The sequence below is a fragment of the Sinomicrobium endophyticum genome, from assembly GCF_052983315.1.
In genome coordinates, this window is record NZ_JBRKIS010000057.1 from 1 (window position 1) to 48,219 (window position 48,219).

Consider the following 48,219-nt stretch of genomic DNA (forward strand, 5'->3'; position numbering starts at 1 on the left):
TGAACTACCGTGTGTACACATCTCCATTTAGCAATGACCATCCTTTAAAAATGGAGTTAAATTCGTCTAATCCATTTTTTAGGGTTATTGGACCAGGTGGTCTTTCGGATTTATAACCATTCCATCCTCCTAACCGAGCAATAATCCATGTGGCCCAACTTAATTGATCCCTGGGGTATGGATTTTTTGTTTTAAGGGTATTTCCCTGTAATTTTTCATTGAGTTTTCCCAAACACTTTACTTCTGTATCCTCGAATACTTCAGCTATAGCTTGACTCTCTTCTTTTCCATAGGCGATCATCATTTGACACAATTTCAAAACCCCTTGTAATATCATTATGGCCAGTTTGCGTATGGCCCATCCGGTTTCCAATTCGCTATCCTCTAAAGCAAACCCTTTCTTTTTCATTAGCCTGAAGACCTGTTCTATGAACCAGCGACTGCTATACCATGCAACAATGATCTGTGCTTGTTCGGCGGTTTCTACAGTATGAGTAGTCCACAGTCTCCAACAAATGGGGTCTTCTCCTTTGGGTGTGGTATGTTGGGATTCTTTGGCTTCTACTATGTAGAGTTTTAGTGTTTTAGGAGCAGCTTTGTCTGCCCTTTTGGGACGTTGAATCTCGACCTGTTTATACTTGAGTTCCATTTTTGCTTCCCGCCCCTTTCTGTTTTTATGTAAATCTTCTTCTACGGTAACCGTGTAAACCGCCTGAACCTCTTGTTGCGCCAAATGGTCAAATACCTTTTCGGTGTCCGTTTTGATATTACGGTTATAACCTGCCCGAACCAACAGATGAGTTTTGGTATCCGGTATCCTGGCAAATTGCTCATAAATATCACCTTCCCTATCCTGGATGATCGTAATAGATCTTGCATAGGCCAGATTCTCTTTGGAAGCTTCACTGGATCGAATCCATTTAAAAGATTCTTTCTCTTCTATGGGAAGCTTGTGATATTGCCGGCTGTGGCGAGTTCCGTTGTCTTCTTCCCGGTGCCATATATCGATATGGGAAAAACCAATAGGAGTAAGCATAGTGGCATCCAGAACCAAACTAGGATGAAGAAAAAAACCAATACTCTTAGTATTCCTTATGGGGCCAAGGCCTGTACGGGGCTGTAATCGCCCGGAATGCTTGGACAAATTGAATTCCGTATCATCCTGGATCACCAAAAGATCACGGTCTCTACTTAACTCTTTTACGCGAGAGGTGCATTCCGATATAAGCGATTGTTCTTCCACTCTTGGGTTGTTTAAAAATCTATAGTTGGCACGTTGCTCTGCATAATCCCTGGAAATACGACGTATAGTGCTGCTTTTACTTATGAGTATGGAGCTTAATAAGGTAGCCCCCTTTTTACCAATCGTTTGTCTGGCAAATGATCGGTGAAATCTATGTGTTCCTTGATCCGTAATGTTTCCAATATCTTATTTTTTTAAATATAAAGATAACCCTTTAGTTGTGTACACACGGTAGTTCAGATGAAGGGAGGTACCCGAGCGCAGCTATGGGGGGAGGGTTTGAAATCCCGGGCCATAGGATCAGCGCAAATGTTTGGGTATATACGCCCAAGTTCGCGCTGGTCAAAACTCCGCGCCCAGCAAAGCTGTCCACCCCTGCTTCGACTTGGCTCAGCACGGCGTCTTCTCCCGATCATATCCGGATCGGTCAAACTGATTTCCGGTTTAATTTTGCGAAAAACGGTTTTTGTCAAGTACTAAAGAAAGAGGTATAGTTGTATCTCCGGTTTTGATAAAAGAAGAAGCCGTGAGGCCGAAGATCGTTATCTCTGTGCTATGGAATCTCCGGCAAGTAGTAGAGGCAGGCAGGCTCACGGCTTCTAACACGGGCAAGGGAGAGAAAAGTTTTTTGTGGTTGTTCGTTTCAGGATCCGAACTTTAACAGCCTGGTAATACCTGACGTAACGGGAACAAAATATTTTCTGTTATTGCTTCGCATTTGGGGTGTATTTTTATTTATAATGGTGCGGAAAAGAGTAACATTAACAATTTTCCATATGGAGCACAGCATAAATGTTTCATATGGTAAATATACATCTGCTCTTTCTGAAAAAGCTTATCTGAGAGGGATTATTACTTATCTGAGAGGGATTTTTACTCACTAAGTGAGATTTAAATGCTCCGACGCTTGCGTCGAAAAGTAATCTATAGTTTCCGCCTCATGCCTCGCGGGCTTGCCCCGAGGTAGTTGACTTTTTTGTATACGGATTTTTCTTTAAACAGTATAAGCGGACATATTTTCTTTCAGGTAGCAGGTTCCAAGTTGCAAGTTCCAGGTTGCAAGTTCAGTTTGGGCAAAAACCTCTACAGAGGTGACTGAGTGACAGCCGCAGGCTGTTGTATCGAAGTCACCGGGTGTCCAAGTTGCAAGTTCCAAGTTGTTGGGTTTTCAAAGCCTCTACAGAGGTGACTGAGTGTCCCGAACTCCGTTCGGGATGTACCGAAGCCACCGGGAACAGAGCGTAAATAAACACGGCCGCAGGCAAAAAATAGTAACATGCAAAAACGGATAGGATTGCCCGCGACCGGTAAATAAAGAGGTTCAGAGAAAAGGTTGGTAAGTGTTCGATCTTAAATTTATATGCGTTCTCCAGGTGATTTTGTAGCGAACGAATATAGCGTCTTTTCTTTTTTAGATACTTATCTGAGAAGGATTATTTCTTATCTGAAAAGGATTTTTTATCCGGAACGGTTTGAAAGGATGGTAAAGACAGCCTTCAGCTATTTTTTGAGTACCGGGTACAGTGCGGAGTTTCCGCATAAAACGGGAGCCCGTTTATCAAACTCCCGCCCATATACGGCATGCGGGTATATATTAATGGGAGAATATCACAGTTTTGGCATGGCGCCGATTTGTTGCAGAACCCCTAAACGATCCGGGTAGACCTGGTTTTCCATGATCTTGCCATCACGGAGTTTGTAAACCGTTACGGCCTTGTTAATCACTTTTTTTCCCGTAGCGGGGGTACCGAAAGCCGTATGCCGGTGTGTACCTTCGGATATCCACTGTATAACAACCATGTCTCCTTCTGCAATAAGAGCTTCTATGGTAAAATGTATATCCGGGAACCCCATGAGTATTTCTTTAACGGTCTCGGCATAGCCGGCAGGGCCATACACTTTTTTCCCTTTGTGTAGCCCGGTGTAATCCTCGGAAACAAATAGAGCGAGGATGTCCGTATTTCCGGTGTTCAGGCATTCTTTATAAAATCTTTCTATTACTTCTTTGTTCTTGTCAGGAGTTGGCATTACACGCATATTTCCGGGATTTTGTGGGTTATGTACTGAAAAAGAGTTTCCTTGCTGTGCTTTGAGGACAGTGGTTAGCAACAATAGCAGTAAACAGCAGCTGATGTTATTTGAAAATTTCATTTTGTTGATTTTTTTCAGACAAAAATAGCTTGTCCCACAAGGAGATAATTGTAAAAAATCATTGATTTACCAATAGGGGCCCGAACGGAAGAAGATTGTTGGAGTGGTGCCCGTGAAGCGGCGAAAGTCTTTTATAAAATGAGCCTGGTCAAAATAGCCGGAAGTGTATGCAACAGAAGTAAAATTGTCTTTTTGAGAGGAGGAAAGGATGTTTCGCATTCTGACAATGGAAGCAAACTGCTTGGGGGAGGTCCCGGTTACCCGGCGGAAACGTTTTTCAAAAGGATCGCGGCTTAAAGGCAGGCCTTCCAGTAAATCCCCTATAGGGAGTAATCCTTTGCTATATTCTATTTTTTCTATGGCTTTAGCGATGACAACATCGTTACCGGGCGGATGGAGCAGGGAAAGCAAAAAATGTTCTATTACTGCAATTTGCTGCGAATGGTTTTCAGTTTCTCCCAGTTGGTTTTCCACCCTGTCCGTTTCCTCCCGTGTTATAAAATTGTTCAGTGATACGGTCTGTCCGAACAGTTCGTGAACAGGTAAAGGCAGGAATGCAGATGCACCGGTTTCCCGGAATTTTACAATTATCGTTGCCGATCCGGGGGCATAACTTACCTGTCTCGGCGATTTTCGGAGCCCGGTGATCACGGAGAAGGGGAGAGGGGTGATTTCTCCTCCCGTTCCGTAGGCTATCTGCCCCCGGATGCGAAAAGCCATAATGATGGAAGTGTCTGGTAACAGGAGGTTTTCCATACCGTCTTCACTCTTAATAATGAGGTAAGATTTTACAAACTGGGACAGTTGTTTTCCGGGATGGCAGGTGTGGATTTTCATGGCTTTCTTTTCGGTTTAAGACAGTCCGAAATATAAAGATACGAATTATACCTTCTATCACGCCGTAATGATACGGGAACAAAAATTACCGGGTTAACTGCCCGGTAAGCCAGCGATGAAAGGAATAGAAATTCTGTGGGGCAACACCGTGCCCAATCGGAAATTCCTCAAAGGTATGTGTAATACCCAGTTCTTCCAGCAACAGCGGAGCTTTTCTGGCCCAGGCAACAGGGATTACCTGGTCTGCCGTGCCGTGGGAACAGTAAAAAGATAGATGAGAATGATCTTTTTCCTCATAATTTTCCACCAGTATCTTTTCGTTGATGTATCCGCTCAATGCTATGACGTTCTTTACTTTTTCGGGGTAAGAAAGAGCAAGGGCATAGCTCAGTATGGTCCCCTGGCTGAATCCGAGTAAGGTAATATTCTTGTCGTCGAGATCATATGCGGCGACAGCTTCATCCATAAACCCGGCCATTTTATCGCGGGATGTTACGGCTTGTTTGTCGTCTGACCATTTACCGTCTTCGGAATCGAAATGGATGGCATACCAGGCATAACCGTACGGAGGTAATGCATAAGGGGCCTGAACGGAAATGATACAAAGTTCGTCCGGAAGTTCCGAAGCAAAAGAAAAGAGGTCATTTTCATTGCTGCCGTAACCGTGAAACATAAAAAGCGCAGGTGCTTTTTCTCCGGTTGTTTTGGACGGGCGTATAATATGTTGTAACGAAAGTTCCTGTGTTTGCATATGTAGTTTTTTATCCGTTCGGAAGCGACTGATTTTACGCGCTAAGTGTCCCGATAATTATCGGGATCGGGATGCCCCCGGGGTAATTGACTTCAGGTCAGTCCTCCTGCCCCACATCTCACATCTAAAATCTAATCTCTCAAATCTAAAACCCACTATATAAACCCGAACCATTTCTGAAAGAGCTTTCCCAGCAGGGGGACCATTTGTTTCTTTCCGGAAAGAGCCCCGGTAAAACCGTAGAGCAACAATATAATAAAAAAGATATAAAGTCCCATAGTGGCATATAGACTATTGGCATAACCTATGAGAAATCCCAGGGCAAAAAAGGATATCCATAGCCCGAAAGCCTGGCGGATGTGAAAGGCGGCAAATTCGTTTTTGGCTTCCATATTCATGGAAAAGGCAACTAAAGTACCAATAATGGTAATGTAGCTTACGATGGCGGTGTTTTTTCCTTGTTTTACAGTATCGCTCATGGTTGTTCTTTTGTCTGTATGATTCCAGGCTTCATTGTATTTACTCCCCGGTTATTTCCGGCTTACCGTTAGCGATACTTCCGTATACCCTGCCTCTGAGTTTTTGGCCCGTAAAAGCACTGTTTTTAGACATGGAGAAAATGTCGGATTCGCTAAAGTCGTATCCGGTGTCCGGATCGAACAGGGTAAGATCTGCTTTTTGTCCCGGCCGGATGTCATTTTCTTCCAGTCCGAAGCGCGAACGGCCTTTTTGTAACAGGGTAATTACCGTGTCGGTATCGAGCAGGGTACGGAGTGCCCCGAAAGCACTTTCCAGGCCGATACTTCCGTACATGGCATGGTCGAACTCCACATTTTTATGTTCCACGTCAATAGGGTTGTGATCTGAAGTTACAAAATCGACTACCCCTTCCTGTAAGCCTTTCAGAAGGGCTTTAGTGTCTTTTTTGCCACGCAGCGGGGGCAGAAGTTTATAGTTCGTGTTGAATTCTTCCAGTATTTCGTCCGTGAAGAACAGGTTGTGTATAGCTACGCTACAGCTTACATCCAGGCCTTTTTCTTTGGCTTCGCGGATCAGCTGTACGGATTTTGCGGTGGATATGGTTGGTATATGCAGCCTTCCCCCGGTGTATTCCAGGATAAACAGGTCTCTTGCAACCTGTAGTTCTTCGGCCAGGGCAGGAGTACCTTTGAGGCCCAGCCTGGTGGATATTACTCCTTCGTTCATCACTCCTTTTCCGGCTATTTTATTTTCCTGGGGAAAAGAGAGGACCAGTCCCCCGAAATTACCGGCGTACTGCAGGGCGATCTTCAGCAGGTTCGGATTGCTCACGGGTTTTTGATAGTCCCCGAAAGCCACGGCCCCCGCATTTTTCATGTCAAACAGTTCCGCCAGGTCGACGCTTTCACTTTTTACGGTAAGGGCGCCTATAGGGTACAGGGAGGTAGTATGGTCCTGTGCTTTTGCTTTCAAAAATGCAATATCGGCATTGGTATCCGCTACCGGGTGGGTATTCGGGTTGACCAATACTGCTGTAAAACCACTCTTTGCAGCCGTTTTAAGGCCGTTGTATATGGTTTCCCTGTCTTCATATCCCGGTTCGCCGAAACTCACACTGGTGTCCAGCCAGCCCGGGGATACGTGCAGATTTTTCAGTTGAACAATTTTCGTGTCTTCCGGGGGAGAAACAGTATCTGCAATTTCGGAAATAATACCGTCTTTGATTAGGATATCGAGCGATTTGTTGTGGTATTCGCTCTGCGGGTGGATGATCCTGGCAGATTTTAAAAGAATGTTCATTTAAAAAATTTTAAAAGGAGTATTTCTGTCACGAGGAATACGATGGCAAAAATAACAAACCATTTCCAAAGCTCACGGATGCTTCCGGTATTTTTTATTTCTTCCATGGTGTTTCGGAACGAATGGTGAACGGAAACACCGGGGGAAGCGCGAAAGGAGGGATAACGCAGGTCGCTTTCCTTTCTGTTGTAATTGAAACTTATGTTTTGCAATACGCTGTCGGAACTCTTTACATGGTAGATGCCATCCCTGGCAGGAACTTCTCCCGTGGTGATCTGTATTTTTCCGGGAAATACCCGTTGCATGGGAATAAAACTTTCCCCGTCCTTTTCCAGGGATACAACCGCATCCCGGGAAAGCCCGGTTTGTTTACGGATGTCGATGGTGTGGCCTTCTCCGGTAAAGTAGTACAATTCGGGCGTTTGGAGGGATAGTCTGCCAATGTTGTAAAATACAGGGACTATGAGGGGTGAATTTTGGAAGTTGGAATGGGAGGTGTCCAGGGGAGCGGTGAAAAAATATACCCGGTCCTTTTCTGCCATAAACGGATTGCCGTCTTCAAAAGCCAGTATGGTATTCGCATCCGTCTGAAGGTCGAAGACCATCCTGGCTTCGGGGTATTGAAAATTGGTCAGCTGCTTTTTTCCCGGGTTAAAAACATTTTTAAACAAGGGATGAGAAATGCGGATATCCGTAATTTTTTTACGATCTTTGGCAGTGATATCTTCTTTACCCGTCGGGGTAGCCGACTTTCCCGTAGAAACATCGTTTTTGTAAGAAAAACCATCTGTATAGATTTTCTTTATACCGCCTGTGTTCAAGTTGTTAAATAATTGATTATGAGAGTTATTGTCTGGGATAATTGAAGGGATTATTAAAATGTGTTTTCCATTGCTGTGAAAAGCTTTCAAAGCGGTCAACAGAGGTGCGGGAATGGTGTTTAAGCCATTGAGTATAACCAGGTCCTGGCCGGAAATAAGGCTGTAATCCAGTTGGTGAATATCCGTGGAAAGAAAACGGAATTCGTCCCCGGTAAATATCCTTTCCAGGAAGCCGTCATCTGTTTGGTTAATGGCAAGTACCCCTGCTTTTTCCCCGGGATTGAGATTAAAGTACATGGTATTGTCGTATAACAATCCGCTATCTTCAATGACCACTTTTCCGTTCAGGGGTTCGTTCCCGGATATGCGGAATTCTGTTTTTGTTTTACCCTGGTTATCAAATCCGGCCGTCGTTTTGGCTATAAGAGTATTGCCGTTATAGAGGGAAACAGGAAGCATCAGGTCCGTACTGTCGTTTTTGGAAAGGTTCACGGAAAGAACGAGGTTCCCCGCGGTATTTCCGGAAATGTATACGCTGTCTATGGCGACATTCCGGGTGTTTTGCGGAGATAACCGTACCAGGTTGTAGCGTATAAGGGAATCGTTTTTTGGTATACTGCTTTCGGGCCAGCCCCGGAAATCGGAAATAAGGATAAAGTTTTTCAGGGTTGCACTGTCTTTGCCAAATAAGTTTTTACCGCGGAGTAAAACGGATTGCGGTGCCGGACTGCCGGGAGCGAAATCCAGTTGCAGTAATTCCTGTTTTATAGAAGGGATGTCTACATTAGCATAAGTGGCATCATTGGTAAAAAGGGAAACGGTGCTATTGTCGCTCTCTGCGGCAAGGATATCGCTTACTGCCTGCCCGAGTAATTCCCCCCGCTGGCCGCGGGCCTGCATGCTGAACGAATTGTCCAGGTAGATCACGGTTTCCGTTGGTTTCCCGGAATCTTCACTGTTTGGCAGGTAGGGTTGTGCAAAAGCTATAACAAGACAGGCGAGCAATAATACTCTGCTCATCAGCACTAGCCATTTTTTTAGCTGCGAACTTTTCCGTGTTTTTTGCTGTATTGCTTTCAGGAACCTGACGTTCGTAAACGGGGTCTTTTGAAACTTTCGGAGCTGGAACAGGTGTACTATTACAGGAATAAGCAGGAAGAATAACGCCCAAAGTATCTCAGGATGTTTAAAATGCATGGTCCGGGTTTTGTAGCCCAAACTTACGTAAAAAAAATTAACGATATACGACCGGGGACAAACGCATAGGGCAAACGCATTATATAAGGGAAGACAGGTGAGGGGGATGAAAGACCGGGAGACAAGGAGACAAGGAGACGAGGGGCGTTGGTGATTTATGGTGATTGGTTGTTATTGATGAAGATTGCCCTTCGGCTGCGCGCAGGAACCTGATAAAGATAGAAGATATCGGGTGCTAAGTTTGGGAGTCCCGATATATGTCGGGATGGAGTTCCGGAGTTCTGTAGGGAAGGTTTTCCCGTTTCAACTCCCTAACTAACCAACTCCGAACTCATCAACCACTGTGTTACAGTTCGGAGTTGATGGGTTCGGAGTTTTGGAGTTACAGACGAATCCCTGAGTCCTTCTGTAAACTCAGGACACCCACCTGCCGAAGGGTAGGTTCCAAGTCCCAGGTTTGGCACAAAACGAGGTGGCTGAGTGTCCCGGCTCCGCCGGGATGTATCGAAGCCACCGGGTTCAGTCCAGTTTTTTCGCCATCTGGAACCCGAGGAAGAGTCCCAGTCCCGCCATAATGAGGATACATGCGGGGTAAACGATTTTTTCCTGCATACCCATGTATTCCAGCAAATGCCCTGTGAAAAGGCCGAAACCTATACCGATGAGCAGGAGAGATAGGTTGAGGATCAGTATCTTCCAGACGGGGGCGGTCTTCTGCTTTTTGCTGAAAAAAATGTCGGCATCGGCGCCCTTTTCAATGAGAGCCATGCGTTCTTTGTTCCGTGTAGTGTAATACAGATAGGTTATTCCGAAGATCGTAGCAAAGATAATCAGGAAAATTAATACGGGTTGTAACTGATGCATAATGTTCGTTTTTTTGATATATTCAACAATCGGTTTTCCTGGTATGACGATAGCGGGAGGCTCCAGGTTACAAAAAGCGGTTTTTTTATCTAGTTAAAGTTCAAAAACCTGTTCCCGATAACATCGGGATTTATTGCGGTTACTTAAGTTTATGCATTTTGGCTGCTCATTTACAGAATGGTAATAGTAACTTACTTTACAATGATTTGGTGTATTGGTGGCAAAACAGGCTTTCCGTTTGTTATCGGGATCTATTAGGATAAACGCATTATGCGTAGCGCATTTGATAATGGGAGAATGGGAGAATGGGAGAATGGGAGAAAGGGAGAAAGGGAGAAAGGGAGAAAGGGAGAAAGGGAGAAAGTGGGAATGTGACCATGAGGTAAAGGGGTTTGGGAAATGAGAGGATAGGGGATGGAGTTAGATGGATGGAAATTGCAGGGATGGCCGGGACACTGCCTTTGTTTTGGCTGAAACATGTAACCCGGGGCTTCGATACACCCATCGCTGCGCTTGGGCACTCAGCCGCCTACGCTCTGCGCAAGACTCAAACTGCAACTTGCAACCTCAAACTTGGAACCTGGAACCTGGAACCTGGAACCTGCAACCTGTAATTTGAAACAGTTTCTTATTTTTTGTAACCGGACCGGGATTTTGTCGTCCTATGAAATGATATGGCCAACCATAAAGATGATTATTATATCCGGCAGGTTACCGGGGGAAATACAAACGCCTTTGCTTTCCTGGTGGAAAGACACAAGGACATGGTCTTTGGTCTGGCTGTTAAAATATTGAAAAACAGGGAAGAGGCGGAGGAAGTGGCACAGGATGTTTTTGTGACGTCCTACCGTTCCCTGTCCGGATTCCGGGGAAAATCGAAATTTTCTACCTGGTTGTACAAGATCACATACAACAAATGCCTTGATGTGTTAAAGGCTAAGGGGAGGGTGTGGGTTTGGAGTGATACCGAAAAGGTGAAAGAGCAGCAGGAAGAAACGCTTAATGCCTTGCAACAGATTGCGGAAAATGACCGTAATGAGGCCATAAGACAGGCCGTAAGGCTGCTTCCGGAAGAAGAACAGGCATTGGTCTGGATGTATTATTTTGATGAATTGACTGTGAAAGAAATTGCAAAAGTGGTAAATTTGAGCGAAGCTAATGTCAAAGTGAAGCTTTTCCGGAGCAGGAAGTTCCTGTACCGGTTACTCGAAAATAACAGCGTAATCCGTGAATAATGCTATATGATGATCCACATAAAGAAGACCGGATAAGGAAAGCGGTAAAAGAGAACAAGACGGAGACGCCGTCTCCTGATTTTGTAAGTCATGTGATGTGCCGGGTAGAGCGGGAAGGGGAGCGGGAAAATATATATAAACCCGTAATATCCCGTGCGGCATGGGGTGTTATTGCCACCATGGTGGCCGGTATTGTCTTCCTGTCGCTTTTTAAACAGGAAAAACCCTGGACAGTGGACTTTTCTGTTTTTTCTTTTCTCAAAACGTCGATCTCTCCGTTCCTTTGGTATAGCATCGGGGCCATAGCGCTCCTGGTACTTGTGCAGATACCATTACTGAAAATATATCACAGCAGAAGAATAGATCATATGTAGGCATTTGCCCTTCACTTGGTTCTGATGTAAAGTTTAAACGGTGTAATTGTAAAGTGCAAAACAGCCCGGTATGCAGATCATACCGGGCTGTTTCTTAAATGATTTTATATTGAGGGAATCTATTCCTCTTCGGCAATCACCCATTCTCCTTTTTTAAGGAGGGGCTCGGCCTGTTTGAATTTCATGGTCTGGCTTTCGCCGCTCATCACATTTTTGATGGTAACCTTGTCATTACGGCCAATTTTCGGCTTATCTCTCACTACGGTTTCGACAGTCTGCTGTTGACGTGGCCGGGCCTGTTGTCCTGCGCTGCGATGTCTTTCTGCTATTTCATCGCTATTCAGTACTTCTTCTTTGGAAGTCTGGTAATCGTCTTTTGTTTTTGTTTCCCGCGCTTCGTGGATCTTAGAACTGTCCTGTGTCGGGAGTTCTCCTTTGAACAGGAAGGTTATCACTTCTTTGTTTACACTTTCGATCATGCTTTTGAAAAGTTCAAAGGCTTCGAATTTGTATATGAGCAGCGGGTCTTTTTGTTCGTGTACGGCAAGCTGTACCGACTGTTTCAACTCGTCCATTTTACGAAGGTGTGTCTTCCAGGAATCGTCTATGATAGCCAGGGAGATATTCTTTTCAAAATCGGAGATAAGTTTTTTACCGTTACTTTCGTAGGCTTCTTTCAGGTTGGTGACTACATTAAGTGTTTTGGTACCGTCTGTAAAGGGAACTACGATGCGTTCAAACTTGTCTCCCTGGTTTTCGTAAACGTTCTTGATGACCAGGAAAGCGGTTGCCGCGTTGCGCTCTATCTTATCGTTATAATGTTTGTATGCGGTTTTGTAAATATTTGCCGTAATTTCCTGAACGGACATCTTATTGAAATCTTCTTCGGAAATCGGGGAAACCAAAGAGAAATATTTGATGAGTTCAAATTCGAAATTCTTATAGTCGCCGGCGGCTTTGTTTGCTTCTGTGATCACTTCGGAAGTATCGAATATCATATTGGCGATGTCTACTTTAAGACGCTGTCCCTGCAGGGCATGTCTACGTCTTTTGTACACTACTTCTCTTTGTGCGTTCATCACATCATCGTATTCCAGGAGGCGCTTACGTATACCAAAGTTGTTCTCTTCCACTTTTTTCTGGGCTCTCTCGATAGATTTGGTCATCATGGAGTGTTGTATGACTTCACCTTCCTTGAGTCCCATCCTGTCCATCATTTTGGCTACACGATCGGATCCGAAGAGACGCATGAGGTTATCCTCCAGGGAAACGTAGAACTGGGAACTTCCCGGGTCTCCCTGACGTCCGGAACGACCTCTGAGCTGTCTGTCTACCCTTCGGGAGTCATGGCGCTCCGTACCGATAATGGCAAGGCCTCCGGCTTTTTTCACTTCTTCGGTGAGCTTGATATCCGTACCACGACCGGCCATGTTGGTAGCTATGGTTACCACACCGGGATTTCCGGCCTCGGCTACGATATCCGCCTCTTTCTTGTGGAGTTTGGCGTTAAGTACGTTATGCGGCACTTTGCGGAGTGTCAGCATTTTACTGAGTAGCTCCGATATTTCTACGGAAGTAGTACCGATAAGGATCGGTCTCCCCGCCCGGGAGAGTTCGGTGACTTCTTCGATAACCGCGTTGTATTTTTCTCTTTTGGTCTTATAAATGAGATCTTGCCTGTCATCGCGGGCAATAGGTCTGTTGGTGGGTATTTCCACCACGTCCAGTTTATAGATTTCCCAGAATTCCCCGGCTTCCGTAACTGCGGTACCGGTCATACCGGCAAGTTTTCGGTACATACGGAAGTAGTTCTGCAGTGTTACCGAGGCAAATGTCTGGGTAGCGTCTTCGATCTTCACGTTCTCCTTGGCTTCGATCGCCTGGTGAAGCCCGTCGGAATAACGCCGTCCGTCCATGATACGACCGGTCTGTTCATCTACGATCATTACCTTGTTGTCCATAACAACATATTCCGTGTCTTTTTCAAACAGGGTGTATGCTTTCAGCAACTGGTTCATGGTGTGGATGCGTTCGCTTTTTACACCGAATTCCCTGAAGAGTTTTTCTTTCTGTTCGGCTTCTTCTTCTACCGGGAGGTTCTGGTTTTCTATCCGGGCTATTTCCATCCCTATGTCCGGCATTACAAAGAAGTCCGGATCGGTATCCCCGGAGAGGTATTCCACTCCTTTGTCGGTAAGTTCTATCTGGTTGTTCTTTTCATCGATAACAAAGAGCAATGCTTCGTCTATCTTGGGCATTTCCCGGTTGTTGTCCTGCATATAGTGATTTTCCGTCTTTTGCAGGAGCTGCTTTACACCTTCTTCACTCAGGAACTTAATAAGGGCTTTGTTTTTGGGGAGCCCCCTGTGTACACGGAGCAGCAGGAAACCTCCTTCTTTGGTGTTTCCTTCGGAAATCAGTTTTTTTGCCTCTGCCAATACACCGGTCAGGTATTGACGTTGTTTCTGTACCAGGTCGGAAACTACGGGTTTCAGTTCGTTAAACTCATGTCTGTCGCCCTGTGGCACTGGCCCGGAAATGATAAGCGGTGTCCGGGCATCGTCTACGAGGACGGAATCGACCTCATCGACAATGGCGAAATTGTGTGGACGTTGTACCAGGTCGTTCGGTGTGTGGGCCATATTGTCCCGTAGGTAATCAAAACCGAATTCGTTGTTGGTACCGTAAGTAATATCGGAGTTATACGCTTTTCTTCGCCCGTCGGAATTGGGCTGGTAATTGTCTATACAGGCTACGGAGAGTCCGTGAAATTCAAACAAAGGCCCCATCCAGGCGCTATCCCTTTTTGCCAGGTAATCGTTAACCGTTACCAGGTGTACCCCGTTCCCGGTAAGGGCATTGAGGTATACGGGTAATGTGGCGACAAGGGTTTTACCTTCACCGGTGTGCATCTCGGCTATTTTACCCTGGTGCAATGCAACGCCTCCTACCAGCTGCACATCATAATGTACCATATCCCAGGTTACTTCTTTACCGGCTGCATCCCACGAGTTTTTCCATACGGCGTTATCGCCTTCTATGGTAACGTGATCTTTGATGGCAGATAACTCCCGGTCGAAGGGACTTGCGGTTACGGTAATGGTTTCGTTGTGGGTAAACCGTTTTGCGGTTTCTTTGACTACGGCGAAAGCTTCGGGAAGTATTTCGTCGAGAGTGGCTTCGGTAGCTTTGTAAGCCTCGTCGTTGAGTTTGTCGATCTCGGCGTAGATATCTTCTTTGCGGTCTATATCGTCCGAAGAATCGGCTTCGCTTTGCAATTGTGCTATTTTTTCATCAAAAGAAGCCCTGGCTTCCCGCAAGCGGGCTTTGAAGTCTGTCGTTTTTTCCCGCAGTTCGTCGTGAGACAGAGATGATAACTGTTGTTCCAGTGATTTGATCCTATCCACTAATGGCTGTATCTCTTTGACATCCTTCTTCGCCTTATCTCCTACAAAAGCTTTGAGAACAGAATTCAGTAAACTCATAATGGTTTTGTTTTTAATTTGAAAACAGGGAGGGTTATGTACGTTTTCTCCCGTTGGGGTGCATAGTCATCACGGCCTTGCCGATCTTTCAATTAACTTTTTACAAAGCTAATGAAAAAAAACAGTGCGGCGGTGCATGGATATGCAGGGATTCGGAGGGGAAAACCGTCAGGTTTTTTAACCTCCGAATCTCTTGTTTTTCGGACTGTTTGTGGTTCGTTTATACGTCTCCAATATCTTCATTTGACGAAAACCCGCCTGCTGGCGGGCAGGATGCACTATAATCCCCGATCCCGATAATTATCGAGATAAGAAACAAAGTCCAAACAGTTTTTTATACTAATGAGCAAAAAAAAAGCCTCTTGAGAGACTTTTAGTTTGTTTTATCGTGTTAATATTCATCTTCATTCCAGAGGTAATCTTCCTCTGTAGGATAGTCCGGCCATATTTCTTCAATAGACTCATAGATCTCCCCCTCGTCCTCCATGGCTTGCAGGTTTTCCACTACCTCCAGCGGAGCTCCCGTTCTGATAGCATAGTCGATCAATTCGTCTTTTGTAGCCGGCCAAGGTGCATCACTCAGATAGGATGCAAGTTCTAATGTCCAATACATGAGCTATTCGTTTTTTATTTTTTGCAAAAATAAATTTTTAAACTAAAAAGTCAAGTTAAAACTACTTTATTTACGCATTAATTTTAAGAACGTAATGAAACGCGTGTTTTATTGTCTTTTAAGTAATAAAATACATCCTTGTTTGTGAGATCGGCAAGTTTTTCTCTTTAGCCCCGATTCCGTATTGCATACGGTGTGTTTATATCGGTATTTTCAGGATGTTGCGCTTCGGATGTTTGTCGGGAATACATGTTTTCTATTCCGGGTTTCCCTTTTCCGGGACCCATTTTATTTCCTCGGCTTTCAACGTGTGGGACAACTTTCGTGCCAACACAAAGAGATAGTCCGAAAGACGATTGAGGTAGGGGAGAAGGGTCTCTTCAAACGATTCTGTATCATATAGTTGGGTGGCCAGTCTTTCTGCCCTTCGGCAAACACAGCGGGCAATATGACAATATGACACGGTGGTATGGCCCCCGGGCAGTACAAAATGTGTCATGGGGGGGAGTTCTTCGTTCATAAGGTCCATTTCCCGTTCCAGGGCTACGATATCTTCTTCGGAGATCCGGGGAATGTCCAGGCGTTGTTTACCGCTTTTCAGTACGGCTTTTTCCGGGTCGGTGGCCAGGATGGCGCCCAGGGTGAACAACCGGTCCTGGATGTAAAGCAATACTTCCCGTTGCGAACCGGCTTCCTGGTCGCGTATCAATCCTATCCAGGAATTGAGTTCGTCGACCGTACCATAGGTTTCAATGCGGATATGGTGTTTGGGTACACGGGTACCTCCAAAAAGGGCTGTCGTGCCTTTATCCCCGGTTTTGGTATATATTTTCATGTTCTTTGCGGTTAATGTATATTACAAAGATACACAGAGATTTAAGAACGGGGTCTTCGGGGACAGGGCAAATGCATTATAAAATTATGAATAGTTCAAGGTATAGGTTTCAAATTACAGGTTACAGGTTCCAAGTTGCAGGTTGCAGGTTTCAGCTTTGGGCATGGATCCCTGAGCCCTTTGATAAATTCAGGATACCCGCCGGACGGGCAGGAACTAAAGCCGAAGGGCAGGTTTCAGTTCCATGTTCCAGTTTTTAAAGCCAAAACGGAGGTGGCTGAGTGTCCCGAACTGCGTTCGGGATGTACCGAAGCCACCGGGTTTCCAGGCTCCAGGTTTGCATTCTTGAGTGGGGGCTGCAAGGCACCTGGTCTCCCGGCCACCCCAGCAATCTCTATCCTCCCATTTCCCAAACTCCTTTACCCATGGTCACCTTATCGCATTCCCACATTCCCACATTCCCACATTTCCACATACTGTACACATGATGCGTTTGCCCTGTGCGCGGGTATTAAAAAGCCGTACCTGCAAATTTTCTGCAAATACGGCGTAGTGCGTTTTTCAAGGGATTTTCGTTACAGGTTCTGAGGTTCCCATCCGGGTTCGTATGTCCTGCCCCAGAGTTTTTTTGCTTTTTTGCTGTTGGTAATATGCCCGTTTTTCGGGTTGCATTCCAGGACTTCCCCGGTACGGTATGCCATATTGGCGAGGTGACATAACAGGGTACTTTTTGCACCTTCGTCTATAGGGGACTTTTGTTGCTCTTTTCCGCGGATGGCCTGGAAGAAATTCATGACATGTGTTGTCGAAATATCACCACCTCCTCCGAGTTGTGTTCCGGCTTCCCCGCCTTCGGAAGTACGTTCTTTTATGGGTTTGCCGTTCCGGTCATAGAGCGTATATCCTTCCCGGTCTACAAATACGGTTCCCCCGGTGCCGTAAATAATGGTTCCGCGGCCTTTACCGTATGTGTTGTACCCGTTCCGGCTTTTTCCGTCCCATTTTATGGTCTTCTGGTTGTCGAACTCGAAAGTGGCGTCCATAGTATCGTACATGCTCCATCCGTCTTCCGGCCAGTGGCGTTTTTCCGCATTGACGATTACTTTGTTAGGGAATTCTGCCTGGAGGGCCCAGCGGGCGATATCCAGTTCGTGTGTGGCATTATTTCCTGTTTCTGCCGTGCCGAAATCCCAGCCATACCAATGCCAGTTATAGTTCCAGGTGTCGTGCATGTATTCTTTCCTGGGCGATGGCCCCTGGAAAAAGTCCCAGTCCAGTCCTTCCGGAGCAGGTGCCTTTTTGGGAACGACTACTTCTCCGCGGTTGGCCGTATAAAAGGCAACGGCCAGGTACGGATTGCCTATAATACCATTGTGGATCTCACCGATGATCTCTATGCTGGGTTCGGCAGAACGCTGTTGATTACCCATCTGGACCACCCGGTTGTATTTTTTCTGATAGGCTACCAGCAATTCACCTTCTCTCGGGTTATGGCTGCACGGTTTTTCCACATAAACGTGTTTTCCGGCTTCCAGGGCACGCCAGGTTCCCGGTGCATGCCAATGGTCGGGTGTAGCATTGATGATGGCATCTACGTTTTTATCTTCCAGTACTTTAAAAATACTGTTTTCCAGTTTCGGGCTGTAATCGATATGTTCTTTAAAACGTTCTGCCGCCTTTTCGCGCTGCGATTTCATTACATCGCACAGATATAATAATTCCACATTGCTCTCTTTTCTGGCGATAGGTTCAAAAAAAGCACCGAGCCTTCTGCCCAATCCTATAACGGCTATGTTCAGGCGATCGTTGGAGCCGATGATCCGGCTGTAACTTTTGGCAGTAAAGCCCATGGTCCCCATAGTGGTAAGCCCTGCTGTTGCCAGGGCGGAATTTTTTATAAATTTTCTTCGTTCCATTATTTAGTGTTTTGAGCTGGAGGTAGCTGACTTAGAAAAAAAGCTTCTGTATACAGTTTACCTGGTTGCGGAGTTTTTGTGTGTTGTCTGAATAACTCCGTGACCTGATAACCATGGAGATGTCTGAAAAGTCTTTTAACCACTAAGATCACAAAGAATACACAAAGAGCGCAAAGTTGTAAGCGCATAATTATGATATGTTTAATACTTTGAGTGCTTTGTGCCTACTCCGAGCCCTTTGTGGTTTTTACTATTTTTGCGACTTTTTAGACGACCTCTTTCCGAACTTCCGGACTGCAAGTCCGGAGGTTTAGTCCAATTCCCTTATCCGGACATTTTTAAAACTCACTTCATCACCGTGGTCCTGTAGCAGGATATGTCCTTTTTCGGCTTCTCCGAAGTCTTTCCACTTTTCGTATTTACTTTGCGCTACCAGTTCGCGATAGGCTTCGGAGCCGCGTTGGTATTCCACTACTTTAATACCGTTGAGATAGTGCTCTACCTTGTTGTCCGGAGATACTACTACACGACCTTTGTTCCATTCTCCTACCGGTTTTACGAATCTCGGTTGCTTGTCGGCCGTGATGAGGTCGTACAGGGATGCGAGGGTACGATTACCATCTCTCCCCATTTTTGCGTCCGGATGTTTTTCATCGTCCAGTATCTGATATTCCAGCCCTATGGCAGAACCTTCATTACCTTCGGAGAGGGTGACAAAATATTTGACTCCGCTATTGGCTCCTTCCGTGATTTTAAAATCGAAAGAAAGGTCAAATGCACTGTATTCTTTTGTGGTAACAATATCTCCGGCATTGGTAGATTCACCGCCATCGGAAGCTTCTATGGTGAGTATTCCGTTATTTATGGTCCACCCGAAGTCGGGAAAACTGTCTTTATAGGCACCTACCCATCCATCGCTGTTCTTGCCGTTGAAGAGCAGTTTCCAGCCGTGTTCTTTTTCGTAACCGGAAAGCTGGTTTTTGAGATCGTTCACTACATAAACGTCTTTTTTGAACGGTGTGGGTTCCGGATTTTCCGTTTTGATGCGGATGTTTTTAAAATAGGTCTTGTTCCCTTCGTCTTTTGCTTTGTTTATACTGTGTACCTGGAGGCCTATGATGCCTTTGGTGGCCGTACTGTCAATGAGATAGGCGGTTTCCACACCATTTATCCAGGTTTTTATTTCATTTCCGATGGCCTCTATCCGGTAGGTGTTGTATTCACCAAGGCGGAATGCTTTACGGGCTTCGGGGTTAAGGGAAAGCGGGTAGAGCCATCCTCTTCTGGCTTCGTCATAGATTCCGCCGGACCATGCTCGGTCCGAGGGGTCTAATTCGGCCTGGTACCCGTATACGAGCCCTTTGCCGTCCCGTCCGTCCGGATCGTAATTACTGCGGAACTGGACACCGGAATTGCTGGACTTGTGTTCTACCTTGATGTCCAGTTCCAGGATAAAGTCACCGTATTCTTTTTCACTGATCAGGAAGGTGTTGGGACTACCGGCTTTGGCTATCCCTACAATGGCGCTGTCTTCTACGGTATATTCCGCCTGTCCTGCCACCTGTTTCCAACCGTCCAGGGTCTTTCCGTCAAAAAGATAGGTCCATCCGTCCGGAGGGGTCTTTTTTTCGGGTGCACATTGTGTGAAGCAGAAAGTAGTTGTGGCAGCTAAGACGAGGATACTTAGTATTCGCATGTTTTTAAATAGGTTTGATGGTTAATAAATATAAGCAGGTGTTAAAGTTTGTGGTTGTTTATGTTTTTTCGTCAGCCTTCGCCGGATTTTTTCCCCCGGTGGCTTCCGGCTGTTCTTTTATTGGTGCTGTCCGGAGAAAGGTTGTATTCCGGTTTCCATTTCCTGATATCCCCGCTGTATATGGAAGCATTGGCCAGAGCTACACAAATGGCCGTGGTACCCCCGGTGTATACATTGGAATCGGGGAGGGTATTTTCGGAAATGGCTTTATAAAAATCTTCAAAGGCGTAATAGCTTCCGTCTTTGAGTTTTGAATCTGTCAGACGTATACCTTTTTTATCATCGTTCCAGGTGAGTTTGGTAGCACCGCTTACACCGTCCACTTCTTCGAGTTCCTGTCTGGTTTCCGGTTCGGGATAAAAGATACCGTCGTTGACGAGGAGCGATATCATTCCCCTGGAGCCTTTGATACGGAAAGAGTAGCCATCGTGCTGGTTGGAACAGGTAGCGCCGAAGTTACCTATCATTCCTTCCTTTTCGTAACGGACGTTTACCTGTACGTTATCGTAGGTTTCGCGGCCGTCTTTATAACGGTCTATACCTCCCGTGCCGTAAATGGTATCGGGCAGGCAGTCAAAGGCCCAGTGTATAAAATCCATCTGGTGGGAGAGGAGTTCGGCCGGTAATCCGCCGGAATATTCCCTGTACATCCGCCAGTTGATCTTTCTTTCCAGTTTGGGATCGGGAACGGGCCTGCGCCAGTTCCAGTTACGGTCCCACCGGGCATCTATCTGGGTAACTTTGCCAAGATAGCCCTCCCGTATCATGTTACGTACTTTATAATAGAGGGGAGAGTAACGGTATTGGTGACCTATCTGAAGTGTTTGCCGGGGATGGTTTTTGGCAATCCTGGCCAGGTCTATGGCCTGATCGGTAGTGAAAGCCATCGCCTTTTCCAGCAGTACATGTTTTCCCGCTTCGAGCGCATTCCTGGCAATTTGGTAATGTGTATTCAACGGGGTGGCAATGATCACCGCATCTATGTGTTTATTGTCGAGCAGTTCGCGATAATCCCTGTACAGTTTAACTTTATTCGTGTCTGCCATTTTACGGGCACGGGCTATACGCATATCCAGCGGATCGCACAAAGCGGTGACTTCAAATTTATCGGGGAAGTCCCGGAGAACGCCAAACAGGCCACTGCCCCGATCGCCGAACCCTATAATTCCTATGCGGTATACCCGGTCGTTCCCGGTGCCGGTCATGCCTGGCAGAACAGCTCCGGAAAATAAAAGAGCTCCCGTGCCCAGGGTACTGTTTTTTATAAAATTTCGTCGGTTCAAAACTTGATAATATTTTACGGAATCGATTGCATTAAAAATGCATCGGATCAATGAAATTCGCATAAAAGTAAATATTTTTTTATAAAGAGGAGAAAGGAGTTCGATGTTTATTGTTAAATAACAAAAAAAGGGTTGATTTTGTTATTTCCGGGTTTTTCCGGATATAAAAATCCGGAAACCGGCGAAAATCTTGTGATTTAGAGGGATAGCCAAAGAAAACCGGGTTTTCCCGAAGCAAAGAAAATGAGCGTTAATTTTATTTTAAAGGCAGCATATATCCGGGGTAGTCAATTGTTTGTCCGTATTTTTTTTCTTAGCTTTATTGGAAAATTGTATTTACCGCTTTATTTGTGTGTGTTTTTCCGGGACATGGATTCTCAGTTGATCTGTTACGTGATTTCGGAAAACGTGATCCCGGAGCAATTATCCGGGGAATGGTATTTTGCAGCCTTCCGATAATCCCGATAGTTCGGAAGGGAAAAAGTTTAAACGAGTTCGCCGTTAAAAAGTGCTTATTTACGATAATAGCCCAGGGTGTTATCCTCTGTTCGGAGCATAAGGGATAGCTTCTTTATCCCGGGATCAGAAATAAAGGTATATAAACCTCCTGACCGTAAATCCTAATCAAAAAAAACAAAAACGGAGACTATGAAAAAGTATTTGATCGGATTTTTAGGGCTATTGTGTCTTACCAGTTCTTGTGGTATTTTGGGTAAAAAGGGCGGTGCACTCCGTTCTTCCGGAGATGCCTATACCTTTACGGAAACGAAACCTTACGACAAGATCATATCCAAAGAAGCGGTCAGCAGCAAAGGACTGGTAGATGTTCACCGGGTAGAAGACAAGTATTATTTTGAGATCCCGGACAGTTTACTGCAAAGAGAGATGCTTGTAGTGAGCAGGTTTATCAAAACTCCGGCCGGGGCAACTAACTACGGGGGAGAAGAGATAGGGGAAAAGACCATTTGGTTTGAAAAAGGACCTTCCAATAAAATATTCCTGCGTATCCAAACCCTGGTGAGCCAGGCCAATGAAGAGGATGCTATTTCCAAAGCGGTTACGAGTTCCAATGCCACTCCCATCCTTGAAGCCTTCGATATTAAGGCCGTAAATGAAAAAAATGGTGCTTATGTCATTGATGTTACGGATTTTATAAATAGCGAAAACCCATTACTCAGTCTTACGGAAAAACAAAAAAAGGATTTTAATCTCACTTCGCTGGAAAGGGATAAATCCTATATCCGGACCATAAATACCTATCCTATAAATACGGAGATAAAGACCGTAAAAACATATAAAGCAAGAATATCCGAAGACAAGAGCAAGAACCTTCCGGCTGCGATCCTCTCGGGAGTGGTTACGGTAGAGATAAACAATTCCATAGTATTGCTGCCGAAAGTCCCCATGAAAAAGCGTTATTACGATCCCAGGGTGGGATATTTTGCCAGTTCTTACTGGGAATACGGGGACGATCAGCAACGGGCGGACCGCAATATATATATTCACCGGTGGAGACTGGAGCCCAGAGAAGAAGATATTCTCAAATGGGAACAGGGAGAAACGGTAGAACCCAAAAAGCCCATTGTGTTTTATATAGACCCTGCAACGCCCGAAAAATGGCGATCTTACCTTATTCAGGGGATTAACGACTGGCAAAAGGCTTTTGAACAGGCGGGATTTAAGAATGCCATCGTAGGAAAAGAATGGCCTGTGGATAATGACAGTATGAGCCTGGAAGACGCGAGATTTTCCGTACTCCGCTATTTTGCCTCACCGGCAAAGAATGCTTACGGACCCAATATCGTGGATCCCCGTAGCGGTGAGATCATGGAAAGTCATATAGGCTGGTATCACAATGTTATGAACCTGCTGCACAATTGGTATATGGTTCAGGCCGGGGCGATTGATCCCCGTGCGCGAAAGATGGAGTTTGAAGATGACCTCATGGGGCAGCTTATCCGTTTTGTAGCTTCGCATGAAGTAGGTCATACTCTCGGATTACGGCATAACATGGGAGCCAGTTATGCCACGCCGGTAGAAAAACTGAGAGACAGCGCCTGGCTGGAAAAACACGGACACACAAGTTCTATTATGGACTATGCCCGTTTCAATTACGTCGCCCAGCCGGAAGACAGCATATCCCTTAACGGATTGATGCCGAGGATAGGAGATTATGACAAATGGGCAATACAATGGGGATATTCCCTTTTTCCGGGACAAAAATCCGTAAAGGAGGAAAAAGAAATTTTGAGTAAATGGGCTACGGACAGCATAGCGGCAAATCCCCGACTGTGGTTCGGAGGTGAGGGGAGAGACTTTGACCCGAGGTCCCAGTCGGAAGACCTGGGGAACAATGCCATCATAGCCGGTTTTTACGGGATAAAGAACCTGCAGCGTATAGTGCCACAGCTGATACGGTGGACCAGTGAGAACGAAAGTGACAACTATGACAATCTCAAAGAAGTTTATGACGCGGTCTTAAGACAGTACAACAAATATATTTCTCATACGCTTAAGAATATCGGGGGCCTTTATGTTACACCCAAGACTGTTGGAGATGAAGGAGATGTTTACAGGCCCGTTCCGAAAGAAATGCAAAAGGAAGCCCTTGCCTTTGTAGACACATATGTTTTTCATGAGCCGTCGTGGTTGTTGTACAGAGATATTCTCAATAAAATAGAAGCACCGTTGTCTAAGAAAGATCTTTCACAGACCATGGAAGGGGTAATGACCACATTGCTGGGAGGTAGCAGGCTCAGCCGGATGGAATTTATTGCCGACAGGTACCAGTATGAGGAACCGTATACTCCCGAAGAATTTGTAGAAGAAGTAAACAAACTCGTTTGGAAAGAACTGGATTTTAATGCACCGATAAATGCTTACCGCAGAAGCCTTCAGAAAGCTTATGTAGCCAATATGCTTACCTTGTACAATCCCAAGGAGCCGCAAGGTGGTTTTATCGATGCTCTCCTTGCCAAATTATCCGAAGGGAGGACCCTGCACACGGATGTAAGGGCCATAGCCCTGGATAACCTCATAACCCTGGAAGGCAGGTTACGAACAAGTATTCCCTTTACCCGCGATGCCATGACCAGGATACACCTGCAATTTCTCTACAAACAAATAGAAGATGTCATCGGGGAGGACAAATTCCCGAAAAAGATCTACTCGCCTCTGGATAATAAAATGTCCATACAACAGGATGATAAAGGGAATTTCTAGGAGTGTTTTTTACGCCCGGAATTTAGTTAGTATATAATAAAAATTGTTTTAACCGGGTTTCCTGGAAAATCAGTTTTACCCCTCTCGATAATCCCGATAATTCGGGAGAAGAGGGGGGGACCGCTTTGCGGGACGGGGAGTTTTGACCCGCCCGGACTTTGGCGTGTTTGCCTTAACGTTTGGGATTACCCCTATGGTTTGGGCTTTCAAAACCCTCCACCCGTTGCTTCGCTCGGGTACCTCCCTCCTCCTTCGGCGGACAAGATTCATCACAAGGGAGGAGCTTGTATGTTTTTCTAATAAAATATAGAATACACCTCTTTTTCAGTCTATTACAGTACTAACTAAATGACATTGCCCTGAAGGGAGCTTAGTCGAAATGGCTGGAGTTAAATTGATTTTCGGGAAACCCGCTTAAAACAATTTTTGCATATACTAAAATCTTGAATTCAAACAGGTGCCGGGAGAACAGGTAGAAGGTTAAGGCGTATCGTATGAGTAATTCTTTTATATCCCCCGGTAGTATTCCAGTACCCGCAGCCTGAGCAGGTATTCGTATTTTGCGTTGGCCAGTCCTATCCTGGCATTATCCATATTGTTTTTGCTCGTAATATATTCTACAATATTGGATACGCCGTTGTTAAACCGCACTTCATTAACGCGGAAGGACTCTTCATAAGCTTTTACCTGGCCGGTAAGGACGTGATAGCGGTCAAAAGCGGACTGCATATCCAGGTGTGCCTGTTCAATGGCTTGTCTGAGTTGCAGCCTGGTATTTTCCAGGTCTATACGGGATTCCTCCATTTTTATTTTTTCCAGGGCCACGTTATTCCTGGCACGGAACCCGTTAAAAAGAGGAATATTTACGGACAGTCCTATGGCAGTGCTGAGGTTGTTGTTAAACTGGTCTTCGTAACTTATAGATTCTCCCACATGATGTGTCTCTTCCCGTAGCACCGGGTAATCCTGTCCGTCAACGGAAACAAAATCCCCGGTTTCCTCGATGGATGTGCCGGTTTCATTCAGGAATTCTGCAGCGCTGGAATAGTTGGTATTCAGTTCGCCGAATACCGAGATCGTGGGGATGTAGCCTGCCCGGGCCACTTTTACCCCGTTTTTGGCAGCATCCATGCGGAGTTCCTTTGCTTTGAAAGTAGCCAGGTTGGCCAGGGCGTCTGCCAATACTTCTTCGGCAGACAACGGATATTGTTGCATGGTATCCGCAGTCTCTATTCCGGCAAAAGTGATATTCGCCTTATTTTCCATATTCAATAACTGATAAAGATTGAGGACAGCGGCTTTGAGACTGTTTTCGGCCTGTATGGCCGTAGTTTTGTCCAGGGCGAGTTGTCCCTGCATATCGGTGAAGTCTGCAGGGTTCCCGGAGCCTTCATTATAAAGGGAACCAAGTCTTTGTAATTGTTGTTCGGTAGTTTCCATTCTTGTTTTGGCTTGCTTGAGAAGTTCCCTGTTATTCAATATTTGAAGGTAAGCGAGGGTAACGTCCAGTACCAGGTTCTGGCGCGCTTCCTGAACTTCCATTTCGGAGGCCTGCAGGTTGTAGCGATTTTGCCGGATGGTATTGAGCAGCCGGAATCCGTTAAAGACCGTGAGGTTCAGCTGAAGTCCCGCGTTGGAAAAGGTCAGTCGCTGGTCCAGGTAGCTATTGGTATACGGGTCTATGCTCCGGCCATTGGTAACTCCCAGGTTGTAGCTGGCATTGGCATTGGGCAGGATATTGAACCTGGATTGCCGGTAATTTACCCTGGAGGTATTCGCTTTCAGGTGCGAACTCTTCAGGTCCAGGTTGTTCCGGAAAGCGGTTTCTATACAGTATTCCAGGGTTACGGGTTCCGTATTTTCCTGTCCGTAACCGGATAAGCATGCCATAAGACATAATGCAGTAATATATTTGGCTGACATAATTCTTCTTTCTTTATATTCTCCGGGAAAATAATTTGCCGGCAGTTTTACGAGCTGATCTTTCTTCCGTCCAGCAATTCGATGATCCTCGATCCGTATGCGGCATTTTTCTCGGAGTGGGTAACCTGGATAATGGTAACTCCTTCGTCATTAAGCTGTTCGAAGAGTTCCATGATCTCCTCACCCTGTCTGGAGTTGAGATTGCCGGTGGGTTCATCCGCAAGAATGAGCTTGGGTTTGGAGATAAGTGCCCTGGCAATACCTACCAGTTGCTGTTGTCCGCCGCTCAGTTGCTCCGGGAACAGGTCTTTTTTACCTACGATATTAAATCTGTCCAGCATATCGGCAACCAATGCTTTGCGCTCCCCCGATTTGAATTTTTTGTACAGTAATGGGGTCTCTATGTTTTCATACACGGTGAGTTCATCGATAAGATGATAAGCCTGGAATACAAAGCCGATATATTCTTTATAAAGGTTGGCCCGGTGTTTTTCTTTCAGTTGATGAACGGACTCATCCATAAAATGATATTCTCCTTCATTAAAACCATCCAGCATTCCTATAACGTTGAGCAAGGTGGTCTTACCCGATCCGGAAGGTCCCATGATAGAAATAAATTCTCCTTCTGCCACGGTAAGGTTTATATCTTTTAACAGGAAGGTCCTTTGCCCCCCGGAGTTTACCCATTTAAAAATGTTGTTGAGTTGTAGTAGCATTTTTTAGTTTTAATTGTTAGTGGTTACAGGTTTGTTGAAAAGTACGAAGCCGGAAGCACGAAGCCCGAAGTATGGGAGTTCGGAGTCTTGTAGTCTCTTTGTCTCCCGGTCTCTCGGTCTCCCCATCTTGTAATCTCCATTTTCAAATTTTCTCATTATCAAATTAACTTATTCTGTTTTTAATGACTTTACCGGGTTTTCCAGTGCTGCCTTTATACTTCTGAAGCTGATGGTTATTACGGCGATGAGCATAGTAATAAACGCTGCGAGGACAAATATCCACCATGCAATGTTAGTGCGATAGGAAAAATCCCGGAGCCACCTGTCCATGAAATAGTACCCGATTGGAAATGCAATGACAAAGGACAGCAATATAAGTTTTAAAAAATCTTTGGAAAGCAAGGCAACGATTTGCGGTACGGTAGATCCCAGTACTTTTCGTATTCCTATTTCCTTGAGCCGCTGTTCCGTGGTAAAGGTAACCAGGCCGAACAATCCCAGGCAGGCCACAAATATGGTCAGTATGGCGAATATCCGGAGAATATCTCCCATTTTTTGTTCTGCGCGATAGGTTTCCCGGAAGGAATCGTCAAGGATAGCATAGGTAAAAGGTTCCCCGGAATCAAATGTGTTCCAGGTGCCCCGTATACTTTCAATGAGCCCGGACATGTCTGCAACAGTAGTTCTCAGTATGAGTCCGCCATATGGATTGTTTCTTAAAATAAGCGGGGCTATCCGCTGGTGAAGCGATTTGAAATGAAAATCCTTAACGACCCCGATAACCGTTAGTTCTTCACCACCGTTATCCGTATCCTTTACCAGGGTCTTTCCGATAGGATCATCTTTGAACCCCAGTATTTCCATTGCTGTTTCGTTGATGATGACTTTGAGAGAGTCTCTTCCGAAATCTTCCGAAAAGTTCCTTCCGGCAACCAGTTCCATTCCCATGACAGGAAGGTAGTTTTCATCTACATCGTAATAAAACATACGCCTTTGATAATTTCCATCCAGAAAAACACCGGACATACTATTATTGGACGGTCCTGCCGGAAGATAGGCAGATGTGGTTATATGCTGTACTCTCGGATCTTTCAGAATTTCATTTTTAAAAGCGGTTTCGTTATTTCCCAACAGGTAAGCATCTTTTAAAACCAGGATTTGTTCCCTGTCGTAGCCTATGTTTTTATGCTGAATATACGACATCTGCCTTCCAACGACCAGCGTGGCAAAAATAAGTCCGGCTGAGACGACAAACTGGAAAACTACAAGTCCGTTACGCAGGTTTTTAGTTCCTTTTCCTGTAAAAAATTTGCTCTTCAACGCATTTATCGGGGCAAAGGAGGAAAGGACAAAAGCCGGGTAAGCCCCGGCAGCGATGCTTATCCCTGTAATCATGACCAGCAGGAAGAACCATACCCGGTATTGTAGCAGGAAAGACAAGCCGATCGCTTTTCCCGACAGGTTATTGAACAGGGGCAGGACAAGGATTACTACAAGGATACCAATACCTGCGGCAATACAGGTAGCTATAAAAGATTCCGTCAGAAACTGGTATACCAGTTGTCTTTTTTCGGAACCCAGTACTTTCCGTATCCCTACTTCTTTGGCCCTTTTGGCAGCGGTTGCTGTGGACAGGTTCATAAAATTAATACAAGCAATGCACAGCATAAAAATGCCGACGGCGCCAAAGATATAAATGTATTTGATATCGCCGCCCTGTTCCAGTTCGCTGGCACTGGCAAAATCCGAATTCAGGTGTATTTCGGTGAGGGGTTGCAGGAATAACCCGATTTGATTGTCTTTAGTAAAATCGGCAAACGACATCCCGATCTCGTCTTTGAGCTGTGGCCCCATATGGTTTTCCACGACGGAAGGTAATTTCTTTTCCACCGATCGGATGTCTGCATCCTTATTCAGAAGCAGGTAAGTGAAAAAATCCGATTTGGTCCAGGAGGTCCCTTTGGCCGGGGCATATCCGAGCATGGAGGCGAACATATCGAAGTGAAAATGTGAATTTTCGGGAACGTTTTCTATAATAGCAGTTACCCGGAAAGGCTCGCGATCTTCACCTACAAACAATTCTTTTCCTATGGGGTCTGTGTCTCCGAAATATTTATGTGCTTCATCACGTGTAAGCACAATGCTGTTCGGTTCCCCCAATGGGTTTTTGGCATTGCCCCGAACAACCGGGAGCGTGAAAATTTCAAAAAAATCAGGGTCTGCATAGGCAAAGCGACTGTTCCGGTAAACGGTGTTTTCATAGCTTATTTTCGGGGTGCCTATCCTTCGTATGCGCGTGGCATCGGTCACTTCGGGAAATTCTTCTTTCAGGGTCTGCGCTACGGGGGCCATGACCACCGCTTCCTTCATTATTTCTCCGCCGACCTTTCCCCTGAAAACTACCCGTGCTATGCGATCCGATTTTTCATTGAATTTGTCGTAACTCAGTTCTTCTGTGATAAAAAGGGCCAGGAGCAGGCAGGAAGTTATTCCTATGGCGAGCCCCAGGATGTTCAGCAAAAACACCCCTTTGTTTTTCAGGATATTTCTCCAGGCTATTTTGAAATTATTTTTGATCATGTATTTCAGGTTTCATTTCGTTTCCGACAATTTAGTAAAACAAACCTTTTTAGTTGTGAACTGAAATATACAGTAACCAGGCCAAAAGAATAAGGTGTTTGTTATCAGTGTATTGTGTTTTTGTGGAATTTGAATACTGTCCGATATCGAACATTTGGTGTTCAGATATGGGCAGTTTTGATCGTATGGGGTGTTGACAGGCCCTGGTTACTTTTCGGCCCTGTCCTGGTACCGAAGGAACATGCCTGTACGGTATTAAATCTAAAAGATCGTCTTAGTGGTATACCCATACTCATTGTTCCCGGAATTCTAAAGCCTTGCTACCACCTCAATACCCGTATACCAGGAGAATTGATATCCATACGTCCTCCAATATCGCAATGAGGTACATTATTATCCGGATAATAATACCTGCCATTACTCTGCCTTTAAGGTTTTTACAGGATTGAGCATGGCGGCCTTTACGGACTGGAAGCTAACTGTAATGAGTGTTATCACCACGGCAATGAGGGCGGTTATCACGAACATCCACCATTGTATTTCTATCCGGTAAACGAAGTCCAGAAGCCAGGAGTCCATGGCCCACCAGGCTAAAGGTGAAGCTATGAGAAAAGCCAACAACACCAATTTTATGAAATGAAGGGATAGCAAACGGGCAATATTCGCTATAGGAGCGCCCAGTACTTTTCGTATCCCGATCTCCCTGGTGCGTTGTTTGATGGTATAGGCCGACAGGCCGAACAGTCCCAGGCAGGCGAGTAAAATGGTAATTGTTGAAAAGATACCCAGTATTTTTCCCATTCTTATCTCGTCGGTATAAAGGTTGGTGAACGCTTCGTCCATAAACCGATAGTCAAAGGGCCTGTGGGGTACAATCTCACTCCATTTGCCCTCTAAAAAAGCAATGGTTCCCGCAAGATCATGGCCGGAGGTCTTGACGATAAGATGGCTGCTCCAGGTGTCGGGGAAAAGTACCAGAGGTTTTATAGGGGTATGCATAGAGGCAAAATGAAAGTCTTTTACCACTCCTTTAACTTCACCGTCCCTGTAATGTAAGGTCATCTTTTTTCCTACGGCTTCCTCCGGGGTCCACCCCAATGCAGCGGCGGCAGACTGGTTTAAAATAAAGTGATAATAGTTCTTGTCATGATCTTCATACGATACATCCCGGATATCCTGTTCGGTCAGGTCCCGGCCGGCTATCAGCTTCAGATCACAGGCCCGGACGTATTCTTCGTCTATGACATTAGCTGTTGTCATTAAGGATTGCTCGGGTGTCATGGTGCCGGTCCACATACTGTAACCGCCAATAATCTGTGTAGGCAGTTCACCGGCCCTGGATACGGCCCGGATATTTGGGTTTTGCTTTAATTCTTTTTTGATAAGGTCCATTTTTTCCGTGATCTTACCGTCCAGGGGTAATATCAACACGTGCTCCCTGTCATATCCCAGTTCTTTGTTCCGGATATAGTGCAACTGGCTTTGCATGACCAGGGTAGCGATAATAAGAAAAGCGGAAATCCCGAACTGGAATACCGTCAGTGATCCCTTGAGCCAGTTTCCTGAAGCGGAACGGTGAAATGTCCCTTTCAGCACCTTGACAGGTTTAAAACGAGACAGTACAAAGGCCGGATAGCTGCCTGCCAGGAGAGAAATACAAAGCAGTATTCCCAGCATCCCGGAAAGTATTCCCGGCCGGAAGACATCCGAGAGGGGCAGGGACCTTCCGATAAGACCATTGAATGCAGGAAGTATTAATAAGGTGAGGGCAATACTTAGAAACAAGGCAAAAGCCGTAAGCAGGGCGGATTCGCTGATAAATTGCCAGAAGACCTGTTGTCGATAAGCCCCCGCAACTTTGCGGATGCCGACTTCCCTCGCGCGTTCAAGCGAGCGTGCGGTGCTGAGGTTGATATAAGTAAAACACGCAATAACCAGGATGAGCAATGCAACACATCCTGAAATATACAGATATTGGATATTGCTGTTCGGTTCGAAACCGTCGTAGGGCGAATACAGGTGTACACGGGTATAGGGTTCCAGTACGTAATTGACATAAGAACCGTCGTTATCTTCTTCCGTGGCCATTTCCCTTTTCATAAACGGACCTATTTTAGGTTGGAGGGAGGCTATGGACTCCCGGTTTTTCAGTAAGAGGTAGGTAGTGAAATTGGCACTCCAGTATGTTTCTTCAGCCCGTGCTTCCCGACGACTGGAAAAGGAGGCGAGCAGATCGAATTTGATCTGGGAATTTGGCGGGCAATCCTCGGCCACTCCTGTTACCAGGAAATTGGTTTGTTCAGATCCGATCTGTATAGTTTTACCTATAGGAGGGGCATTTCCGAAATACTTTTTGGCCGTAGAGGCAGAAAGTACCACCTTGTAGGGAGCATCCAATACGTTTTTTGGGGTCCCTTTGAGCAGGGGAAATGAGAATATATCGAAAAAGGCCGAATCGGCATACAGGAAGCGATCTTCTTCATATACATGCTCCCCGGTTTTGACCAGGGTAGAACCCTTATACATACGAACACCGTTCTCCACTTCGGGAAAATTGTTTTTAAAGGAAGACAGGACCTTGGTACCTGTAAAATTCCCTTTTTTTATATCATCATCCCCGGTATGGCCGTATTCCATAATAACACGTACGATCCGGTCGCCTTTTTCCTGAAATTTATCGTAACTCAGTTCGTGTTGTATGTACAGGATCATCAACAGACAGCAGGTAATACCGGTAACCAGGCCGATAATGTGGATAGCGGAAACCGATTTGTTTTTCCAGAGGTTCCGGAAGGCTATTTTAAGATAGTTTTTGATCATAATAGTTCTTAGTTGTTTAGTTCGGAGTTTTGGAGGGGGGCCTACTTTCCGAACGTTTGTTTATAATTTCACCGGGGCTTCGGTACATCCCGAACAGAGTTCGGGACACTCAGCCGCCTTTGTTCTGGCTTGTAAAAACGCCCTTTGGCTGTGCTCAGGGACCCGGAACTTGCAACCTGTAACTTTTTTCAACCTGCACCCCTTTGTGAAACTCTGAGTTTCCTTTGTGCATCCTGTGTCATAACTTTCGAACTTCATCACTCTGTTTTTAACGATTCCACCGGGTTTGCCATAGCGGCCCGGATGGTACGGATACTCAGGGTGACAAATGCAATCAATATGGTAATTACTCCGGCAAGCACAAAAAACCAGATGCTGAGATTTATGCGGTAAGAGTAATTTTGCAACCATTGATGCATTAACCACCAGGCTATCGGTGCAGCGATCAGGAAGGCTGCGATCACCAGCCTGATAAAATCCTTACTCAGAAGGATAGTTATGGAGAATATGCTTGCTCCTACTACTTTTCGGATTCCAACCTCTTTGGTCCGCTGGGCTATGGTAAGCAGGGAAATGGCAAAAATACCCATGCAGCTTAAGAGAATGGCAATAATAGATCCGCTGGTAATAAGAGTAGTCATGGTTTTCTCTCTATCCAGGGTCCTGTTTATGTTTTCGTCGAGATAGGAACCGAGAAATTCGGCATTGGGTTCTGTTTTTTTCCAGGCTTCTTTTACTACAGACAGTGATTGTGCCAGGTTATCCGAATTAACTTTTATATAGGCATAGTCCAATCGCTTGTTGCGATTGAGAAACAAAGTAATAGGTTCAATGGCCTGGTCGAGATCCCTGAAATGGAAATCCTTTATAATTCCTACTACCGTGTGCTGTACGGAATCCAATAGGTTAAGCGGAGTGTTCAGTACATTTTGTCCTCCCAGTTCTTTTGCCAGGGATTCGTTAATGATCACTGATAAGCTATCACGGGAGAAGTTCCTGTCAAAAGATCTGCCGGCAACCAGGGAAATTCCCAATGTTTTCAGGTAATCGTAATCAACGACCAGCAAATTGGTATTGACTTCTTTTCCTTTGTAATCGAAATCAAATGCGCTTGTACCCCTGCTGCCATCCCTTCCAAGTCCCAGGTTGTTATCGGCAGCAGTAATGCTTTGTATTCCGGGGATCGGTTGTAGTTCATTTCTGAGAAGACCGAGTACGAGTTGAGAATCCTTTTTTCCGTTCAAGGGGAGAGAAATGACCTGCTCTTTATTAAACCCGAGGTCCTTTCCCTGCATGTATTGCAGTTGATTATATAAGGTTATGGTACAGCTTATTAATAGGATGGCAATACTGAACTGTACAATAACCAGCAGGTTCCTCAAGCGGTTTTTACCCTGAATTTTCAATGTACCTTTCAGGGTTTGTACGGTATTGAGTTTGCTGAGACGGAAGGCAGGATACCCTCCTGCAAGCAGGGTAACTGCTAATAGTACAATGAAAGTCCCCAACAGGAATACCGGGGTGTTCATATCGGAAAAAACAGCTCCCGTACGGAAAAGTCTTTTAAAACCGGGAAGCAGGGCTTTACTGAGAAGTATTCCTGTTCCGATCGAAATTGCGAATACGATGATGCTTTCACACCAGAATTGAAAAAACAACTGCTTCTTTGCGGCTCCCAATGTTTTTCTTACCCCGATCTCCCGAAGCCTTTTTATGTTGGTACCGACACTCATATTGATAAAATTCACACAAGCGATAAAAAGGATAAGTAATGAAATGCCAATAATCAGGTAAGGAAGGGTCTTGCCGGCTGTAATCCGCCCGTTTATTTGACGTATAAAGTGCCAGTCTTTAAAAGGAAACAAGTTCATTTGAATATATTGTCCGTTGACATCTGCCTGTGCTCCGTCGCGTTTATCTTTTTTAATGTCGTCCTCAAAATACCGATTACTAAATACCCGGGTGTTCTTTTCGAATGTTTCTACCGAGACCCCTTCCTGCAGCGTAAGAAAGACCTCGTGATTGCGATAGTCCCATTGTCCTTTTTGACGATTGTATGCGGGATTATTAACAAAATTGACAATAATATCGAAATGGAAACTGCTTTGTCTCGGAATATCTTCAAGTACCGTAGCTACGGTAAAGGGAGTCTCTACTCCGTTGAGCATTAACATTATATTTTTGCCTATGGCCGTATCCTCCCCGAACATGATTTTTGCCATTTTTTGCGTAAGGATTACATTCTGACCCGATTGAAGTGCCTGACGGGCATCTCCTGCAATGGAAGGGAAAGAGAAGATAGAAAAGAAATCGGGATCTGTATAAAGAACATCGAGATCAATCTCCTTTTCCCCGAATGTCCCGATTACACCGGACTGCAAACGCCTTGTGATATGGGCTATCCCCGGAATTTCCTCCTTTAGCGCCGAAGTGAGGGGTTCCGGATTGGATATAACGCTCTCAGGTCCTTTCGGTGTATGTTCCGTGTGATAGAGAAGATAGGTATGGTCCAGATTTTTATGAAAACTGTCAAAATTCAGATGAAAAATGGCTGTCATGCTCAAAAGTATGGCAATGGCAAAAGCAATGGATAGCCCCACAGTGTTTAATACGGTAAACATTCTGTGCTTCCAAAGGTTCCGGAATGCTATTTTGAGATAGTTTTTGATCATGGTTTTTTAGTTGTTAGTTCGGAGTTTTGGAGTGTTGTTTTTCTAATTTTCGAACGTTTGTTTATAATTTGGCCGGGGCTTCGATACATCCCGAACAGAGTTCGGGACACTCAACCACCTTTGTTTTGGCTTGTAAAACCACACTTTGGCGGCGCTCAGGGACTGTAACCTGTAACATTTTTGTAACCTGCAACTATTTCCTCCGTGAAACTCCGGGTTTCTTTGTGCTTCCTCTGTGTTATAACTTTCGAGCTTCATTACTCTGTTTTTAACGATTTCGCCGGGTTGGCCATAGCGGCTTTTACGGCATGAAAACTCACGGTTGCCAGGGCAATAAACAGGGCTAATCCGCCCCCTGCTGCGAATATCCACCACGATATGGCAATGTGGTAGGCAAAATTTTGTAACCAATAATGCATGCCCAGCCATATAAGGGGGGAGGCAACTATAAATGCAATAGCAACCAACCATATAAACTCCCCGGACAACAGGTTAACGATCCGGGGAACGGAAGCTCCCACCACTTTTCGAATCCCTATTTCCCGTCGTCGTTGTAAGACACTGTAGGAAGCCAGTCCTAACAGTCCGAGACAGGATATGATAATGGCAAGTACGGCAAAATTTAAAAACAATTGTCCGAAGCGTTCTTCGCTACGGTACTGTTTGTCTAAAAATTCGTCCATAAAGAAAAAATCGAACGGTTTTTTCGGAAAAAGCTGTTTCCATTTTGTTTCTATGGCCGCAATGGTTTGTGGTAGGTTTTCCGTGCTTACCTGCAGCGCCAGGTCATAGTACTGTTTCGGTTCTATACGAAAGGCAAGGGGAGTGATATCGCTTCTTAATGAATTAAAATTAAAATCATTGACCACGCCGACAATACGTCCCTGTTGTTCCCATTGATCAAACCTTTTGCCTATAATATCTTCGGGAGTATCATACCCGAATGCTTTTACCGCTTTTTGATTGACCAGCATGGCTTCGGTGGTATCTGTAGCAAATTCAGGGGATAAAGACCGGCCGGCTATGATTTTAAGATCAAACTGTTTTATAAAATTAAAATCTATAAAATAGGTGGTCAGGCTTGTCTCTTGCATATCCCCGGTTCTATTTTCGATACTGGAATAGGCTATGGCATTTGATTCTCCTGGAACGGATGAAGAAAGGCTTGCGGATAATACTCCGGGGAGATTTTGCATGGATTGTTTAAGTGTTTCGTTCTTTGAGGAAAAACCAGGAGTCAGCACCAATATCTGGTCTTTTTTAAAACCCAGATCCATGTTGTGCATAAAATGCATTTGATGGTATATGACTATAGTGCCTATAATAAGGGCTATGGAAATACTGAACTGGAAGACTACGAGGGTTTTTCTTAACAGGACCCCTTTGGACCCGGTGGAGAAATTCCCTTTCAGAACCTTAACCGGTTTATACGAAGACAAAACCATTGCCGGGTAAATGCCGGCGAGAATACCAATACATAAGGCCGTACACAACAAAATGGTAATATGGGAAAGAGAGAAAGCAAAATCAGGAACGATGATCTTGTCAGCCAACAGGTTAAAATAGGGTAACAGCAGATAGGTAGTTCCGATGGTAATAAGTAATGCCAGAAGACTAATGATTACCGATTCTCCGATGAATTGTAACCGGAGTTGCTTTTTTCCTGCTCCGATAACCTTTCGCACCCCCACTTCCCTGGCGCGTTCTACCGATCGGGCAGTAGTAAGGTTTACAAAATTTATACACGCAATCAGCAATGTGAAAATGGCAATAAGACCGAAAATATAAATATTATTGATGTTTCCACGGTCGTGGTCGTGAGCTCCCCTGTCCGTCCAAAGGTGGATTCTTTCGAAAGGCTCCAATTTTAAGGTGAGGGAGAGTTTGTGAGCCTTCATCTTTTCTCCTATCTTCCTTTCCATAAAATCCGGGAATTTTTGTTCGAGAGTACGGAAATTGGCCTCATTACCTAACAGGACATAGGTAAAAGGGTTGAAGTTGATCCACTGGTTATCCAGATCAGATTTTTGATCTAAATTTTCGATAATTGTAGAAACCGATAGAATGATGTTTGCCTGTATATGCGAGTTTACCGGAAAATCTTCCATAACTCCCGTAACGGTTACCGGGTATTCTTTTTCGAAGAAAGTGCCTTCTAAGGTTTGTCCGACAGGATTTTGATCCCCGAAGTATTTTTTTGCCGTGCTTTGCGACAGAACGATACTGAAAGGTTTTTGAAGGCACGTTTTTTGATCTCCTTGTAGTAATTTGAAGTCAAAGATCCGGAAGAATGTGGAGTCGGCCGCAATAGTCCCGTCCTCCATAAATGCGGTTGTTCCTTTTTGAAAGATGCTTCCGAAAGGAAGAATTCGTACTGTAGATTCTATCTCCGGAAATTCTTTATACAGGTGTGGGGCATAGGCCCAGGAAGAGAAGCTCCATTTGTTTTCGTCGGAAGGAGTTTTTAAATCCGTTACTACCCGGTATATCCTATCGCCCTTGGAATGAAAACCGTCAAAGCCGAGTTCGTAGGATATGTAGAGAAAGATAAGAAATCCGGCGGTCATGCCGATAGTAAGCCCGCCTATATTCAGCAAGGAAAAGTTGCGATGCCTCCAAAGGTTTCTGAACGCTATTTTGAAATAGTTTCTAATCATAGTCTCTTAGTTGTTGGTCCGGAGTTTTGGAAGGGTTGTTTTCCAGGTTTCCGAACGTTTGTTTATAATTTGGCCGGGGCTTCGGTACATCCCGAGCTACGCTCGGGACACTCAGCCGCCTTTGTTTTGGCTTGTTAACCTGGCTTTTGGCTGCGCTCAGGGACCCGGAACTTGCAACCTGCAACTTTTTGTAACCTGCAACTATTTCCTCCGTGAAACTCCGGGTTTCTTTGTGCTTCTCTGTGTTATAACTTTCCAGCTCAGGAACTCCCAACTCCATTACTCGGTCCGCAGGCTTTTTGACGGGTTTGTTACAGCGGCTTTTACGGACTGTCCGCTCACGGTTACCAGGGCAATAACGATCGCTGCCAACCCGGCCAGGGCAAACATCCACCATTGCAAGTGTATCCTATAAGCAAAACCTTCCAGCCAGGAATTCATGATCCACCAGGCCACAGGTGAGGCGATAAGAATGGCGATGACCACCAATTTCAAAAAGTCTTTGGAAAGCAACCGTACAATACCTGTTACCGAAGCGCCCAACACTTTCCGGATACCGATTTCTTTGATCCTTAACTCCGTCAAAAACATGGATAATCCGAATAACCCGAGGCAGGAAATAAAGATCGCGATACCGGCAAAAATACCATATAATACCTGCTGTGTCCGTTCCTGGGAGTACAACGCACCAAAGCGGGAATCCAGGAATTCATAGGTAAAGGGCTGTTCCGGGAAATGCGTATTCCAGGCCTTTTCCAAATGGTTCAAAGAGGATTTGATATCCCCACCTGCCAGGCGTACGGACCACCGGTTGAAATTCGTAGTATCCATGTACATGACAAGCGGAGCAACCTGCTGGTGTAAGGATTCAAAATGGTAGTCTTCGGTAACTCCTATGATCTGTCCGCGCGTACTGCCATAACCGAATTCTTTTCCAACAGCGTCTGCCGGATCATTCCATCCGAGGGTCCGGGCAGCGGTTTCATTGAGGATAAAGCCATTGGCCCGGTCAGTGGAATGCTCGCGGGAGAAGTTTCTTCCCGCAGCCATTTTGATTTCATAAGCGGGGATAAAATATTCATCCACCGACAAATTTTTGATAATCACATCTGTAGAAACACTGTGACCTCCCTGTATTACATAAGCCCCTTGTGAATCGAGTAATCGCCCTGTGGGTACGCGGGACGATTGCGACATCTCCACGATACCGGAATTTTGCTTTAATTGTTGCCGGACGGATTCATAGTTGCCGGAATCGTCCATTGCGGGAAGGAGTACTATTTGCTCTTTGGAATACCCTAATTTGTAATTTTGTACATGCCTCATCTGGCTGTAGACGACTATAGTGCAAATTATCAATAACACCGCAATAGCGAATTGTACGGTGACCAGTACCTGTTGTAGTTTTCCTTTCTTAACATGGGTGGCAATTTTACCTTTGAGCACTTTTACGGGTTGGAAAGCCGTGAGAAAAAATGCAGGATAGCTACCGGATACCAGGGTAGTGAAAAGCGCTACGGCAAGTAATATGCCGATAAATGTCAGGGTGAGTAAATTCCAGAATACGAGGTTTTTACCGGAAATATCGTTCAGAAGGGGGATCGTAAGGGCCACAAGTGCAACAGAGATCAATAGTGCGATGCCTGTATAGAACAAGGACTCTCCCAGGAACTGGCGTATGAGCTGGCCCCTGTTTGCGCCGGCAACTTTCCGCATGCCTACCTCTTTAGCCCTTTTGGCAGATTTTGCCGTAGTGAGGTTCATATAGTTGATGCAGGCGATGACCAATATAAACAGGGCGATGACGGAGAAGAAGTAAACGTACCGGATATCCGAAGTAGGCTCAATTTCCGAATCCGTATGCGAATACAGGTGAATATCGGCTAACTTCATCAGATGCAGGATGGAATATTCGGAGGTGTTTTCTCCTATGTGCTTATCCTGAAAACCGGGAAATATGTCTACGATCTTCTGAGGATCATAGTTTTCGGGAAGTAACAGGTATGTTGAAAAAGCATTATTGCCCCAGTTCGATCTCAGGTTTTCCTCGCCATATACCTGCTCGTCACGCAGTGTAGTAAAAGAAACCAGGAAATCGGGATGAAAGGAGGATTGAGAAGGCATGGGGTCGAAGACTCCCGAAACCGTAAAGGTCGCTTCATTGTTTAAACGCACCAGTTTACCTACGGGGTTTTCATTTCCGAAATACTTTTCGGCCATGGGCTTGGAGAACAGGATATGGAACGGATCTTTCAGGGCTGTACGTGGGTCTCCCTGTTCTACATGAAAGGTGAACATATCCAGAAATCCATCTTCGGCAAAGAAGATATTTTTTTCCTTAAAAGTGGATTCTCCGTATTTTACCACAGCACTGACTTCAAGCGTCCGGACCACTTGCTCTACCTCAGAGAAATCTTCCTGTATCAACGGGCCGTATGGCGGGGCCACCTGGGCAAGATGTAGGGAGGTGGAGCCATCCTGGGACAGGAATTCGCGGGACACCCGGTATATCCTGTCCGCATTTTCGTGATGCCGGTCATAATTCAGCTCATCTTTTATATACAATGTCAATAAGAGGAAACAGCTAAGCCCAATACTCAATCCCAGGATATTAATCGTGGAAAAGGTCTTGTTGCGCAACATATTTCTCCAGGCTATTTTGAAATAATTCTTTATCATGGTTTTTTGGTTATTGAGTTATTCAGTTATTGAGGAGGTGATACTTAATAACCCAATAACTTATTAACTTAAATTTTCACTCCGTTTTTAACGATTTCACCGGGTTGGCCATAGCTGCTTTTACGGCCTGGAAACTCACCGTACACAGGGCAATACCGATAGCTGCCAGTCCTGCAATAGCAAATACCCACCAGGAAATTTCAATCCGGTATGCGTATCCCGTCAGCCAGTGTTGTGTAATCCACCAGGCAATGGGGATGGCTATACCAATGGCTATAAAGACCAGGTTTAAAAAATCCGTGGATAACAACCGGACGATCCGCCTTACACTGGCTCCCAGTACTTTCCTGATGCCAATCTCCTTTTGCCGCTGTTCTGCGGTGTATGCCGCGAGGCCAAAAAGTCCGAGGCAGGAAATAACAATGGCCAGTATGGCAAAGACGCGAGATAATTTACCTATAAGCATTTCACTCTTGAACTTTGCGTTAAAGTCGTCATCTACAAAACTAAATTCAAAAGGATAACCGGGGTTATTCTTCTTCATTACAGCTTTTAAACCGGAGAGCACATCTTGTGTTGGTATATTTGCAATGGGGCGCACATACATATACGTAGCATCACCCGGTTCCCCGAGAAAAAATATGACCGGGTCACTATTGCCATACATATCCCCATAGATAAAATCCTTAACCACCCCCAATACCTCGAGGTCCTTCCCGAATAATCGTATGGTTTTTCCAACTGCTGTTTCAGACCCCATGAGTTTTGCCAGCGACTGTGTGATAAGGATCCGGGCGCTATCCACGGGGGAATCCGGATGGAAATCCTGCCCTTCCACTATTTCCATTCCGGCTGTAGAGATAAATTCTGGACTGATGTACCGGTAAGAGATCAGTATATCACTACTGTTTTCATCCATACCCTTCCAGGTGGCTCCGGAACCATTATTACCAACAGACAAGGTTTCATAACTGTTCAAGGCTACATTTTCTATCATGCCGGTATTTAGCATATCCTGCTTAATACTTTTAAAGTTCTTTTCCATATTACCACGTACGTTCATGGTGATCAAATGGTCCTTATTATATCCTAATTCCCTTTTCTTTACGTGTTGGACCTGTTGATATACTATAATTGTACTGATAATGAGTACTATGGAAATGGTAAACTGCGTAACCACCAGCCCTTTGCGGATAAATACTGCACTGCCTTGTTTGGATTTTATCCCTTTAAGCACCGCCACCGGTTTAAAAGAAGACAAGTACAGCGCGGGATAACAGCCGGAAAAGAGCCCGCAGAATAAAGTGATGACAATCAAAGCGATGAGGTGTAATGGTTCATCCAGGCCTAAAGTGAGTTGTTTTTCTACCATAAGGCTAAATTGAGGTAGGATTATCAGCATTAAAACAACACTTATGGCCACCGCAAAACCAGCCATGACCAATGCTTCTGCAATGAACTGTACGATCAATTTTTTCTTTCCGGCTCCCAATGTTTTACGTATACCTACTTCATTAGCCCGTTTTTCACTTCGCGCTGTGGCCAGGTTCATAAAATTGATACAGGCAATGAGTAAGATGATCCATGCGATAACAGTAAACAAACGAACATATATTATACGTCCGCCCGTTTGTTTGCCATTTTCGAAATGGCCCCGAAGACGCCAGTCTTTCATGGCAAATAAAAATGCCTTCGTATCGTTATCATCACTTGTTTTTTCTTGTATAAAACTCTCGAGTTTTTTATTGATAGCGGTGACGTCAGCTTCTTCGGCCAACTGTATATAAGTGTCCATCGAATTACTACTCCAATGATGCATCCACTCTTTGTGTTTGGCAAATGGTTCATAGGCTGCGAGCCATTCAAAACTCAGCGTTACATTGGGTGGCAGATCCTTTACTACCCCAGTTACCACAAATTCCTGTGTATCATCCAGTTTTAGTGTTTTTCCGACCACATTACTGTCATCTCCGAAAAACTGCTTTGCCATCTTATGGGTGATCACTATACTGTTAACATCCTTTAACGGGGAAATAGCATTTCCCTGTAAAAAGTGTAAACTGAAAATGGATATAAAATCAGGATCTACATATAGCCCTTTTTCATAAATAGCTTTATCGCCAAGGCTGAATAATTTTTCTCTTCGCACTACCCTCGAAATATGCTTTACTCCGGGGACTTCTTCTTTAAAGGCAGGTGCAAGTGGTCCTGGTGTTGAAGAAAAAGTACGCCATACCCCATCGTATTTTTGATTGGTTGGAATATAATATATATAGTCTTTGTTGGGATATACCGAATCAAAACTCACTTCGTCCTCAACCCATAGAAAAATAAGCCCGGCACAGGCAATACCGATTGCCAGTCCGAAAATATTGAGGAAGCTGTAGGTTTTGTTCTTCCAGAGGTTCCTCCACGCTATTTTAAAATAATTTTTGATCATGTTTTTTTAATTTATTCATCCCTCAGCGAGTCTACCGGATTAGCTACCGCTGCCTTGATCGACCTATAACCGACCGTAAATACCGCTATCGCGAACGTAGTTCCGATGGCTAACATAAATACATTCGCCCCAATCGTTACCTGGTAGGCAAAATCCTGTAAATACCTGTTCATACCCCACCAGGCAGTGGGAGCGGCAATGACGAAAGCGATCAACAACAAGCGGGAAAACTCCTTGCCAAAAAGCCATAGGATCTGCGATATGTTGGCGCCGAGTATCTTGCGTACGCCGATCTCCTTGGTCTTGTGTAAAGCCATAAAAGAAATGAGGCCATACAGGCCCAGACAGCCTATGAGGATGGCCACCAGGGCAAAACCCTGGATTAGCCGGAGCATGATGTTGTCCATTTCGTAGAATTCGGCAACCGCTTCATCCAGAAATTGATAGGAATACACGTAATCCGGATATGTTTCGTTCCAGATCTTTTCAAACTCGGCCATAGAAGCGACCAACTCCTGACCGTTAAGTTTGATGGAGCAGCTTTGGTACCATTCCATTGACGATGCCACACAGATGGGGTCCTTTTCCGTATGGAACGAATAGTTATAGAAGTCTTTCATTACACCGACAATAGTACCCGGGGCGGTTCTTCCGTTAACTGCGATCTTTTTTCCGATGACTTCATCAGGTGAGTTCAGATTCAGTTTTTTGACAAAGGTTTCATTAACCAGGAACTCGTTGACCGTATCCGAAGGGAAAATATTTCGCCCTGCAACCAATTCGATGCCGAATGTGGACAGGTACTGGTCATCCGCGTATTTCATGTTGATATTCCAACGCTCGTCCTCTGGACGATTGTCATATTGCACACCGGTGTTGAAGTTCCGGTTCGAAGCCGGTGTATTGAAGTTGAGGGAGACACCTTCCACGCCATTTACAGCTGCCAGCCGGTTGCCCAAGGTCTTCATTTTAGAAGCATTATCCTGCTCAGGGATGGGTAAACTTATGATGGCTTCTTTGTTGAACCCTAAATCGGTTTGCCGGGCATAGCGGATCTGGCTCGCAATGATGATAGTACCAATGATGAGCACCTGCGAGATGGTAAACTGGCCTACAACCAGGACGCGCCGCAGGGAGAAGCCACCAATCTCCTTTTGGGTGATCTTACTCTTCAGCGCCTCAATAGGCCGGAAACCGGAAAGTACCAATCCGGGATAAGAACCGGAAAGGAAGATGACGAATACGATAGCACAACCCAGGAACAGCGGCATTTGCCAACTGCTTAGGAGCTGCAATTGGACTTCCGATTGCAGTAACTGATTGATAACCGGGAGCACAACGGTGGCCATACCATAAGCCAATATCGAGGCAAACAGGGTAATGATGGTGGTCTCTGCGATAAACTGCCAGAACAATTGGTTGCGCTTACTACCCAATACTTTTCGGATGCCGATCTCTTTAGTCCGGTTCATCGTTTGTGCGGTTGCTAGATTGGTAAAGTTGATACCGGCAGTGATGAGCAGGAACAGTCCGATGATCGATAAGGCCCACAAATAGTTTTTATTGATGTAGCCTCCAAGCTCAGGGTTGAAGTGCACATCATCCAGGGGTTGCAGGTTAAACTTCCAGATATTGGCATCGCGGCCTTCATAATGACTTGTGGATAAGCTGGCCATTGCCTTCCGTGCCTGGTTTGCGTCTACCCCTTTTTTTAGCAATGTGTAACATTTTGTTCCGCCGTGCACGCCTGTCCAAACATTCTCATTGCCATCATTTAGCAGCTGATGGTAAGAAAGGAAAATCTCCTGTGTGATATCGGTGTTGGCCGGGATATTTTGCAATATTCCTTTGACCACATAATCGGTTTCGTTATTGACCCTCAGCGTTTGGTCCATCGGGTCTTTATTGCCGAAATATTTTCTGGCCAGTCGTTCCGTGATGAGCGCTTCGTTTGGTTGATGTAGAACGGCCTTGCTGTTTCCCCGGAGCAAAGGGTAATCGAAGATGGAGAAGAATTCCGGTTCGGTGTAGGCTATTCCGGAACTCTCTTCAAATTTTTTATTGTCGGCCGATCCGGGTAAGGAGATGAGCGTATTACTATAACGGACAATCCGTGCTGTATGCTCGGCAAAACTAAAATCCGAACGAACAGTCTTTCCCAACGGACGGGGCACGCCGGAAGCGCGTTCTACTGTTTCATCATGCCATTCCGTTACCAAACGGTAAATACGATCTTTATTGGGATGGAAGGTGTCAAAACTCAAATGATAGCGTACAACAGCAAAAATCAACAGGGCGCAGGCTATGCCCAGGGATAACCCTGATATATTGATAAATACGTACGATTTGTTGCGTTTGATGTTGCGCCACGCTATTTTGAAATAGTTCTTTATCATTTTTTATGGTTATTTGGTTATTGAGGTTTTGCTATGCCTCTAATAACTTATTCACTTTAATTCATCATTCGGTCCGCAAATTTTTTACCGGGTTTGCCAGGGATGCCTTAATGGTCTGAAAACTTACCGTGACTGAGGTGATCAGTACCATAACTACAAAGGGCAATACGAAATAGACCCAGTGTATATCGATACGGAAAGCATATCCCTGTAACCAGTTACTGGCCATAAGCCATGTCAGCGGAAGGGATATTAAAAAGGCGAGGGACAGCAAGATGGCAAATTCCTTGTATAAAAGTTTTAGGATCTTGCCTACGGATGCACCGAGCACTTTACGGATCCCGATTTCTTTTGTTCGCAGCATGATATTGTATGATGCAAGGCCAAACAGTCCCAGACAGGCGATCAGGATGGCAAAGACGGTGAACGTGAAAAATACCGATCCGAATTGACGATCGGCCCTGTACTGTTCGGCAAAACCATCGTCCAGGAAAAAGTATTCGTAAGTATTGCCCGGAAAGAACCTGTTCCACGCTTCATGTACCTGTTGAATGGTCTGAGCTATTTGGTCCGTACCCAATTTTAAGGCAAAATATCCGTTTATTTCGGGCGTCAGCCTTAGAATAAGCGGGTTATAGGCTTCACGGAGGGATTCCTGGTGAAAATTTTCGGCCACACCTACTATAGTGCATTGTTCTCCCCAAAACTCGATTTTTTTGCCAATCGCTTCTTCCGGGTTGTTAAACCCCAGTTGTTGTATCCCGAGCCGGTTGAATATCACACTTTCCTTGTCGGTTACGTGTTCTTTGGAAAATGGCCGTCCTGCGATCATTTTAATATCCAGGAGGGAAACGTAGTCATGATCTACCCATAAAACCCTGTATTGTTTTTGCTGGGATTCGTCCTGAGTCACTAACCTGATACCTCCCGCATTGCTACCTCCACCTTCTCCCGGAACCGTGGAGGATACGGCAACACTTTTTACCGACGGGTATTGCAGTAAGGCTTCCTTGAACGCCCTTTTCTTGTGTATAAAGGTAGAGTCGGATACGACAGGAGGTTTGATGACCAGGGTTTGATCAATGTTTATTCCCAGGGATTGGTTTTGCATAAATTGTATTTGCCGGTAAACGATCAACGAATTAATAAGGAGGAGCAGGGAAGCCGCAAATTGAAAGACCACCAGTGATTTTCTCAGTACACCGCCCTGTTTTGTCGCTGTCATTTTCCCTTTTAAGACTTCTACGGGCTTAAACCTGGACAGCACAAGTGCTGGATACAAGCCTGAAAGGAATGTGCCGGCGGTATACAGTATGATCAAGCCTGACCAAAAAACGGGATTAACGAATAAAGAATACGATATGTCCAGCCCTGAGATCCGGTGGAACAGAGGAATGATCACTATCATGAGCAATACAGCCAGGACCACAGCCAGGCCGTTAAAAATGAAGGATTCCGTAAAAAACTGGGCGATCAATTGTTTGCGTTTCGAACCAATAACCTTTCGCACCCCGACTTCCTTGGCACGTCCTATGGCACGGGCGGTGGCGAGGTTTATATAATTGATCCACGCTATGACCACAATAAAGAACGCCACCCCCATAAGAAGGTAAACCGTTTTGCGATTGCCGTTGGTTCCCGGTTCATTCATATAATGCGGATCGAGATGTATATCGGTGAGCGGTTGTAGTGTATAATTAACGGAGGCATTCATTTTTTTCATTATTTCACCGACGCCCTGATCTACAACAGGAGGGAATTTTGCTTCCACTTTTTTCGGGTCGGCACCTTTCTGCAACAATAAATACGTAAGGCATCCGTCACTTACCCACCAGGTTTCCGGGTCTTCTTCTCCCTTACTGTTTGCCTTGATGATTTCGATAAAGCTGGAGTAAGACAGAAGGATATTGGGTTTTAGCTGGGTGTTTTGTGGCATATCTTTAAAAACACCGGTGATCTTATAATTCCGATCGTTATTGACCCGTATGGATTGATCGGTAACATCAGTGTGGCCAAATATTTTTAAGGCCGTAGATTCGGAGATCACGCCAGTAAAAGGCGCGGTCAAAGCCTTTTCAGGATTCCCGGTGAGCAGGGGATATGAAAATATCGTAAAGAATGAGCTACTTGCATAAAACACCTTGTCCGTTTTCAGGGGGTCATTGTCAATATTCAATACCGCATCACGGGTTTCCACCACTTTTACATAGTTTTCTATTTCCGGGATAGCCTGGTGGAATGAATTACCCACAGCAAATGCTCCCGCCGCCCATTCCGAAGCAAGCTTACCATCGTCGAAACGGTCTTGCTTCACCCGGAAAATACGATCTTTTTCAGTATGAAAATCATCATAGCTCAGTTCAAAGGAGACATACTGCAAAATAAGCAGGCAGGCTGTGATCCCCATGGCCAATCCGCCAATGTTGATCCCGGAGTACATTTTGTTTTTCAATAGATTTCTCCACGCTATTTTGAAATAGTTTTTGATCATGGTTTTTTAGTCGTTAATCCGGAGTTTTGGAGAGGTATTTTCCAGGTTTCCGAACGTTTATTTATAATTTGGCCGGGGCTTCGGTACATCCCGAACGGAGTTCGGGACACTCAGCCACCTTTGTTTTGGTTGGTTAACCTGGCTTTTGGCTGTGCTCAGGGACCCTGAAACCTGCAACCTTTTTGTAACCTGCAACCACTTCCTCTGTGAAACTCTGTGTTTCTTTGTGCATCTTTTTGTTATGACTTTCGAACTTCATTACTCTGTTTTTAACGATTTCACCGGGTTGGCTGTGGCAGCCCTATACCCCTTATAACTGACAATAAGCAGCGTTAAGACCAGAACACAGCCTACAGGGAGGGCAAAGACCCACCAGCTAATCGGTGTCCTGTAGGTATAGTTCTGTAACCAATCGTTCATAAAATACCAGGCGATGGGGGAGGCGATAAGCCCTGCAATAGCAATCAATTTGAAAAAATCTTT

Annotated in this window: 29 protein-coding genes; 3 read left to right on the plus strand and 26 right to left on the minus strand. The window is 45.2% G+C overall.

The genetic code is table 11. The features are described from left to right. Positions 1-4: 4 nt before the first annotated feature. The 8 genes from ACVBDU_RS20995 to ACVBDU_RS21030 form a co-directional block, all read right to left on the minus strand. Positions 5-1,426, minus strand: coding sequence for an IS4 family transposase (locus ACVBDU_RS20995; protein WP_447181655.1), 1,422 nt, complete (start codon positions 1,424-1,426; stop codon positions 5-7). Between the two features lie 1,425 nt (positions 1,427-2,851). Beyond that, on the minus strand, positions 2,852-3,394 hold the full coding sequence (locus ACVBDU_RS21000) for an ester cyclase (protein ID WP_447181656.1): 543 nt from the start codon (positions 3,392-3,394) through the stop codon (positions 2,852-2,854). Positions 3,395-3,460: 66 nt separating this feature from the next. Continuing rightward, positions 3,461-4,231 (minus strand): AraC family transcriptional regulator, encoded by a 771-nt coding sequence (locus ACVBDU_RS21005; RefSeq protein WP_447181657.1) that lies wholly within the window; start codon positions 4,229-4,231, stop codon positions 3,461-3,463. Between the two features lie 85 nt (positions 4,232-4,316). Next, the gene (locus ACVBDU_RS21010; protein ID WP_447181658.1) at positions 4,317-4,982 is read right to left on the minus strand and encodes an alpha/beta hydrolase; all 666 of its coding nucleotides are present in this window, start codon (positions 4,980-4,982) and stop codon (positions 4,317-4,319) included. Positions 4,983-5,137: 155 nt separating this feature from the next. Continuing rightward, positions 5,138-5,461 (minus strand): hypothetical protein, encoded by a 324-nt coding sequence (locus ACVBDU_RS21015; RefSeq protein WP_447181659.1) that lies wholly within the window; start codon positions 5,459-5,461, stop codon positions 5,138-5,140. Between the two features lie 40 nt (positions 5,462-5,501). Then, the gene (locus tag ACVBDU_RS21020; RefSeq protein ID WP_447181660.1) at positions 5,502-6,761 is read right to left on the minus strand and encodes a dihydroorotase; all 1,260 of its coding nucleotides are present in this window, start codon (positions 6,759-6,761) and stop codon (positions 5,502-5,504) included. Then, positions 6,758-8,779, minus strand: a complete 2,022-nt coding sequence (locus ACVBDU_RS21025) for a BatA domain-containing protein (protein ID WP_447181661.1) — start codon at positions 8,777-8,779, stop codon at positions 6,758-6,760. Before ACVBDU_RS21025 ends, ACVBDU_RS21020 begins: the two co-directional genes overlap by 4 nt. A gap of 519 nt (positions 8,780-9,298) precedes the next feature. Next, complete coding sequence (locus ACVBDU_RS21030) at positions 9,299-9,643, minus strand: DUF6249 domain-containing protein (protein ID WP_447181662.1); 345 nt, start codon at positions 9,641-9,643, stop codon at positions 9,299-9,301. 674 nt (positions 9,644-10,317) lie between these two features. Between ACVBDU_RS21030 and ACVBDU_RS21035 the strand changes: the two genes are divergently transcribed. Next, entirely contained in the window at positions 10,318-10,878 is a 561-nt protein-coding gene (locus tag ACVBDU_RS21035; protein WP_447181663.1) for an RNA polymerase sigma factor, read from the plus strand. Beyond that, positions 10,878-11,252, plus strand: coding sequence for a hypothetical protein (locus tag ACVBDU_RS21040; protein ID WP_447181664.1), 375 nt, complete (start codon positions 10,878-10,880; stop codon positions 11,250-11,252). Before ACVBDU_RS21035 ends, ACVBDU_RS21040 begins: the two co-directional genes overlap by 1 nt. 119 nt (positions 11,253-11,371) lie before the next feature. Here ACVBDU_RS21040 and secA read toward each other — a convergent pair whose 3' ends face one another. The 6 genes from secA to ACVBDU_RS21070 form a co-directional block, all read right to left on the minus strand. Next, positions 11,372-14,737, minus strand: a complete 3,366-nt coding sequence (gene secA / locus ACVBDU_RS21045) for a preprotein translocase subunit SecA (RefSeq protein WP_447181665.1) — start codon at positions 14,735-14,737, stop codon at positions 11,372-11,374. Between the two features lie 391 nt (positions 14,738-15,128). Further along, positions 15,129-15,350: a DUF2795 domain-containing protein gene (locus tag ACVBDU_RS21050; RefSeq protein WP_112373142.1), complete on the minus strand. Its 222-nt coding sequence runs from the start codon at positions 15,348-15,350 to the stop codon at positions 15,129-15,131. A gap of 256 nt (positions 15,351-15,606) precedes the next feature. Continuing rightward, positions 15,607-16,185 carry a cob(I)yrinic acid a,c-diamide adenosyltransferase gene (locus tag ACVBDU_RS21055; protein WP_447181666.1) on the minus strand — a complete coding sequence of 193 codons (579 nt, stop codon included), beginning with the start codon at positions 16,183-16,185 and terminating at the stop codon, positions 15,607-15,609. Between the two features lie 575 nt (positions 16,186-16,760). Beyond that, positions 16,761-18,101, minus strand: coding sequence for a Gfo/Idh/MocA family protein (locus tag ACVBDU_RS21060; protein WP_447181667.1), 1,341 nt, complete (start codon positions 18,099-18,101; stop codon positions 16,761-16,763). Between the two features lie 310 nt (positions 18,102-18,411). After that, positions 18,412-19,797, minus strand: coding sequence for a 3-keto-disaccharide hydrolase (locus tag ACVBDU_RS21065; protein ID WP_447181668.1), 1,386 nt, complete (start codon positions 19,795-19,797; stop codon positions 18,412-18,414). A gap of 71 nt (positions 19,798-19,868) precedes the next feature. Further along, the gene (locus ACVBDU_RS21070) at positions 19,869-21,140 is read right to left on the minus strand and encodes a Gfo/Idh/MocA family protein (RefSeq protein WP_447181669.1); all 1,272 of its coding nucleotides are present in this window, start codon (positions 21,138-21,140) and stop codon (positions 19,869-19,871) included. 648 nt (positions 21,141-21,788) lie between these two features. On the opposite strand from ACVBDU_RS21070, the gene ACVBDU_RS21075 reads away from it, so the two are divergent. After that, on the plus strand, positions 21,789-24,362 hold the full coding sequence (locus ACVBDU_RS21075; protein ID WP_447181670.1) for a zinc-dependent metalloprotease: 2,574 nt from the start codon (positions 21,789-21,791) through the stop codon (positions 24,360-24,362). Between the two features lie 507 nt (positions 24,363-24,869). Here the strand turns inward: ACVBDU_RS21075 and ACVBDU_RS21080 are convergent. The 12 genes from ACVBDU_RS21080 to ACVBDU_RS21135 all read right to left on the minus strand — a co-directional run. Next, complete coding sequence (locus ACVBDU_RS21080) at positions 24,870-26,285, minus strand: TolC family protein (protein ID WP_447181671.1); 1,416 nt, start codon at positions 26,283-26,285, stop codon at positions 24,870-24,872. Positions 26,286-26,332: 47 nt separating this feature from the next. After that, positions 26,333-27,001 carry an ABC transporter ATP-binding protein gene (locus ACVBDU_RS21085; protein ID WP_447181672.1) on the minus strand — a complete coding sequence of 223 codons (669 nt, stop codon included), beginning with the start codon at positions 26,999-27,001 and terminating at the stop codon, positions 26,333-26,335. Between the two features lie 168 nt (positions 27,002-27,169). After that, on the minus strand, positions 27,170-29,581 hold the full coding sequence (locus tag ACVBDU_RS21090; protein ID WP_447181673.1) for an ABC transporter permease: 2,412 nt from the start codon (positions 29,579-29,581) through the stop codon (positions 27,170-27,172). A gap of 417 nt (positions 29,582-29,998) precedes the next feature. After that, a complete protein-coding gene (locus tag ACVBDU_RS21095) occupies positions 29,999-32,401 on the minus strand; it encodes an ABC transporter permease (RefSeq protein WP_447181674.1) in 2,403 nt (800 codons plus the stop codon). Between the two features lie 257 nt (positions 32,402-32,658). Beyond that, a complete protein-coding gene (locus tag ACVBDU_RS21100; protein ID WP_447181675.1) occupies positions 32,659-35,073 on the minus strand; it encodes an ABC transporter permease in 2,415 nt (804 codons plus the stop codon). A gap of 257 nt (positions 35,074-35,330) precedes the next feature. Then, complete coding sequence (locus tag ACVBDU_RS21105) at positions 35,331-37,730, minus strand: ABC transporter permease (RefSeq protein ID WP_447181676.1); 2,400 nt, start codon at positions 37,728-37,730, stop codon at positions 35,331-35,333. Positions 37,731-38,009: 279 nt separating this feature from the next. Next, complete coding sequence (locus ACVBDU_RS21110; RefSeq protein ID WP_447181677.1) at positions 38,010-40,409, minus strand: ABC transporter permease; 2,400 nt, start codon at positions 40,407-40,409, stop codon at positions 38,010-38,012. A 76-nt stretch (positions 40,410-40,485) separates the two neighbouring features. Continuing rightward, positions 40,486-42,849 (minus strand): ABC transporter permease, encoded by a 2,364-nt coding sequence (locus ACVBDU_RS21115; protein ID WP_447181678.1) that lies wholly within the window; start codon positions 42,847-42,849, stop codon positions 40,486-40,488. Between the two features lie 11 nt (positions 42,850-42,860). Then, positions 42,861-45,245: an ABC transporter permease gene (locus tag ACVBDU_RS21120; RefSeq protein ID WP_447181679.1), complete on the minus strand. Its 2,385-nt coding sequence runs from the start codon at positions 45,243-45,245 to the stop codon at positions 42,861-42,863. A 64-nt stretch (positions 45,246-45,309) separates the two neighbouring features. Next, positions 45,310-47,736, minus strand: coding sequence for an ABC transporter permease (locus ACVBDU_RS21125; RefSeq protein WP_447181680.1), 2,427 nt, complete (start codon positions 47,734-47,736; stop codon positions 45,310-45,312). Positions 47,737-47,869: 133 nt separating this feature from the next. Continuing rightward, entirely contained in the window at positions 47,870-47,995 is a 126-nt protein-coding gene (locus tag ACVBDU_RS21130; protein WP_447181681.1) for a hypothetical protein, read from the minus strand. After that, the coding region (locus ACVBDU_RS21135) for an ABC transporter permease (RefSeq protein WP_447181682.1) at positions 47,995-48,219 on the minus strand (225 nt) is incomplete at its 5' end. The genes ACVBDU_RS21130 and ACVBDU_RS21135, both read right to left, overlap by 1 nt.

Bases quoted from the DNA above. Each gene is read 5' to 3' on its own strand.
- ACVBDU_RS21000 (WP_447181656.1), bottom strand. From the start codon at position 3,394: ATGAAATTTTCAAATAACATCAGCTGCTGTTTACTGCTATTGTTGCTA.
- ACVBDU_RS21005 (WP_447181657.1), bottom strand. From the start codon at position 4,231: ATGAAAATCCACACCTGCCATCCCGGAAAACAACTGTCCCAGTTTGTA.
- ACVBDU_RS21010 (WP_447181658.1), bottom strand. From the start codon at position 4,982: ATGCAAACACAGGAACTTTCGTTACAACATATTATACGCCCGTCCAAA.
- ACVBDU_RS21015 (WP_447181659.1), bottom strand. From the start codon at position 5,461: ATGAGCGATACTGTAAAACAAGGAAAAAACACCGCCATCGTAAGCTAC.
- ACVBDU_RS21020 (WP_447181660.1), bottom strand. From the start codon at position 6,761: ATGAACATTCTTTTAAAATCTGCCAGGATCATCCACCCGCAGAGCGAA.
- ACVBDU_RS21025 (WP_447181661.1), bottom strand. From the start codon at position 8,779: ATGCATTTTAAACATCCTGAGATACTTTGGGCGTTATTCTTCCTGCTT.
- ACVBDU_RS21030 (WP_447181662.1), bottom strand. From the start codon at position 9,643: ATGCATCAGTTACAACCCGTATTAATTTTCCTGATTATCTTTGCTACG.
- ACVBDU_RS21035 (WP_447181663.1), top strand. From the start codon at position 10,318: ATGGCCAACCATAAAGATGATTATTATATCCGGCAGGTTACCGGGGGA.
- ACVBDU_RS21040 (WP_447181664.1), top strand. From the start codon at position 10,878: ATGCTATATGATGATCCACATAAAGAAGACCGGATAAGGAAAGCGGTA.
- secA (WP_447181665.1), bottom strand. From the start codon at position 14,737: ATGAGTTTACTGAATTCTGTTCTCAAAGCTTTTGTAGGAGATAAGGCG.
- ACVBDU_RS21050 (WP_112373142.1), bottom strand. From the start codon at position 15,350: ATGTATTGGACATTAGAACTTGCATCCTATCTGAGTGATGCACCTTGG.
- ACVBDU_RS21055 (WP_447181666.1), bottom strand. From the start codon at position 16,185: ATGAAAATATATACCAAAACCGGGGATAAAGGCACGACAGCCCTTTTT.
- ACVBDU_RS21060 (WP_447181667.1), bottom strand. From the start codon at position 18,101: ATGGAACGAAGAAAATTTATAAAAAATTCCGCCCTGGCAACAGCAGGG.
- ACVBDU_RS21065 (WP_447181668.1), bottom strand. From the start codon at position 19,797: ATGCGAATACTAAGTATCCTCGTCTTAGCTGCCACAACTACTTTCTGC.
- ACVBDU_RS21075 (WP_447181670.1), top strand. From the start codon at position 21,789: ATGAAAAAGTATTTGATCGGATTTTTAGGGCTATTGTGTCTTACCAGT.
- ACVBDU_RS21080 (WP_447181671.1), bottom strand. From the start codon at position 26,285: ATGTCAGCCAAATATATTACTGCATTATGTCTTATGGCATGCTTATCC.
- ACVBDU_RS21085 (WP_447181672.1), bottom strand. From the start codon at position 27,001: ATGCTACTACAACTCAACAACATTTTTAAATGGGTAAACTCCGGGGGG.
- ACVBDU_RS21090 (WP_447181673.1), bottom strand. From the start codon at position 29,581: ATGATCAAAAATAATTTCAAAATAGCCTGGAGAAATATCCTGAAAAAC.
- ACVBDU_RS21095 (WP_447181674.1), bottom strand. From the start codon at position 32,401: ATGATCAAAAACTATCTTAAAATAGCCTTCCGGAACCTCTGGAAAAAC.
- ACVBDU_RS21100 (WP_447181675.1), bottom strand. From the start codon at position 35,073: ATGATCAAAAACTATCTCAAAATAGCATTCCGGAACCTTTGGAAGCAC.
- ACVBDU_RS21105 (WP_447181676.1), bottom strand. From the start codon at position 37,730: ATGATTAGAAACTATTTCAAAATAGCGTTCAGAAACCTTTGGAGGCAT.
- ACVBDU_RS21110 (WP_447181677.1), bottom strand. From the start codon at position 40,409: ATGATAAAGAATTATTTCAAAATAGCCTGGAGAAATATGTTGCGCAAC.
- ACVBDU_RS21115 (WP_447181678.1), bottom strand. From the start codon at position 42,849: ATGATCAAAAATTATTTTAAAATAGCGTGGAGGAACCTCTGGAAGAAC.
- ACVBDU_RS21120 (WP_447181679.1), bottom strand. From the start codon at position 45,245: ATGATAAAGAACTATTTCAAAATAGCGTGGCGCAACATCAAACGCAAC.
- ACVBDU_RS21125 (WP_447181680.1), bottom strand. From the start codon at position 47,736: ATGATCAAAAACTATTTCAAAATAGCGTGGAGAAATCTATTGAAAAAC.
- ACVBDU_RS21130 (WP_447181681.1), bottom strand. From the start codon at position 47,995: ATGAAGTTCGAAAGTCATAACAAAAAGATGCACAAAGAAACACAGAGT.